The following is a 45,558-nucleotide window of genomic DNA, read 5'->3' on the forward strand; positions in this document are numbered from 1 at the left end:
GTCTTTGACGACTGCTTGCTTGAATCGTGCGCTGTGCTTGCTCATGAAAAAACACCCCAAATCGTTGGACTGGTGTCCAACTTTTGGGGTGCAGTTCATCCGGTCGGGCGGGCTTTTTTACGGCTGCGGGTCTTGTTGAACCGGCGTCAGACGAGCACCAGGTTGTCGCGGTGGATCAGCTCGGGCTCCAGCATGTAACCCAGCACGCTCTCGATCTCGCCGCTCGGCCGCCGATGAATCAGCCGCGCTTCCGAACTGCTGTAGTTCGTGATGCCGCGCGCCACTTCGCGGCCCTGATCGTCGATGCACGCAATCACCTCGCCACGGCCGAACGCGCCCTTCACGTCGATCACGCCGATCGGCAACAGGCTCTTGCCGTCGGCGGTGAGCTTGTTCACGGCGCCCGCATCGATCACGACGTGCCCGCGCACCTGCAGGTGATCCGCCATCCACTGCTTGCGCGCCGCCATGCGCGCCGTGCGTGCGATCAGCTGCGTGCCGATCAGTTCGCCCGAGGCAAGCCGCGTCAGCACGTCGGCCTCGCGGCCGCTCGCGATCACCGTGTTCGCGCCGCTGTGCGCCGCGCGCTTCGCCGCCAGGATCTTGGTCAGCATGCCGCCGCGCCCGAGGCTCGAACCGGCGCCGCCGGCCATCTGCTCGAGCTCGGGCGTGCCGGCATCGGCCTGCTCGACGAGCGTCGCGCTGGCATCCTTGCGCGGATCCGCCGTGAACAGGCCGCGTTGATCCGTGAGAATCACGAGCGCATCGCCTTCGATCAGATTGGCCACCAGCGCGCCGAGCGTATCGTTGTCGCCGAACTTGATTTCGTCGGTGATGACGGTGTCGTTCTCGTTGATGATCGGCACCGCGCCCAGCCGCAGCAGCGTGAGCAGCGTCGAACGGGCGTTGAGATAGCGTTCGCGGTCGGCGAGGTCGGCATGCGTGAGCAGGATCTGCGCGGTGCGGATGCCGTGCGAGCCGAAGCTGCTCTCGTACACCTGCGCCAGCCCCATCTGTCCGACGGCCGCCGCCGCCTGCAATTCGTCGATTTCACGCGGCCGCTTGCTCCAGCCGAGCCGGTGAATGCCTTCCGCGATCGCGCCCGAACTCACGAGCACGACTTCCTTGCCCTGTTCGCGCAGCGCCGCGATCTGCGCCGCCCAGCGGCCGATGGCCGCATGATCGAGCCCGCGGCCGTCGTTGGTGACGAGGCTGGACCCGACTTTCACTACGATTCGCTTCGCTGCGGCGATGACTGAACGCATCGTGCGCTTTCTCCCTCGGAAGGCGTGTTCTTGGGACGTGTTCGTTAGTCTTTGCTGGCTTCGTCGTCGCGGAAACGCACGTCGGCGGCGAGATCTTCTTCTTCCGCCGCGCGCGACGCATCCGAGTGCTGCGAGATGTAGTCGAAGACCGCATAGGTCAGCGCTTCACAGCCCTGGCCCGTCAGCGCCGAAATCTCGAACACCGGACCATCCCATTCAAAGCGCTCGACGAAGTCCTTCACGCGCGCCTCGCGTTCGTCTTCCGGCACCATGTCGAGCTTGTTCAGCACGAGCCAGCGCGGTTTTTCATAGAGCTGCTCGTCGTACTTGCGCAGTTCGTTGACGATCGCCTTGGCCTCGGCCACCGGATCGACGTTTTCATCGAACGGCGCCATGTCGACCAGATGCAGCAGCACGCCGGTGCGCTGCAGATGGCGCAGGAAACGGTGACCCAGGCCCGCGCCTTCCGCCGCGCCTTCGATCAGGCCCGGAATGTCGGCGATCACGAAGCTCTTGCTCGGCCCGACGCGCACCACGCCGAGGTTCGGCGCGAGCGTCGTGAACGGATAGTCGGCGATCTTCGGCCGCGCGTTCGATACCGAGGAAATGAACGTGGACTTGCCCGCGTTCGGCATGCCGAGCAGGCCGACGTCGGCGAGCACTTTCAGTTCGAGCTTGAGCATGCGGCGCTCGCCCGGCTTGCCTTCGGTCTTCTGCCGCGGCGCGCGGTTCGTGCTCGACTTGAAATGCAGGTTGCCGAGGCCGCCCGCGCCGCCCTGGCCGACCAGCACTTGCTGATTGTGTTCGGTCAGGTCGGCGATCAGCTCGCCGGTTTCCTGATCCGTGATGATGGTGCCGACCGGCATGCGCAGCGTGATGTCGTCGCCGCCCTTGCCGTAGCAGTCGGCGCCGCGGCCGTTCTCGCCGTTGCGCGCCTGGTGTTTTTTCGCGAACCGGTAGTCGATCAGCGTGTTGATGTTGCGGTCCGCGACCGCGTAGACGCTGCCGCCGCGGCCGCCGTCGCCGCCGTCCGGCCCGCCGAACGGAACGAACTTCTCGCGGCGCATCGACGCGCTGCCATCTCCTCCGTCGCCGGCGATGACTTCGATCCTCGCTTCGTCAATGAACTTCATGCGTTGCTCCGTCCCGTGTAATTCGAGCTATTGTGCCGCGACCAGGCGATGCCGGTCACTGGCCTTGATGAATCCTGCCGATGCGCAATTGCTGCGCATCAAATGAAAAAAGCCCCGCGAACTTCGCGGGGCCCTGGATTTCTGACCTTGCGGCCTTGATCCTTTTCTCGGTCCTGAAGCCCGTGCGTAAAATTTACGCTGCCGGGACGACGACGACCGTATGCTTGCGGGCAGCGCCCTTGGTCACGAACTTCACGTGACCGTCGGCCAGTGCGAACAGGGTGTGATCCTTGCCGATGCCGACATTTTCACCCGGGTGCATGCGCGTGCCGCGCTGGCGAACGATGATGCCGCCTGCGTTGATTGCCTGGCCGCCGTACACCTTCACGCCGAGACGCTTCGACTCGGAGTCGCGGCCGTTGCGGGAAGACCCGCCTGCTTTTTTGTGTGCCATTTGCTTAGCTCCTTAACCGGTGCGCTTACGCGTTGATCGCGTCGATGCGCAGTTCGGTGTAGTTCTGGCGATGGCCAGCGTGCTTTTGGTAGTGCTTCCGGCGACGCATCTTGAAGATGGTCACTTTCTTGTGACGACCTTGGGACACGACGGTAGCCTTGACGGAAGCCCCACTGACCAGCGGTGTACCGAACTGAATCGATTCACCTTCGCCTACTGCGAGAACCTGGTCGAGCGTGATTTCAGCGTCAATGTCTGCCGGTATCTGTTCTACTTTCAATTTTTCGCCGACAGCAACCTTATACTGCTTGCCGCCGGTTTTTATGACCGCGTACATTGAGAACCTCACTCTGAATTCAAACTTGTTTCTTCGGATTTCCTGTACCTTCCTGGAGATCACGAAGACTTTCCACGCACCACGCGCGGAAAACACGCGATTATACATGGGGTTACGCCCGAGGTCAAAGCGCTTTGCCAGTCGCCGCACTGACCCAAACCCCATGCGAACCTCAGTCAAATGCCGTCGAACGGCGTCCGAAATTCCCTCATACCCGCGGATGCATCGCGGCGTACCCCCGTCGTCCGGCCGATTCGCCTTATAATCCGCCGGATTACCTTAACCGCCGATCATGTCGTCCACCGCCACTTCCTCCCCCAACGCCGCCGCGCTGCTCGCCCCGATTGCCGAGGACATGCAGCAGGTCAATCGCGTCATCCGGCAGCGCCTGGCATCAGAAGTGATGCTCATCAACCAGATTTCGGAGTACATCATCGGCGCGGGCGGCAAGCGGCTGCGTCCGGCGCTGTTGCTGCTGGTTTCGGGCGCGCTGGGGGACACCACCGGACATCGCCATGAACTCGCCGCCGTGGTCGAGTTCATCCACACGGCAACGCTCCTGCACGACGACGTGGTCGACGAATCCGACCTGCGGCGCGGCCGCCAGACGGCGAATGCGCTGTTCGGCAATGCGGCGAGCGTGCTGGTGGGCGATTTCCTGTACTCGCGCTCGTTCGAGATGATGGTGAGCGTCGGCAAGATGCGCGTGATGGAAATCCTGTCGGTGGCGACGAACATCATTTCCGAAGGCGAAGTGCTGCAGTTGCTCAACATGCACGATCCGGACGTCGACGAAGCGCGCTACATGCAGGTGATCCGCTACAAGACGGCCAAGCTGTTCGAAGCGGCGGCGCAGCTCGGCGCGGTGCTCTCGGGCGCGGATGCGCGCACGGAGGCGGCGGCGGCGGAATTCGGCCGGCGCATCGGCACGGCGTTCCAGATCATGGACGACTGGCTGGACTACACCGGCACGCCCGAGTCGATGGGCAAGAACGCCGGCGACGACCTGCGCGAAGGCAAGCCCACGCTGCCGCTCATCTACCTGATGGAGCACGGCACGCCGGAACAGGCGTCGCTCGCGCGCGAGGCGATCGAACAAGGCGGCACGGACCGCTTCGAGACCATCTTCCATGCGATCACCACGTCCGGCGCGCTCGATCACACGCTGGAATGCGCGCGCAAGGAAGCAGAAGCGGCGGCGAACGCGATTTCTTCGTTCCCCCCTTCCATCTACAAAGAGAGCCTGCTAGAATTATGTTCTTACTCGACATCTCGGCAGTCTTGAAAGGGACTAAAGCGGCGCAAGAGTCTGATTCGAGTAGGTCAGCAGTAGCAAGTCAGCAGTAAAAATTCGGGGTGTAGCTTAGCCTGGTAGAGCGCTACGTTCGGGACGTAGAGGCCGGAGGTTCGAATCCTCTCACCCCGACCAGAATTTCCGAAACCCGCATGGTCCGCCATGCGGGTTTTTTGTTTCCGGCGGCCGTGTTTCAGCCTGCTCCTCCTGTATCAGCCGGAAGGGCTGGCGGCAAGGTCGGAAACCCGTCTGCTATATTTCCTTCCATCTCCGCCCCTACCGACCAATCGCGTGGACAGCCTCCCCTTATGGGCGCAAATTTGCGCCATCTTTCTGCTGCTCTTCCTGTCCGGTTTTTTCTCCATTTCCGAAACATCGATGATGGCGCTCAACCGTCATCGGCTGAAATATCTCGCGAGCCAGGGTTCGCTGCGAGCCCGCACCACCCAAGGCCTGCTCGCCAAGACTGACCAGCTGCTGTCCGTGATCCTGATCGGCAACAACCTGATCAACACGATCATCCCGGTACTCACCACGTCGATCGCGCTGCGCACCTTCGGCCACAACAACATGGTGCTGTCGATCACGACCGGCGTCATCGCGTTCCTCATCATCGTGTTCGCGGAAATTGCGCCGAAGATCGTCGGCGCGACTTATCCCGAAAAGGTCGCGCTGCCCGCGAGCCTGATCCTCGCGCCGCTGATGCGCATCGCGCGGCCGCTCATCTGGTTCGTGAACCTGTTCGCCAACGCGATCCTCGCGGCGCTGCACATCAACACGAAGAACAAGCGCGACCAGCGCATCTCGCCGGAGGAACTGCGCACCATCGTGCTCGAAACCGGCAGCTTCATGCCGACCAAGCACCGCAGCATTCTGCTGAACCTGTTCGATCTCGAGAACATTTCCGTCGATGACGTGATGATTCCGCGCCGTCGCATCGAGGCGCTGGACTTCGATGCGCCGTTCGAGCAGATCCTGCATCAGCTCGAAACCTGCTATCACAACAAGCTGCTGGTGTATCAGGGCGATATCGACCGCGTGATGGGCATCCTGCACGTGCGCAAGACGCTTTCGGCGCTGCATAACCAGGAACTGGAGCGCGAGACGCTGCGCGAACTGCTGGCCGAACCTTATTTCGTCCCGACTGGAACGCCCGTCTTCCAGCAACTGCAGTATTTCCAGGAAAGCGGCCAGCGGATTGCCATCGTGGTCGACGAGTACGGTGAACTGCAGGGACTCGTGACGCCCGAGGACATCATCGAGGAACTGATCGGCGAATTCACCACGACCATTCCGCGCGGCGCCGGCTCGCGCGGCGGCTGGGACGCCAACGGCGAATGCATCGTGGCGGGCAGCATGCCGTTGCGCGAACTGAACCGCTGGCTGCACCTGACCTTGCCGACCGACGGCCCGAAGACGCTCAACGGACTGATCCTCGAAACGCTCGAGGACATTCCGGACGGCGACGTCTCGGTGCGCATCGCGGGCGTGACGTTCGAGGTGATGCGCAGCGACGATCAGGCCATCCGCACGGTGAAGATTTTCCAGCCGACACCGCCGGCCCGGCGCAGCGCGCGTTAGCCGTTCGGCCGACTGGGCGTGCCGGCGCGCAAGCGGGATGATCGATTCATTCCGACTGCGACGACCCCACGCCATGACTCACCCTTCGCACGAAGCATTCACGCGCCCTCCGCGCATCGCCGACCCCGCCCCGGACAACGAGGCGCCTGCCGTCTCGCTGCTTGCCGACACGCTGCGCGAAGCGGCTGCGCGCGGGGCTTCCGACATTCACGTCGAACCTGCCGAGCATGACTGGCGCATCCGTGTGCGCGTCGACGGCGTGCTGCACGTGCTCAGGCGTCCGCCGCCGCATCTGCGCGACGCCTTCATCACGCGTATCAAGGTGCTGGCGCGCATGGACATCGCCGAGCGGCGCGTGCCGCAGGACGGCCGGCTGCGTCTGCACCTGGCGGGCGGGCAGGTCGGCGACTATCGCGTGAACTCGCTGCCCACGCTGTTCGGGGAAAAGCTCGTGCTGCGGCGGCTCGACGCGCTGCCGCCCGATCTGTCGCTCGGCGCGCTGGGGCTCGACGAAGCGCAGAGCCGCGTCGTCGAAGGAGCGATCCGCGCGCCGCACGGGCTCGTGCTCGTGACGGGGCCGACCGGCAGCGGCAAGACGCTGTCGCTCTATTGCTTCCTGCAACTGCTGAACGCCGAAGCGCGCAACGTATGTTCGGTGGAGGATCCGGTCGAGATCCAGCTCGCCGGCATTAACCAAGTGAGCGTGCGCGAGAAGGCCGGGCTGACCTTCGCCGTCGCGCTGCGGGCGTTCATGCGGCAGGATCCGGACGTCATCATGGTGGGCGAGATTCGCGATGCGGAAACCGCCGATGTCGCCGTGAAGGCCGCGCAGACCGGCCATCTCGTGCTCTCCACGCTGCACACCAACGACGCGCCCGCCGCCATCGCGCGGCTCATCGACATCGGCATCGCGCCGTATAACCTCGCGTCGGCGCTGCGGCTCGTCACGGCGCAGCGGCTGGTGCGCAAGCTTTGCACGGCGTGCCGCGCAGCCTCGGCGCTGGCGCTGGACGGCGGTTTTCATCCCTTCGAGCCGCGCGGGTGCCCGGCGTGCCATGGCATCGGCTATCGCGGGCGAATCGGTGTGCATCAGCTGATGCCGGTGTCGGATCAACTGCGCGAACTGATCGTCGCGCGTGCCGCCACGCATGCCATCGCGCGCGCCGCGCACGCGCAGGGCATGCCTGCGCTGCGCGACGCGGCCTTCGCCCGCGTACGCGAAGGCGTGACGAGCGTCGCCGAGGCCGCCGAGGCCACGGAGCTCGAATGATGCGCGCCGCCATGCAGGAAGGATCGGAGCTGCGCTACGCCTGGCGCGGGCTGGATGCGGACGGCCGCGAACAGCACGGGCGGATCATCGCCGTCGATGCGCCGTCGGCCCGCGCGGCGCTGCGGCGCAACGGCGTCATCGTCACCACGCTCGATATGACGGGTGTCGCACCGCCGCCGAAGGCCACCGCCGCCGAGATCACGCTCTTCACGCGCCAGCTGGCCAGTTTGCTGCGCGCGGGACTGCCGCTCGCCGGCGCGCTCGACCTGATCGGAAACAGCACGACGCGCAGCGGACTGCCACGCATCGTGCGCGCGCTGTCCCGCGGCATCACGCGCGGCCTGCCGTTTTCGGCCGCGCTCGCGCATCATCCGGACGCGTTCGGCACGCTCTACTGCCAACTCGTCTCGGTGGGCGAAGTGGCCGGCGCGCTGCCCGCGGTACTCGCCCGTCTCGCGGACGATCGCGAGCGCGCCGCGTCGCAACGCGCCCGGCTGCGTGCCGCGCTGGCCTATCCGGTGATGGTGCTGTTGCTGTCGCTGGCCATCACGGCGGGACTGCTGATCGGCGTCGTGCCCACCTTCAAGACGATCTTCGACGGTTTCGGCGCCGCGCTGCCCGCGCCCACGCGCTTCGTGCTTGCGCTCTCCGACGGCGTCGCGCGCTTCGGTGTGCCGTTCTTCGCTGCGTCGGGCTGCCTCGCGCTGGCCGCGTGGCGCTGGCTGAAGCGCTCGCCGGATGCGCGCGAGGCGGCGGATCGACTGAGCTTGCGCCTGCCGCTGATCGGCTCGCTGTTGCGCGCGCTGGCCGTGGCGCGCTGGAGCCGTGCGCTCGGCACCCTGCTGTCCGCCGGCACGCCGCTGTCCGATGCCTTCGACTCGCTCACGCATGCCACCGGCAATCGCGTCTTCGACCGCGCGACCGTCGAGATCGCCGCGCGCCTGCGCAATGGCGAGCGGCTCGCTGTCGCCATGCGCGCGCCGGGTTGCTTCCCGCCGGACGTGGTGCAGCCTATCGCCGTCGCCGAGGAATCCGGTTCGCTCGACGCCATGCTGCTCGACCTCGCCACCCTGGCCGATCGTCAGGTCGACGAGCGCATCGGCGGCTTTGCGAGCCTGTGCGAACCCATCGTCATTGCCGTGCTGGGCGCGCTCGTGGGCGGTCTCGTCATAGCGATGTATCTTCCCATCATTCAGCTCGGCAACGTGGTGTAGCATCGCGGGCCAAAGCCATCCATCGTTCATCATGCAACCCTCGTTCGATCCGTCCGCCGCGCATGTCGCCAGCCGCTACGCGGAAGCCTTCGCGATGCTGCCCGTCGCCGCGCAGTACGGGTTCGCCATCGTGTTCGGTCTCGTGATCGGCAGCTTCCTGACGGTGGTCGTGCATCGCCTCCCGGTCATGCTGGAGCGCGCCTGGCGGGCGGAAGTCGACGCCGCCGCGGATGGTCAGAACACGTCGAGCCCCGCCGAAACCGACCCGTATCCCGCGCGTTACAACCTCGCCGTGCCGCGCAGCGCATGTCCGCATTGCGGGCATGTGTTGCGCGCCTGGGAGAACATTCCCGTGGTGAGCTATCTCGCGCAGCGCGGACGCTGCTCGGCATGCGGCGCCCGCGTGAGCCCGCGTTATCCGCTGACCGAACTGGCAACCGGCGCGCTCGCTGCGCTTGCGCTGTACGCATACGGTCCGGGGTGGGACGCGCTCGCCGCCTTCGGACTGTGCGCGACGCTGCTCACCGCGGCACTCATCGACTACGACACGCGCTATCTCCCCGACGTGCTGACGCTGCCGCTGCTGTGGGCGGGCCTCATCGTCAATCTGGGCGACACAGGCTTCACCAGCTTGCAGAACGCGGTGAGCGGCGCGATCGTCGGCTATCTGTTCCTGTGGTCCGTGTACTGGCTCTTCAAGCTCGCGCGCGGCGTGGAAGGCATGGGCTACGGCGACTTCAAGCTGTTCGCCGCCATCGGCGCCTGGCTCGGCTGGGCGCCGCTCGCGCAGGTGGTCCTGATCGCGGCCATCGCGGGCGCGGCATTCGGCATCGTCGCGACGATGCGCAAGCGCATGCGCTTCGAAGAGCCGCTGCCGTTCGGACCGTTTCTTGCGGCCGGCGGAGCAATCACGCTGTTCGTCGGCACCCCGCTGTACGCCATGTTCGGATGAACGGATCGGCATCAAAGGAGAACCCGCGCGCATGTTCAGCATCGGACTCACCGGAGGAATCGGCAGCGGCAAGAGCACGGTCGCGGATCTGTTCGCGGCACGCGGCGTACCGCTGATCGACACCGACCTCATCGCCCACCGGATCACGGCGCCGGGCGGCATCGCCATGCCGCTGATTGCCGCCGAGTTCGGCCAGGACTTCGTCGCGGCGGACGGTGCTCTGGACCGCGCGAAAATGCGCACGCTCGTCTTCTCCGACGACACCGCGAAAGCGCGCCTCGAAGCCATCGTGCATCCGCTCATCCGCGCCGAGACCGAACGGCAACGTCATACGGCAGCGGGTCCGTATCACATCGTGGTCGTGCCTCTGCTGGTGGAATCCGGCGCGTGGTCGGAGCGCGTGTCGCGCGTCCTCGTGGTCGACTGTCCGGTCGAAACGCAGATCACGCGCGTCATGCGCCGCAACGGCTTCACGCGCGAACAGGTGCTCGCGATCATGGCAAAGCAGGCAGCGCGCGAGACCCGGCTTGCCGCCGCCGACGACATCGTCCTCAACGACGATTCCGCCACGCTCGATCATCTCGCCGATCAGGTGAACACGCTTCACGCGCGCTATCTGACACTCGCGAACGGCAGCGCCTGAGTTGCCCGAATGTCTCGAAAGTTCCCGCTTTTGCTTCGAAAGACGCAACGAGAGGCCCGATTTTGCCCTGATTTGCTAGGGTGAGGATGCGGCATTAGAATGTGCTCACTTCCGCTCATGGAAGCAACCGACCCACGCCGAGGCGAGCGCGCTTGATCCTTTACGAGTACCCCTTCAACGAGCGCATCCGGACGCTGTTGCGGCTCGAAGACCTGTTCGAGCGCTTCACGTTCTTTCTGACTCAGGAAGACGCGCGCGAACATCACGTCGCGCTCACGACGCTCTTCGAAATCGCCGAAGTGGCGGGCCGTACGGATCTGAAAGCCGACCTCATGAAGGAACTCGAGCGCCAGCGGCAAACGCTCGCACCGTTCCGCGGCAATCCGGGCATCGAGCAGGAAGCGCTGGAAGCGGTGCTCGGTGAAATCGAGCAGACGCTCGCCGGCCTCACCGACATGCACGGCAAGACGGGCCAGCACCTCGCGGACAACGAATGGCTCGCGAGCATTCGCAGCCGTACGATCATTCCCGGCGGCACCTGCAAGTTCGATCTTCCGTCGTACTACGCGTGGCAACAGTTGCCCGTGGAAGAACGTCGCCAGGACATCGCCAAATGGGTCATGCCGATGCTCGCGCTGCGCGACGCGGCCGCCATCGTGCTGCGGCTCGCGCGCGAATCCGGTCAGGCGTCGAAAGTGATGGCGATGCAGGGCAGCTATCAGCAGATGTTGTCCGGGCGCACCTATCAGCTGATGCAGGTGCGCGTCTCGCCCGATACGCGCGTCATTCCTGAAGCGAGCGCGAACAAGTACATGCTGTGGGTGCGCTTCACGGTGCAGGACGGCGACCTCAAGCCGCGCGCAGTGGACGTCGACGTGCCCTTTCATCTGACGCTTTGCAGCCTTTGAATCCGGAGCGGTCTGGCCTCATATGGTCAAATATCGTCTGTAACCGGCTCGAATCGCACCCGTCATGACCACTGTCGTCAAATGCCCGACCTGCAGCAAGGAAGTTCGCTGGGTCCCTGAAAACCGCTTTCGCCCGTTCTGCTCGGAGCGCTGCAAGCAGATCGATCTCGGCGCGTGGGCGGCCGAGAAATACAAGATCGCGGGGAATGCGCAGGAAACACCGCCGGACGACGACCAGCACGGCGGCCTGAACTAAAGCTCGATCAGAGCCTCGCGAAGTCTTATTCCCGCTCGTCCTCTTCGAGCCATTCCAGAATGGGAATGGCCGCCGGAAGCAGCGGCGCAACCTCGACAGGCAGCGTCTGCCACGCAATCGCCTGTCCCTCGCGGCCAAGCGGCGTGCCCTTCCACTCCGTCACCTTGCAGAAGAACAGGCGCACGTAGGCATGCGGATAATCGTGCTCGAGCGTGCGCCATAGCTGGCACGCGGTGACGTCGATGCCCAGTTCCTCGTGCAGTTCGCGCCCGAGCGCCGCCTCGATGCTCTCGCCCGCCTCCAGCTTGCCGCCCGGAAACTCCCAGTAACCCTGATACGGCTTGCCGGCGGGCCGTTGCGCGAGCAGATAGCGGCCGTCGTGCTGCACCATCACGCCGACGGCCACTTCCGTCACCTTGCGGCCGTCGGGCGCGAGATCGGTCTGTGCGCCGCTCACTGCTTGCGTCCCGACCAGTCGCGCGCGAACTGCCACGCCACGCGTCCCGAGCGCGAGCCGCGTTCGAGCGCCCACACCAAAGCATCGCCACGCGCGCCTTCGATCTCCGCGTCAGCGCAGCCGAAATGCCTCAGCCAGTGGCCGACGATGGCCAGGTAATCGTCCTGCTTGAACGGGTAGAAGCTGACCCACAGGCCGAAGCGCTCGGACAGCGAGATCTTCTCTTCGACCACTTCGCCCGGATGTATTTCGCCATCGGACGTGTGCTTGTAGGTCTCGTTGTCGCTCATGTACTCGGGCAGCAGATGGCGGCGGTTCGAGGTCGCGTAGATCAGCACGTTGTCGGACTGCGCGGCCACCGAGCCGTCGAGCGCCACCTTCAGCGCCTTGTAGCCCGACTCGCCTTCCTCGAACGAGAGGTCGTCGCAGAACACGATGAAGCGCTCGGGCCGCGCCGAGATCAAATCGACGATATCGCCGAGATCGTGCAGATCGTCCTTGTCCACTTCGATCAGACGCAGGCCGTCCTCCGCGTAGGCATTGAGACACGCCTTGATCAGCGACGACTTGCCCGTACCGCGCGCGCCCGTCAGCAGCACATTGTTCGCAGGCAGCTTCTTCACGAATTGCAGCGTGTTCTGCTGGATCAGCCCTTTCTGGCGATCGATGTTCTGCAGGTCGTCGAGCGAGATGAGCGAGATGGCCGGCACCGGCTGCAGGAAGCCGCGGCCCTGACGCTTGCGCCAGCGGAACGCGACCGCGGATTCCCAGTCGATGTCCGGCGCCGCGGGCGGCAACATGCCTTCGATGCGCGCCAATACTGCCTCGGCGCGCGTGAGAAATTGTTCGAGCTTGTCCATTGTCGGTATCGTTGCGCGCCGCCCCATCAGGAGCGATAGTCGGCGTTGATGCTCACGTAATCGTGCGAGAGATCGCACGTCCAGATGGTGGCCTGCGCGTTGCCGCGGCCGAGCAGCACGCGAATCGCGATCTCGCTCTTCTTCATCACGCGCTGGCCGTCTTCTTCCTTGTAATCCGGATTGCGCCCGCCCGCTTTCGCGACGAGCACGTCGTCCAGGTAGAGATCGACCTTGCCGACATCGAGGTCCGTCACGCCGGCATAGCCAATCGCAGCGAGAATGCGGCCGAGGTTCGGATCCGATGCGTAGAACGCCGTCTTCACGAGCGGCGAATGACCGATCGCGTAGGCAATCTGACGGCATTCCGCCGCATCGCGCCCGCCTTCGACGGTCACTGTCATGAACTTGGTCGCGCCTTCGCCGTCGCGCACGATGAGTTGCGCCAGTTCCTGCGCCACGTCGGTCACGACATCGCGCAGGGCGGCGTAGGCCGGGGAATCGGTGGAGGTGATGGCGGGCAGGCTCGACTTGCCCGACGCGATCAGGATGAACGAATCGTTCGTCGAGGTATCGCCGTCGATCGTGATGCAGTTGAACGAGCGATCCGCCACGTGCTTCACCAGCGCATCGAGCACCGGCTGCGCGACGTTGGCGTCGAAGGCGAGGAAGCCGAGCATCGTCGCCATGTTCGGCTTGATCATGCCCGCGCCCTTGCTGATGCCCGACAGCGTGACCACGTGCCCATCGATGGTGACCTGACGCGACGCGGCCTTCGGCAGCGTGTCGGTCGTCATGATGGCCTGTGCGGCGTCGAACCAGTGCGCCGCCTGCTGGTTCGCGAGCGCGGCGGGCAGGCCGGCCTTCAGGCGGTCGAGCGGCAGCGGCTCGAGAATCACGCCGGTCGAGAACGGCAGGACCTGTTGCGCGTCGAGGCCGGCCAGGCGCGCCAGTTCCGCGCAGGTTTCGCGTGCGATCACCATGCCCGGCTCGCCCGTGCCCGCGTTCGCATTGCCGGTGTTCACGACGAGCGCGCGAATGCCCTTGCCGCCCTGGCCCGCCGCCGCGAGATGCTCGCGGCACACGATGACCGGCGCGGCGCAGAAGCGGTTCGTGGTGAACACGCCGGCGACGCTCGCGCCTTCATCGACGCGAATGACGAGCACGTCCTTGCGATTGGGCTTGCGGATATTCGCCTCGGCCCAGCCTAGCGTGACGCCGGCGACGGGATGAAGCGCTGCGGGATCGATCGAGGGAAAGTTGACGGCCATGTTCGCGTCTCGTTGAGGGTGGCGCGTGCCGGCGGATGCACCGGCACGGGATGAAAGACTGACGCGGACCGGCTGAGCCGGACCGGCGCCGTGAAAAAGGGAATCTTCAAAAACAAACGACGCATCGCTGCGTCGCTTGTTCTGTGTCAGCAGCGATTAAGCCAGCTTGCCGTGACAGTTTTTGTACTTCTTCCCGCTGCCGCACGGGCAGGGATCGTTGCGGCCGACCTTCGGCACGTCGTCGACACCGCGCGTCACGACGCTGACGTCCTCGCTGCCTGCGCCCGCCATGGCCTGGCTGACCATCTGCGCGGCGGCGTTCGCGGCGCTGGCGGCCGGCGTGGGCTCGGCGGCCGGTGCATTGAAGTCCGCGTGCTGGAACGACACGTTCTCCAGATGGCTGCCCTTCTCTTCGTACTGCTCGGCCGCTTCTTCCAGCTGTTCCGGCGACTGGATCTGCACGTTCATCACGACCCGCGTCACTTCCTGCTTCACGGAATCGAGCATGGCGGCGAAGAGTTCGAACGCCTCGCGCTTGTATTCCTGCTTCGGGTTCTTCTGCGCATAGCCGCGCAGATGAATGCCCTGACGCAGGTGATCGAGCGCGGCCAGATGCTCGCGCCAGCGGCTGTCGAGCGTCTGCAGCATGATCGAGCGCTCGAACGCGCTGAACGATTCGCGGCCCACCAGCGTCACCTTTGCTTCGTACGCTTCGTCGGCGGCGGCGAGCACGGCTTCGGAGATTTCTTCGGCGTCGATTGAATTCGACTCGTTGATCATCTCCTGCACCGCGAGATCCAGCGACCATTCGTTGCGCAGCACTTCTTCCAGCTCGGGCGCTTCCCACTGCTCCTCGATGCTGCCCGCCGGCACGAACGTGCGCACCACGTCGCCGATCACGCTCTGGCGCATCGCCGCGATGGTTTCCTGCACGTCATTGGCTTCGAGCAGTTCGTTGCGTTGCTGGTAGATCACCTTGCGCTGGTCGTTGGAGACGTCGTCGTATTCGAGCAGCTGCTTGCGGATGTCGAAGTTGCGCGCTTCGACCTTGCGCTGCGCGCCCTCGATGGAACGCGTGACCATGCCCGCTTCGATCGGCTCGCCTTCCGGCATCTTCAGGCGATCCATGATGGCGCGCACGCGGTCGCCCGCGAAGATGCGCAGCAGCGGATCGTCCAGCGACAGATAGAAGCGCGACGAACCCGGATCGCCCTGACGGCCCGCGCGGCCGCGCAGCTGGTTGTCGATACGGCGCGACTCGTGACGTTCGGTGCCGATGATGTGCAGGCCGCCCGCGGCCTTCACGTTGTCGTGCAGCGTCTGCCATTCGTCGTGCAGCTTCTGGATGCGCGCGGCTTTCTCGTCTTCGGGAATCGAAAGATCTGCCTCGATGAACGACGCCTGCTTCTCGACATTGCCGCCCAGCACGATGTCCGTACCGCGGCCGGCCATGTTCGTCGCGATGGTGACGACGCCCGGACGCCCCGCTTCCGCGACGATGGCCGCTTCACGCGCGTGCTGCTTCGCGTTGAGCACTTCGTGACGCACGCCGGCCTTGCCGAGCAGGTCCGACAGCAGTTCGGACGCTTCGATGGACGTCGTACCGACCAGCGTCGGCTGACCGCGCTCGACACAGTCCTGGATGTCGCGGATCACCGCGTCGTAGCGTTCCTTCGAGGTCTTGTAGATCTGATCCTGCTTGTCGACGCGCTTCGGCGGCCGGTTGGTCGGGATCACGACCGTTTCTAGACCGTAGATCTCGTTGAATTCGTAGGCTTCGGTGTCCGCCGTGCCGGTCATGCCGGACAGCTTCGCGTACATGCGGAAGTAGTTCTGCAGCGTGATGGAGGCGAGCGTCTGGTTCTCGGCCTGGATCTGCACGTGCTCTTTCGCTTCCACAGCCTGATGCAGGCCGTCCGACCAGCGGCGGCCGGTCATCATGCGGCCGGTGAATTCGTCGACGATCACGACTTCGCCGTTCTGCACCACGTAGTGCTGGTCGCGATGGAACAGCGTGTGCGCGCGCAGGGCGGCGTACACGTGGTGCATCAGCGTGATGTTCTGCGGCGCGTAGAGACTTTCGCCCTCGCCGATCAGGCCCCACTCGGCGAGCAGGCGCTCGGCCTTCTCGTGGCCCGATTCGGTCAGGAACACCTGACGCGCCTTTTCGTCCAGTGTGTAGTCGCCCGGCTTCTCGACGCCGGTGCCGTCGGCTTTTTCTTCGCCGATCTGCTGTTCGAGCAGCGGCGGCAGCGCGTTCATGCGGACGTACAGGTCCGTGTGGTCTTCCGCCTGGCCGGAGATGATGAGCGGCGTACGCGCTTCGTCGATCAGGATGGAGTCCACTTCGTCGACGATCGCGAAGTTGAGCGGACGCTGCACGCGCGCGTTCGGCTCGTAGACCATGTTGTCGCGCAGGTAGTCGAAGCCGAATTCGTTGTTGGTGCCGTACGTGATGTCCGCGGCGTAGGCTTCCTGCTTCTGCTCGTGCGCCATCTGCGAAAGATTCACGCCGCAGGACAGGCCGAGGAAGTTGTAGAGGCGCGCCATCCATTCGGCGTCGCGCTGCGCGAGGTAGTCGTTCACCGTGACGACGTGCACGCCGCGGCCCGACAGCGCATTCAGATAGGCCGCGAGCGTGGCGACGAGCGTCTTGCCTTCGCCGGTGCGCATTTCCGCGATCTTGCCGTAGTGCAGGACCATGCCGCCGATCAGCTGAACGTCGAAGTGACGCATTTTCAGCACGCGCCGGCTGGCTTCGCGGCACACCGCGAACGCCTCGGGCAGGATCACGTCCAGCGACTCCCCGCCCGCGACACGTTGACGGAATTCGTCGGTCTTGGCGCGCAGTTGATCGTCCGAATACTTCTCGACGGTCGGCTCGAGCGCATTGATCGCCGCAACGGTCTTTTGGTACTGCTTGACCAGCCGCTGATTGCGGCTGCCAAAAATCTTTTGAAGGAAACCGGTCGTCATCGGATCAGTGTCTGCGTCGCGGCTTCGGACGGGCGACAGCACCAAGCTGCGTCCGGGCTGGGAGAACCTCGGCGACTTAAGTCCATAGGGGTGAAATTCGAATCGGGAATTTTAGCACGCGGCTCCGGCAGACCTTGCGTCGGCTTGCCTGAGCGCGCGTCGGCGCAATGCGACAGTCGACCCGTCGAAAGCTTGCCGTGCAGTGCGTTTTCCTCAAGGGCCCGTCCGGCGCTGCCGTCTGCCTCACGTACAATCGGAGGTGTCTCCGAACGGTCCTGCCAGGGTCCGCACCCAATCAAAATGAGCCGCTTTTCTACAAATTCAAGGCAGGGCACCCGGAAGGTCGATCCGCGCCGCCCGCAGGCTGTCGCCGACGTGCTCGGCCGCACCGACGCGTTCCAGGCGTTGCGCGCGGGCGTCGAGCAGGTCGCCGCACTGCAGCGCGATCTCGGCGCGCTGCTGCCGGATTATCTTGCGTCGAATGTGGAGCCGGGCTTCATCAAGGACGGCGTGCTGGCGCTGTTCGCCGCGCACAATGCGCTCGCCGCGCGCCTGCGGCATCTCGAACCTCGTCTGCTTTCGGATCTCCAGGCGCGCGGCTGGGCCGTCAATGCATTGCGCATTCGCGTGCGTCCGCAGGCCATGAAAGAGCCCGCGCAGCCGAAGCAGGCGCGCATGTCGCAAGCGGGTGCATCGGCGCTGCAGGAACTGGCCGAAGCGCTCGAACCGTCGCCGCTCCAGGAAGCGCTGGCGCGGATGGCGTCGCGTCATCGCCCCACGCAAAAAAAATGAGCGGCGCTTGCGCGTCGCTCATCCCATGTTGCCGCCGGCTGCTGCCGCTTTGATCAGGCAAATGCCGTTTGCGTGTCGAAGCCGAAACCGCGCGGCGCCTGCTGAAGGTCCTCGAACGTGACGATTTCGTAGGCGTCCTCGTGCGCGAGCAACTCGCGCAGCAGCATGTTGTTCATCGCGTGGCCGCCCTTGTACGCGTTGTACGAAGCCAGCAGCGGATGGCCCACCACGTAAAGGTCGCCGATCGCGTCGAGCATCTTGTGCTTGACGAACTCGTCGTCGTAACGCAAGCCGTCGTTATTCAGGATGCGGTATTCGTCCAGCACGATGGCGTTATCCATGCTGCCGCCGCGCGCCAGACCCAGCTCACGCATCATCTCGACTTCATGCGCAAAGCCGAACGTGCGGGCCCGTGCAATCTCGCGGACATACGACGTAGTCGCGAAATCCACTTCCAGCGCCTGACCGGTCTTGTCGACGGCCGGATGACGGAAGTCGATGGTAAAGCTCAGCTTGAAGCCGAAATACGGCTCGAGGCGGGCGAACTTGTCGCCGTCGCGGACCTCGACGGGCTTCGTCACCTTGATGAATTTCTTCGGCGAATTCTGCTCTTCGATACCCGCCGACTGGATCAGGAACACGAAGGAAGCCGCGCTGCCGTCCATGATCGGGATTTCCTCGGCGGTGACATCGACGTACAGATTGTCGATGCCGAGGCCCGCGCACGCCGACATCAAGTGCTCGATGGTGGACACGCGCGCCCCGTCCTTCTGCAACACGGACGCCAGCCGGGTATCGCCGATCGACATCGCGGACGCGGGGATATCGACTGCCTGGGGCAGGTCGATCCGCGAAAACACGATGCCCGTGTCAGCCGGCGCGGGCTTCAGGGTCAACTCGACCTTGCGGCCGGAATGGAGCCCGATTCCCACGGTCTTGACGACGGTCTTGATTGTTCGCTGCTTCAACATGATGTTCTTTTCCGATTTACATTCCCTATAAAGAGAATCAATCACTCACTTTATTCCAATAGGCCGAATTATACTCCATTCGCCAGGCGCCGTCGTGCTTCGGGACGTATCAACTGTTTCCCTGTGTTACTCGCACACGGCATTTTTGAAAGTAGAACGGGCCGATGCCCGGAATGGAGGCATTTCCGGTCATCGGCCCCAAGTTGCAGCGGATTACGAGGGCGCCGTGAGCGTTGCGCAACGGCAACGCGGCGCCGCTGAAATCAGCGCAACGTCGCGAGGATGCTTCGAGCGTCGCTGACTTCGAACCTGCCGGGCGCCTCGACGTGCAGCGTCTTGACCACGCCGTCGTCGACCACCATCGCGTAACGCTGGGAACGGATTCCCATGCCACGCTCGGTCAAATCCTGATCCAGTCCGAGTGCCTGGGCGAAACGCGCACTGCCGTCCGCGATCATCTTCACCTTGCCCGCGGTTTGAAGATCGCGTCCCCACGCGCTCATCACGAACGCGTCGTTGACGGAAACGCACCAGACTTCGTCGATGCCGGCAGCGGACAACTCCGCCGCCGCCTCGACATAGCCGGGCACGTGCCTGGCGGAGCACGTCGGCGTGAACGCGCCCGGCAATCCGAAGATCACCACGCGTTTGCCTGCGCACCGCTCGCGCGCCTGGAACCCGTTCGGTCCCACGGCGCAGCCTTCCGTCGCCTCCTCGATGAACTCGAAAAGACGCACATCCGGCAGCGTGTCACCCACTTTGATCATGCTCGGTCCTTCCCTTGTCAGTGCTCGTGAACCTGCTCGCGATCGCATCGTCCCGCGAATCCTGCCCGACGGCGTGGCGGTCATGCGGCTTCCATCCGGATTCCCCAGCCTCGGGGAGCGAAAGCGTGGGGGTCGGCTGGCCACGGCCCGGCGTCCATCTGTGAATCAGGACGCGGCCTTGGACAGTCGCCCCACGTGATGCCTGCATGAACCGCGCAAGACGTCCGGCGCGGCAACGCGGTGAGCTGCTTCGTCAGACCTCGTTCAGCAGCAAATCACGTGCGCGACGCTCAGTCGGCCTGCTTGCGCAGGAACGCCGGAATGTCATACGTATCGACACCCTTTTCCTGCAAAGCCTGCACATGCGATGCCGCCGTCTCGCGCGTCGAACGCCACACCGCCGGGGTGTCGAGCTGACCGTAATCCGTGGTCGACTGGCCGTGCTGCGAACCGTACGAATTGTGCGCCGTTTGCGGACCGTGTGCGATCGGCTGGTTGTCGGTGCCGGTACGGAGCAGGGTCATCGGCGCTTGCTGCTGCTTCTTCGCCGCGCGGCCCAGGCCCGTTGCCACCACCGTCACGCGCAGGGCGTCGCCCATTGCGTCGTCATACACCGCACCGAAGATCACGGTGGCATCGTCAGCCGCGTAGGACTTGATGGTGTTCATCACTTCACGCGTTTCCGACAGACGCAGCGAACGGCTCGACGTGATATTCACCAGCACGCCGCGCGCACCCGACAGATCCACACCTTCCAGCAGCGGGCTGGCAACAGCCTGCTCGGCAGCCAGACGCGCGCGATCGACGCCGGCGACCGTCGCCGTGCCCATCATTGCCTTGCCCTGCTCGCCCATCACGGTCTTCACGTCTTCGAAGTCGACGTTGACCAGGCCATCGACATTGATTATTTCAGCGATGCCTGCGACAGCGTTGTTCAGCACGTCGTCCGCGCACTGGAAGCACTTGTCCATCTCGGCGTCATCGCCCATCACCTCGAACAGCTTGTCGTTCAGCACGACGATCAGCGAGTCGACGTGATCCTCCAGTTGCTGCGAGCCTGCTTCGGCAACACGCATGCGGCGGCCGCCTTCGAACTCGAACGGCTTGCTGACCACACCAACGGTCAGAATGCCCATTTCCTTGGCGATCTGCGCAACCACCGGCGCCGCGCCCGTGCCCGTGCCGCCGCCCATGCCTGCTGTGATGAACACCATGTGCGCGCCGCGCAGTGCATCGGCGACACGCTCGCGTGCATCTTCCGCCGCTTCCTTGCCCTTCTCCGGCTTGGCGCCTGCGCCGAGACCGGTCATGCCCAGTTGCAGCACCGTCGGCGCGCGCGAACGGGCCAGCGCTTGCGCGTCGGTGTTCATCACGATGAAGTCGACGCCCTGCACACCGCGGTTGATCATGTGCTGAACTGCATTGCCGCCAGCACCACCAACACCCACGACCTTGATGATCGTGCCGTTGGTTTCCGTTTCCAGCATTTCGAAATCCATGTTGCCTCCGTCAAGAATGAAGATCGGCGTTATTCGATGAGAGATCGGGCAACCTCACATCGCGCGCCAGCCGCCGGTACCAGCGCGTAATTCGTTTGCTGCGTAATTCGTTTGCTGCGTATTCGTCAGAAATTCCCGAGGAACCAGTCCTTCATCCTCGTGAACACTTGTCCCATCGATCCGTTCTGCACCGCGACCTTGCGGCCGCGCATGCGTTGCGAGCGTCCTTCGGCGAGCAGGCCCATCGCGGTGGAGTAGCGCGGATTGCGCACCACGTCCGCGAGACCGCCCGCGTATTCCGGCACGCCGATGCGCACCGGCTTCAAAAAGATGTCTTCGCCGAGTTCGACCATGCCGGGCATCATCGCGGCGCCGCCGGTCAGCACGACGCCGCTCGACAGCAGCTCCTCGTAGCCCGACTCGCGCACCACCTGCTGCACCAGCGAGAACAGCTCCTCGACGCGCGGCTCGACCACCGCCGCCAGCGCCTGGCGCGACAGCGTGCGCGGGCCGCGTTCGCCGAGTCCCGGCACTTCGATCATTTCGTCCGGATCGGCGAGCGCCTGCTTGGCGATGCCGTAGCTCACCTTGATGTCTTCCGCGTCCGGCGTCGGCGTGCGCAGCGCCATGGCGACGTCGCTCGTGATCTGGTCGCCGGCGATGGGGATCACGGCCGTGTGGCGGATCGCGCCTTCGCTGAAGATGGCGATGTCGGTCGTGCCGCCGCCGATATCGACGAGCACCACGCCCAGTTCCTTTTCGTCCTCGGTGAGCACCGCCAGCGACGACGCCAGCGGCTGCAGCACGAGGTCGTTCACTTCGAGGCCGCAGCGGCGCACGCACTTGACGATGTTCTGCGCCGCGCTCACCGCGCCCGTGACGATGTGCACCTTCACTTCCAGCCGGATGCCGCTCATGCCGATCGGCTCGCGCACGTCTTCCTGGCCGTCGATGATGAATTCCTGCGTCAGGATGTGCAGCACCTGCTGGTCGGTCGGGATGTTGATCGCCTTGGCCGTTTCGATCACGCGCGCGACGTCCGCCTGCGTGACTTCCTTGTCCTTGATCGCCACCATGCCGCTCGAATTGAAGCTGCGGATATGGCTGCCCGCGATGCCGGTGAAGACATTCGTAATCTTGCAGTCGGCCATCAGCTCGGCTTCCTCCAGCGCGCGCTGAATGGACTGCACCGTGGCCTCGATGTTGACCACGACGCCCTTCTTCAACCCCTTCGAGTCGGCCTGACCGAGTCCGATCACCTCATAGTGGCCTTCGCCCTTCAGTTCGGCGACGATCGCGACCACCTTCGACGTTCCGATGTCGAGGGAAACCAGCAGGTCTTTGTAGTCTTTGCTCATAGCGTGCTCATGCCCGTGATGTCTGCTTACTTCTTGGCCTTGTCGGTGTCATTGATGAAGCGCATGTTCGCTGCTCGTATCGCGAAGCCGTTCGGGTACCGCAAATCCGCATATTCGATCTCCTTGCCCCAGCGCCCCGTGACCGCCGGCCACGACGCGACGAAGCGCTTGCTGCGCTCGAGCAGCGTGTCCTGATTGCGCTCACGCCCGAGTTCGACCTGCATGCCGTTCGAGAGCTTCACCGTCCACGCGAAACGCGGCGACAGCGTCACTTCGTCCGGCTTCGCATCCAGCGGCGCGAACCACTTCTCGAAGTCGTGGTAGCGCGCGACGACTTCCTTCGCGGTGCCTTCCGGGCCGTCGAACGCGGGCAGGTCGTCGTCCAGTTCGCCCTGGTTCGCGGTGAACAACTCGCCGTCCGTGCTCACCAGCTGATCCGTGCCCCACGTGCCGAGCGGCTTGTATTCCTCGAGCGTCACGGCAAGCGCGTTCGGCCAGACCCGGCGCACGCTTGCGTGCCGCACCCACGGCACCTGTTCGAACGCGGTCCGCGCCGAATCCAGGTCCACCGTGAAGAAGTTGCCCTTCACGCGCCCGACCACGCTCGCGCGGATCACCGGCGAACTGATGTGGGTCGTGTCGCCGTCGATCTGGATTTCGCGCAGCCGGAACTCGGGACGCTGGATCGCCCAGTAACCCGCAGCGCCCAGCAGCAGCAGCACGAGTACGACGTGCAGCGCATTGGCGGCGAGGTTGAGTTGGCGAACGTTGTTCCACATAGTGTCGCTGCTACAGGTCCGGTGAGTGATCGCTTTATTGCTTTGCTGCTTTATTGCTTTGCTGCTTTATTGCTTTGCTGCTTTATTGCTTTGCCGCTTTGCCGCTTTATTGCTTTATTGCTTTATTGCTTCAAGGTCAGGGACAGCACCTGCACGACGAGATCGCTGTAGCTGATGCCGACCGCACGCGCGGCTTTCGGCGGCAGCGAGTGATCCGTCATGCCGGGCGCCGTGTTCACTTCCAGGAAATACGGATTGCCGTCGGCGTCGAGCATGAAGTCGGCGCGGCCCCAGTCGGTGCAGCCGAGGATCTCGAACGCGCGCTTCGTCAGCTGCTTCATGCGCGTTTCCTCGGCTTCCGTCAGGCCGCACGGAATCAGGTACTGCGTGTCGTCGGCGACGTACTTCGCGTGATAGTCGTAGAACTCGCCCGCCGGCACGATCTTGATGACCGGCAAATCCAGGTCGCCCGCGATGCAGCAGGTGTACTCGCCGCCGCCCTCGATGCTCTGCTCGACGATCACGATCTTGTCGAAGCGCGCGGCTTCCGCCAGCGCCGCGCCGAGCGTTTCGGCGCTCTTCACCTTGATGACCGCGACGCTCGACCCTTCGCTCGCCGGCTTCACGAAGAGCGGCAAGCCGAGCTTCGCGATGATGTCCTGCGCGCGCGCTTCATAGTCTTCGTCGCGGAAGACGGTCTCGAACGGCGGCGTCGGGATGCCGGTCTGCTGCCACACGAGCTTGGTGCGCAGCTTGTCCATGCCGAGCGCGGAACCCAGCACGCCGCTGCCCGTATAACGAATGCCGTAGAAATCCAGCGCGCCCTGCAGCTGTCCGTTCTCGCCATAACCGCCGTGCAGCGCGATGAACGCGCGCTCGAAGCCTTCGCTCTTCAGATCCGCCAGCGGACGCTCGGCGGGGTCAAACGGATGCGCATCCACGCCAGCGGCGCGCAGACCTTCGAGCACGAGCCGCCCGGAGTTGAGCGACACCTCGCGCTCGGCGGAATGACCGCCCAGCAGCACCGCGACTTTGCCGAAGAGTTTCGGATCGATTCGATTCACTTGATTGCTCGTTACGTCTGTCATGTCAGTTTTGACCGCTCGTCGTGCTCGTTGCACTCGTCGCGTTCGCCAGCTTGCCGCACACTCCGCCGATGGAACCCGCACCCATCGTGATCACCACATCGCCGTTACGCGCGAGCGTCGTGATCGCGTCCGGCATCTCGTCCACCGTATCGACGAACACCGGCTCGACCTTGCCCGCCACCCGAATGGCCCGCGCGAGCGCCCGGCCGTCGGCGGCGACGATCGGCGCTTCGCCCGCTGAATAGACTTCAGTGAGCACGAGGGCATCGACCGTCGACAGCACCTTCACGAAATCTTCGAAGCAGTCGCGCGTGCGCGTGAAGCGATGCGGCTGGAACGCCAGCACCAGGCGGCGCCCCGGAAACGCGCCGCGCGCCGCCGCGATGGTCGCGGCCATTTCCACCGGGTGATGACCGTAGTCGTCGATCAGCGTGTACTCGCCTTCGCCTGCATTCGCGTTCACTTCGCCATAGCGCTGGAAGCGCCGGCCCACGCCGTTGAATTCGGCGAGCGCACGCTGGATATCGGCATCCGGCACTTCGAGTTCAGTCGCAATCGCAATGGCCGCGAGTGCGTTCTGCACGTTGTGCGTGCCCGGCAGGTTCAGCACGATGTCGAGCGACGGCGCGTCGGTGCGCAGCGTCGTGAAATGCATGCGGCCATGGCGCGCCTCGACGTTCACCGCGCGCACTTCGGCTTCCGCGCCGAGGCCATAGCGGATGATCGGCTTCGATACGAACGGCAGGATCTCGCGCACGTTCGGATCGTCGACGCACAACACCGCGATGCCATAGAACGGCAGACGGTGCGTGAACTCGATGAACGCCTGCTTGAGCCGCGCGAAGTCGTGGCCGTAGGTGTCCATGTGATCGGCGTCGATGTTCGTGATGACTTCGATCACCGGGAACAGATTCAGGAACGACGCATCCGACTCGTCCGCTTCGGCCACGATGAAGTCGCCGGTGCCGAGCCGTGCGTTCGCGCCCGCGCTGTTGAGACGCCCGCCGATCACGAAGGTCGGATCGAGCCCGCCCGCCGCCAGCACGCTCGCGACGAGCGAGGTGGTCGTGGTCTTGCCGTGCGTGCCGGCAATCGCGATGCCCTGCTTCAGGCGCATCAGCTCCGCGAGCATCACGGCGCGCGGCACGATGGGCACGCGGCGATGGCGCGCGGCCAGCACTTCGGGATTGTCGGAACGCACGGCCGTCGACACAACGACCGCGTTCGCGCCTTCGATGTTGTGCTCGTGATGGCCGATCTCGACGCGCGCGCCGAGTGCGCGCAGGCGCTCGGTCACGGGGCCGTTCGAGAGATCCGAGCCGCTGACGTGGTAGCCGAGATTGAGCAGCACTTCGGCGATGCCGCTCATGCCCGCGCCGCCGATCCCGACGAAGTGAATATGCTTGACGATATGTTTCATTCAGTGTGCCTCCCGAGCTTGCGCGTCGAAACGCGCGCCCGCCACGTCGGCGCAAATACTCGCGACCTTCTCGGTCGCGTCCGGCTTCGCCAGCTCGCGTGAACGCACGGCCATTCCGGCCAGCGTGTCGCGGGTCTGTACGCGCAACCAGTCGGCGAGCTTTTGCGCCGACAAATCCTGTTGTTGTATCAGTTCGGCCGCGCCGTTCTTCGCGAGGAACGCGCCGTTGGTCGTCTGGTGATCGTCGACGGCGAACGGGAACGGCACGAACAACGCGGCCACGCCCACGGCCGCGATTTCGGAAACGGTCATGGCGCCCGAGCGGCAGATCACGAGATCCGCCGCCGCATAGGCGCTGGCCATGTCTTCGATGAACGGCACGAGTTGCAGGTCTTCGTCCTGCACGAGGCCCACCGCTGCGTAATGTGCTTCGAGCGCCGCGATATGCTTCGCGCCCGCCTGATGCACGATGCGCGGACGCTGGTCGGATGCGAGCAGCGCGAGCGCTTTCGGCACGGTTTCGTTCAGCGCCGCCGCGCCGAGACTCCCGCCGACGACGAGCACGTTCAGGCGTCCCGAACGCGCGGCGTAGCGTTCTTTGGGTGGCAAAGCGCTGGTTAGTTCCGCACGGATCGGATTACCCGTCCATTCCGCATTCGGCAGAGCATTGGGGAACGCCACCAGCACGCGCTTCGCGAGATGCGCGAGCAGCTTGTTCGCCAGTCCGGCGATCGAATTCTGTTCGTGCAGCACGAGCGGACAGCCGGCGAGCTTCGTCATGATGCCCGCCGGAAACGTGATGTAGCCGCCCATGCCGAGCACCACATCCGGCTTCACGCGGCGCAGCGCGGCGAGGCTCTGCGTGCAGGCGCGCAGCAGGTTCACCGGCAGCATCAGCTTGGTCTTGAGACCCTTGCCGCGCACGCCGCCGAAGCGCACGTATTCCATCGGAATGCCGTGCTTCGGCACGAGCGTCGCTTCCATGCCGCTCGCATTGCCGAGCCACACCACGCGCCAGCCGTGCGACTGCATCCAGTGCGCGACCGCGAGCCCCGGGAACACATGGCCCCCGGTGCCGCCTGCCATCACCATCAAGGTGCGGTCGCGTCGCGCGCTCATACTTTTCCTCCGCGCATCAGCACCCGGTTTTCATAGTCGACGCGCAGCAGCACCGCCAGCGCGACGCAGTTCAGCAGAATGCCCGAGCCGCCGTAGCTGACGAGCGGCAGCGTGAGACCCTTGGTCGGCAGCAGGCCGAGGTTCACGCCCATGTTGATGAAGGTCTGCGCGCCGAACCAGATGCCCACGCCCTTGGCCATCAGGCCGGCGAAGGTGCGGTCGAGCGCGAGCGCCTGGCGGCCGATCTCGAAGGCGCGGCGCACGATCCAGTAGAACAGCAGGATCACGCAGATCACGCCGACAAAACCGAGTTCCTCGCCGATCACGGCCAGGATGAAATCGGTATGCGCTTCCGGCAGGTAGTTGAGCTTTTCGACGCTGCCGCCGAGCCCGACGCCGAACCACTCGCCGCGTCCGAACGCGATCAGCGAGTGCGTCAGCTGATAGGCCTTGCCTTGCGCGTAGCGGTCGTCCCACGGATCGAGGTACGCGAAGATCCGCTCGCGACGCCACGGCGACGCCCACACCAGCAGCGCGAAGGTGCCGACGGCCGTTGCCACCAGGCCGCCGAACAGCTTGCCGTTCACGCCGCCGAGGAACAGCACGCCCATCGCGATGGCCGCGATCACCATGAACGCGCCCATGTCCGGTTCGAGCAGCAGCAGCGCGCCGACGAAACCGACCGCGACGGCCATCGGCAGGAAGCCCTTGCCGAAGCTGTGCATGAACTCCTGCTTGCGCACGGTGTAGTTCGCGGCGTAGATGGTCACCGCGAGCTTCATGATTTCCGACGGCTGCATGTTCGTGATGCCGAGCGGAATCCAGCGGCGCGCGCCGTTCACGCCCTTGCCGACGTGCGGGATCAGCACGATGATCAGCAGCACGAGCGAGGCGAGGAAGAACTTGGGCGCGTACTTTTCCCAGACCTTGATCGGAATCTTGAAGGCGATCACTGCGCCGACCAGCGCCGTCGCGATCGAGATCAGGTGGCGCATGAGGAAGTGCCAGTCGCGGTAGCTTGAATACTTCGGCGAATCCGGCATCGCGATGGACGCCGAATACACCATCACCACGCCCAGGCCGAGCAGCGCGATCGTCACCCACAGCAGCGAATAGTCATAGTCGAGCATGCGCGAGCGCGCGGGACGCACGCCGTTCACCGCGCTCGAAATGCCGCCCGCGCTTTCACGGCGCGAACGCATGCCGGAGTCCGTGCGGCCCGCGAGCGAGTCGTGCGAGACCACGTTGCGCTGGCCCGTCAGTTTCGATCCGAAGCGTTCCGTCCAGCTCATAGCATCACTCCCCGCGCGGCGGCGATTTCTTCGACCGCGCCGCGAAATACGTCGGCGCGATGTGCATAGTTCTTGAACATGTCGAGGCTCGCGCACGCGGGCGAAAGCAGCACCGCGTCGCCGGCTTCCGCGATGCGCGCGGCGGCGTTGGTCGCGGCTTCGAGCGTCGCGTGGTCTTCCAGCGCGACGCCGGTGGCGGCGAGCGTCTCGCGCAGGCGCGGCGCGTCGCGGCCGATCAGCATCACCGCGCGCGCCCAGCGGCCGACCGGCGCTTCGAGCGGCGAGAAGTCCTGGCCCTTGCCGTCGCCGCCGGCGATCAGCACGACGCGTTGCGCGAGGCCGTCGAGCGCCGCGACCGTCGCGCCGACATTGGTGCCCTTGCTGTCGTCGACGTAATCGACGCCGTCGATCTGCGCGATCACTTCCACGCGATGCGGCTCGCCGCGATATTCACGCAAGCCGTGCAGCAGCGCCGCGAGCGGCAGGTCGATCGCGCGGGCGAGCGCCAGTGCGGCCAGCGCGTTCGCCGCGTTGTGCAGGCCGCGGATGCGCAACGCGTCGGCGGGCATCAGGCGCTTCGATACGAGGTTCGGTTCTGCGGCTTCCTGCTTGCGGCGGCGCGACGGCGGGGGCTCGCCCGAGGCGTCCTGATCGATGCCCGCAACCAGCCACAGCATGCCGTTGTCGCGCAGCAGCCCGTAGTCGCCGACGAACGACGGCTCGTTCAGGCCGAAGCTCACCACGCGGTCCTGCGCGATGTTCTTCGCGAGCGCCATCGTGCGCGAGTCGTCGCGGTTCAGCACGCGCACCGTGCGCGGTCCGAAGATGCGGCCCTTCGCGGCGGCGTAGGCATCGAGGCCGCCGTGCCAGTCGAGATGATCCTGCGTGATGTTGAGCACCGCGGCGGCGTCCGGCGCGAATGTGTGCGCGGTTTCCAGCTGGAAGCTCGACAGTTCGAGCACCCACACGTCCGGCAGCGCGGTCTGGTCGATGGCTTCGGTCAGCTTGTCGAGCATGGCCGGGCTGATGTTGCCCGCCACCGCCACCGTCTTGCCCGCGCGCTCGCACAGGAGGCCGGTGAGCGCGGTGGTCGTGGTCTTGCCGTTGGTGCCGGTGATCGCCAGCACCTTCGGCGCATAGCCGTTCGCACCGAGCCCGGCGAGCGCCTGTGCAAACAGTTCGAGTTCGCCCCACACCGAAATGCCGCGCTCGTTCGCAGCGGCGATCAGCGGCGCGAGGTCTTCCGCGAGCGGCGACAGCCCCGGGCTGATCGCGATCAGCTCGATGCCGCCGTCCAGCAATCCGGGCGTGAAGGCGCCGCCGACGAAGTCCGCGTCGATCTTGTGAACAGCGAGTTCGGAGAGATTGGGCGGCGTCTCGCGCGTGTCGGCGATACGCAGGCGGCAGCCGTGCCTGGCGCACCAGCGCGCCATCGCCAGACCGGATTCACCCAGTCCCAGCACGAGCACCATCGGACTTTGCCGACCCACGAACTTCTCGCCAAACATCGCTTTACCTTTCCCGGAGAACTACAAAAAGACTCGAACAGCTTTGGGTGCTGCAAACACTCAACGCAGCTTCAGCGTCGAGAGGCCAAACAGGCACAACATCAACGTGATGATCCAGAAGCGCACCACCACTTGCGTTTCGGTCCAGCCGGACAGTTCGTAGTGGTGATGCAGCGGCGCCATCTTGAAGAAACGGCGGCCTTCGCCGTAACGGCGTTTCGTGAACTTGAACCAGAACACCTGCAGCATCACCGACAGCGTTTCCGCCACGAAGATGCCGCCCATGATGAACAGCACGATCTCCTGACGCACGATCACCGCCACCGTGCCGAGCGCGCCGCCGAGCGCGAGCGCGCCGACGTCACCCATGAAGACCTGCGCGGGGTGCGTGTTGTACCAGAGGAAGGCGAGGCCCGCGCCGCCCATCGCCGAGCAGAAGATCAGCAGTTCGCCCGCGCCGGGAATGTGCGGGAACAGCAGATACTTCGAGTACACCGAGCTGCCCATCACGTACGCGAACGCGCCCAGCGACGCGCCCACGAGCACGACGGGCATGATGACGAGGCCGTCGAGGCCATCGGTGAGATTCACGGCATTGCTCGAGCCGACGATCACGAAATACGTCAGCGCGATGAAGCCCCACACGCCGAGCGGATAGCTGATCGCTTTCACGAACGGCAGCATCAGGTCGGCGCGCGCGGGCAGGCCCATGGAAAGACCGCTGCGCACCCAGGCCATGAAGAGATCGAACACGCGCGTGTTGCTGGCTTCGGACACGCTGAACGCGAGATACACGGCGGCGAACAGGCCGATCACCGACTGCCAGAAATACTTCTCGCGCGACGACATGCCGCGCGGGTCCTTGTGGACGACCTTGCGGTAGTCATCCACCCAGCCGATCACGCCATAGCCGAAGGTGACGAGCATCACGATCCACACGAAGCGGTTCGTGAGGTCGGCCCACAGCAGCGTGGACACCGCGATGCCGATGAGGATCAGCACGCCGCCCATGGTCGGCGTGCCGGACTTGACGAGGTGCGACTGCGGACCGTCCTTGCGCACGGCCTGGCCGACCTTCAGCGCGGTCAGCTTGCGGATCACCCAGGGGCCGCAGACGAGACCGATCAACATGGCCGTCGCCGTGGCGCCCACGGCGCGAAACGTGAGGTAGTTGAACACGCGCATGAAGCTGGCGTCATTCTGGAGCCATTGCGCGAGTGCGAGTAGCATACTGGTCCTTCAGTGAATCAATGTGCGGCGGGCGCTTGGCCCGCTGCGGGTTGATGTGGACTCGTCAAGGCGTCCACCACGCGCTCCATCTTCATGAAGCGCGAGCCTTTCGCGAGATACGTGGCGTGCTCGCCGTAGCCTGCGTGTTCGAGCGCGGCGATCAGGCCGGCCGCGTCATCGAAATGCGCGCCGGCCTGCTTCGATGCCTGCGCGTTGAATGCGTTCACCGCATCGCGGCTGGCGGCGCCCAGCGCGAACAGCGCATCGATGCCGCGCTCCGCCGCATACGCGCCGACTTCGCGATGAAACGCCGGGCCTTCTTCGCCGACTTCACCCATGTCGCCCATCACGAGCACGCGCGGCGCTGCTTGCGAAGCCAGCACGTCGATGGCGGCGCGCATCGAATCCGGATTCGAGTTGTAGGTGTCGTCGATCACCGTGGCGCCGGCGAGCGCGCCGAGTTGCGCACGCTTCACTTGCAGACGGCCTTTCACCGGCTGGAAGGCTTCGAGGCCGCGCTTCACCGCATCCAGCGCAACGCCTGCAGCCAGCGCCGCCGCCGCGGCCGCCAGCGCGTTGCGCGCGTTGTGCTCGCCGAGCACGGCCAGCGCGACATCGCATGCACCCTGCGGCGTGTGCAGATGGACCGTCGTGCCGTCGAGCGTGCCGGTGACAGCGGCTTTCGAGGTGTCGACGGTGAGCGCGAAATCCATGATGGGATTGCCCGTCGCCGCGACGCGCCAGATGCTGGCGTAGTGATCGTCCGCCGGGAACACGGCCGTGCCGGTCTCGCCGAGCGCATGGATCACCGACGCATGTTCGAGCGCGACGGCTTCGACCGTCGCCATGAATTCCTGATGCTCGCGCTGCGCGTTGTTGACCACGGCGACGGTGGGCGCCGCGATCTTGCCCAGCAGGTCGGTTTCGCCCGGATGATTCATTCCGAGCTCGACCACGGCCAGCTTGTGCGACGCGTTCAGACGGAACAGCGTGAGCGGCAGGCCGATGTCGTTGTTGAAGTTGCCGGCAGTCGCGAGACGCGCCTCTTCGCCAACGGCCGCGGCGAAGATCGAGGCGATCATTTCCTTGACCGTCGTCTTGCCGTTGCTGCCCGTGACGGCGACGAGCGGCATCGTGAAGCGCATGCGCCAGCCGTGTGCCAACGCACCGAGGCCCGCACGCGTGTCCTTTACCTTGATGACAGGAAGCGGCCAGGCACTGCCGTTGCTTGATTCGCGTGACACAAGCGCGGCAGCCGCGCCGCTTTTCGCCACCTGATCGAGGAAATCATGCGCATCGAAACGATCGCCCTTCACCGCGACGAACAGGTCGCCGGCCTGCACGCCGCGACTGTCGGTGACGATGCGTTCGATCGCAATGTCGTTCTCGCCGTGGAGCGTGGCGCCGGGGATCAGCGCGGCGGCGTCGCGCAAGGTGAACATCGTCATTCGCCACCTCCGCGCGGTTGCGTGGCGCGCGACGCCAGAGCGAGGCGCGCGTGATCCTGGTCCGAAAACGCGCGCTTCTTGCCCATGATTTCCTGCGTGGCCTCATGCCCCTTGCCGGCGAGCACGACGACGTCCTCGCGCGCGGCTGCACGGATGGCCTGCAGGATGGCGCTCGCGCGGTCCTCGATGCGGCGTGTGCGCGCTGCGTCCTTCATGCCGGCGGCGATCTGCTCGATGATCGACATCGGGTCTTCGCTGCGCGGGTTGTCGCTCGTGATGACGACCTGATCGGCAAGACGCTCGGCGATGGCGCCCATCAACGGACGCTTGGTCGCGTCGCGGTCGCCGCCGCAGCCGAACATGCAGATCAGTTCGCCACCGCGCGCCGCCGCCATCGGGCGCAGCGCGGCAAGGGTCTTGTCCAGTGCGTCCGGCGTGTGCGCGTAATCGATCACGACGAGCGGCTCGTCGTTCTGCAGGCGGCCGCCCAGCCGCTCCATGCGGCCGTTCACCGATTCGAGCTTCGCGATGCGCGTGATCGCGGCATCGAAGGGCACGCCCACTTCCAGCAGGACGCCGAGCACCGCGAGCAGGTTGCTCACGTTGAAGTCGCCGAGCGTGCCGACTTCGACATCGGCCTCGCCCCAGTCCGACGACAGGTGGAACGCCGTGCCCGTCGCGGTGGCGCGCACCTGCGTGGCAAGCAGCAGCGCGTCGGCGCCGGGCGTGGCGCTGACGGGCATTTCGACGCCGTAGGCAATCGTGCGGACCTTGCCGCGCAGGGATTCGATCAGGCGCTGGCCCGCAGCGTCGTCACGATTGACGATGGCCGTCTTGAGCGTCGGCCACGCAAACAGACGCGCCTTCGCGGCTTCATACGCGGTGAACGTGCCGTGATAGTCGAGATGATCCTGCGTGAGATTCGTGAAGATGCCGATGTCGAAATCCACGCCGTTCACGCGCCCCTGATGCAGCGCGTGCGAGGACACTTCCATCGCGATGCCTTCGACACCCTGCGCCTTCAGTTGCGCGAGATTGCGTTGCAGTTGCGGCGCGTCGGGCGTGGTGAAGCCGGTATGCGTCAGCTTGCCCGGCATGCCGATACCGAGCGTGCCGATGATCGCGCACGGGCGGCCGAGCGCCGTCAGCGCGGTGGCGATCCACTGGCTGCACGAGGTCTTGCCGTTCGTGCCGGTCACGCCGACGGTGAGCATGGACGCCGTGGGCTCGCCGTACCACGCGGCAGCAATGGGACCGGCAAGTTCGTTGAGCGCCTTCACGGCGAGCGTCTTCGCTGCGTCCGGCTTGCCCGCGAAATGCTCCGGCTGATAAAGCGCGGCGGCCGCGCCTGCGTCGAGCGCGGCATCGAGGTACGGACGGTTGTCGGCGCCGTCGACGGCATACGCCATGAACACGTCGCCGCTCTTCAGCGAACGCGTGTCCGCGTGCAGGTCCGCGTCCGGGCGGGCATGCGCGCGCAGCCAGTCGACGGCGTGCGACACGTCCTTCTGCATGCGCGTCTGACGGGCTTGCGCGCTCATCGCACGACTCCCGGATGCGTCTTCGCATTGCTCGACACCGCGACCTTCTTCGCGGTGTTCGGATTCGCCGGCTGGGTGCCCATGGAGGCATTCGCGGCATTCGCCGGATTCGATTCGTCGTTCACGACCATCTGCTTGACCGGCATGTCGGGCGGCACGTTGAGCGCGCGCAGCGTGTCGCCGACCACGCCCGAAAACACCGGACCCGACACCTGGCCGCCGAAGTGGCTGCCGGCCGTCGGCTCGTCGACCGACACGGCCACGACGATGCGCGGATTGGGCATCGGCGCCATGCCGACGAACGACGCGCGGTACTTCGAATGATCGTAGCCGTGGCCGCCGTGCTTGTAGGCCGTGCCCGACTTGCCGCCGACGCGATAGCCCGGCACCGCCGCATCCGGCGACGTGCCGCCCTTCGACACCACGGTTTCCAGCATCGCGCGCACTTCACGCGCGGTGGTCGGCGCGAAGACACGCTGGCCGAGCGGCGGCTGGTCGGCCGGCGTGCGGAAGATGGAGACCGGCAAAATGGTGCCGTCGTTGGCGATGGCCGTGTAGGCGCGCGCCAGCTGGAACAGCGAGGCGGACAGGCCGTAGCCGTAGGACATGGTCGCCTGCTCGATGCGGCGCCAGCTCTTCCACGGCCGCAGGCGTCCGGTCACCGCGCCAGGGAAGCCGACCTTCGGCGCCTGACCGAGCCCGATGCTCGTGTACATGTTCCACATTTCTTCGGGACGCAGCTGCATCGCGATCTTGGTCGCGCCGATGTTGCTCGACTTCTGGATCACGCCGCCCACCGTGAGCGTGCCGAAGCCGGCATCGTCCGTGATGCGCGCGCCGTCCAGCACGAACGAGCCGCCACCGGTTTCGACGAGCGTGTTCGGCGTCACCCGGTGCAGATCCAGCGCGAGCGAAACGGTGAACGGCTTCATGATCGAGCCGGGCTCGAAAGTGTCCGTGAGAATGCGGTTGCGCAACTGCTCGCCGGTCATGTGCGAGCGGTCGTTCGGGTTGTAGGTGGGATAGTTGACGAGCGCGAGCACCTCGCCCGTCTTCACGTCGATCACGATCGCCGCGCCCGCCTTCGCCTTCGACTTCTCGACGGCCGCCTTCAGGTTCGTGTACGCGATGTACTGGATCTTGCTGTCGATCGACAGTTCGACATCCTTGCCGTTGTGCGGCACCACCTGCTCGTCGACGTCCTCGACGATGTGCCCCATCCGGTCCTTGATCACGCGGCGCATGCCCGGCGTGCCGGCGAGCACGCCCTGGTCGCCGAGTTCGACGCCTTCCTGACCCTTGTCTTCAATATTAGTAAAGCCGATCAGGTGCGCCGTGATTTCGCCTTCCGGATAGAAGCGCTTGTATTCGCCGCGCGAATAAATCCCGGGGATGTCGAGCGCCGCGACTTTCTGCGCGACTTCGAGCGGCACCTGGCGCTTCACGTAGACGAAGGTCTTGTCCATCGAGAGCTTCGTGCGCAGCTCTTTCTGCGACATGTCGAGCAGCTTCGACAGCTCCGCGAGCTTGTCCGCGCCGAGGTCGTTGGGCACGGCTTCGGGAATCGCCCAGATGGCCTTCACCGGCAGGCTCGTGGCGAGCACGAGACCGTTGCGGTCGCGAATCTGCCCGCGCGTGGCCGGCATTTCGAGCGTGCGCTGATAACGGCTCTCGCCCTGCTTCTTGAAGAAGGCGTTGCCCGGGCCCTGGATCCAGAACGCGCGCCCGGCCAGCGCGACGAACGCCATGAACAGCAGGAACACGACGAACTTCGAGCGCCACATCGGCAGGCGCACGGCGAGGAGCGGATTCGGCGTATGAGCGATGTCTCTCTGCTTCGCGGCTTTTTTCATCGCTTGGCTCCGCGGGCAGGCGGCGCCGACGCCGGCAGCGGCGGCGGCATGGGGGCGTCGGCGGCCTTGTTGGCGGCCGCGTCATAGGTGAGATATTGGGTACGTCCGGTCGTCACGGGCTGCATCTTGAGGGACGTGTTGGCCAATTGCTCGATGCGCGAAGTCTTCGACAGCGCGCTCTGCTGGTACTGCAGTTGCGAATAATCCTGCTGCAGCTGGCGCTCCTGCGATTGCGCCCGCTGCAGTTCGATGAACACCTGCCGCTGCTTGTTGGTGGCGCTGACGACCGACAGCGCGCACCCGAGCACGACGATCAGCAGCAGGATGTTGAGACGGTTCATGGCGCGATCCGCTCCGCGATACGCATCACCGCGGACCGTGCCCGGGGGTTGTCGGCCACTTCAGCCTCGCTCGGAAACACGCGGCCCACCACCCGCAACGGCGGGCTGGGAAGATCGACCGCACGGATCGGCAAGCGCCGGTCCACGGCGGGCGCGCTTGCGTGCGCCTGCATGAACCGCTTGACGATCCGGTCTTCGAGCGAATGAAAGCTGATCACGACCAGCCGCCCCCCTTGCTCCAACAATGCCAGTGCCGATTCGAGAACTACCTGCAGCTCCGCAAGCTCTTGATTGACGTGAATCCGTATAGCTTGAAAGGTGCGAGTTGCCGGGTCCTTGCCCTTTTCACGGGTTTTGACGACGTGACCCACGATTTCGGCAAGCTCGCGCGTGGTGTCGAGAGGCCCAAGACGGTCGGACTCTGCCCGGCGAGCAACAAGCGCCTTTGCAATCTGAAAAGCAAACCGTTCTTCCCCATAATCTCTTATCACCTCCGTCAGTTCCTGCACCGTGGCTCGCGCGAGCCACTCAGCCGCCGACTCCCCTCGAGTCGGATCCATCCTCATGTCGAGCGGACCTTGTGCGCGGAAGCTGAAGCCGCGCTCCGGATCGTCCACTTGCGGCGACGACACGCCCAGGTCCAGCAGCACACCCGACACTTTCTGCACGCCGCGCTCGCTGGCCGCTTCACGCATGACCGCGAAGCTGTCGTGCACGATCGCAAAGCGCGAATCCTGAATCTTTTCCGCTGCGGCGATGGCCAGCGGGTCCTTGTCGAACGCGATCAGCCGCCCCGCTTCGCCCAGCCGCTGCAAAATTGCTCCGCTGTGTCCGCCGCGCCCGAACGTGCCATCCATGTAGATGCCGTCGGTCCGCGTGATCAGCCCGTCTACCGCTTCCTTCAGCAGCACCGTGCGATGCTGCAGTTCATTTCCCATCGCAGGTGCCATGTCTTCAGCGCCGCGTCAGAAGGTGAAGTTCTTCAGCGCGTCGGGCATGCCCTGCGCCATGGCCGCGGCTTCCTTCGCGGCGTAGGTTTCGGCATCCCATAATTCGAAGTGCGCGCCCATGCCGAGCAGCGTCACGTCTTTTTCAAGCGACGCAGCCGAGCGCAACTCGGGCGAAACCAGCACGCGCCCACTGCCGTCCAGTTCGACGTCCATTGCATTACCGAGAAAGATGCGCCGCCACCACATCGCTTCCATCGGAAGCGCGGCGACCTTTGCGCGAAAGACTTCCCATTCGGGGCGTGGAAACAGCAACAGGCATCCATCCGGGCTCTTTGTGAGCGTCACCCGGCTTTCTGCCTGCCCTTGCAGCGCTTCCCGATAGCGGGACGGAATCGACATCCGCCCTTTCGCATCGAGCGTCAGCGCCGACGCCCCTTGGAACACTCGCCCCTCTCCCCTGTGCCTTCTGCCTTGTGCCGTCCGGGTGCGCGCCTTGGCTTGCGTCCGGACATTCTGGCCGGCTTCGGCGCCACGATGGCGCCCCTCCCGCCGCTGTTTTGCTCAAAAATGGCCTGTGAATCACACAAAAGACCACTTTCTCACACTGTCTCCCACTTTAGAGGAACGCATTTCCTCGGTCAAGACGCGTGACTTTTTTTCGAGACGTTTTTTTCCGCTAGAACAAGGACTTAGCGCACGAGCTTGAAGTGACAGGAAAACAGAAAAGCGTTATGAATTAGAGAGCTAGTGATGGATTTGAAGGTAATACGTGAAATCAGCGCGTGAAATGAGGGAAATGTAACGGTTCTTGCGGGCGTTTCTCAGGCCAAAAGTGGGATTTCGCTGAGACGCGGTCCGATCGGCCATCCATGGACGATCGGGACCGTGGTCATACTATATATAGTAGGCGGTGGTGGTCATGACTTTCGATGCTGCACGCATCAGCGCGCGCACGGGAAAGGGCATCTCGCTGCCGCCGGCGCTGGTTGCTGCGGCGGCATGCGCACTTTCGTCGAGTCGCATCTGCTCGACGATGGCACGCGACGCGCGGTCATTGGCCGGCAATGTCTTCATGTGGCCATCGAGATGCTGCTCGACCTGACGCTCGGTCTCGGCCATGAAGCCGAGGCTCGCGCGATCGCCGAACCGTCCCGCGACAAACCCGAGCGCCAGCGCACCGGCATACCAGAACGGATTGAGCAGGCTCGGACGCGACTCGAGATCCTTGAGCCGTTGCGACGTCCACGCCAGGTGATCTTCTTCCTCGCGTGCCGCGTGCTCGAAACTGGATTTCAGTTCGGGCGAGGTTGTCGCGAGCTTCTGCGCCTGATAAAGCGCCTGTGCGCAGACTTCGCCGACATGGTTCACGCGCATCAGGCCGGCCGAGTGCGCGCGCTCCTTGTCGGTGAGTTGCAGTTCCTCGGGGAAGAGATCGTCTTCGGCGCTCGTGCCCGGCGCCGCCTCGGGAAGCGGCCGCGACATGCGGCTCACGCCGGTCATGGAGCGCAGCCCCCGATCGAACTCGCTGATGACTTCATCGAGCGTCATGTTCACACCTCTCTTCGTTATCCGCCGACGTGGCTGGAATCATCCAGTCCAGCAAGTCGCGTTCTCCAGTCCGGCAGACCGCGGCGGCAAAACGCGGATTCTAGCGTACCTCGCCTCTGCCCGAACGCTCACTCCGCGACCCGATCCTGTCCGTAACGCTCACGGAAAATGGCAGGGATATGGCCGGAATATGGCGGCTCGACGTACGTTGATCTGACCAAAATGCACGAAACCGACCGCTCGAATCAGCCAGAATTTGGAATTAGGGCAAACACGGGTCGCAAAAATCCTGCAAAACCAACATTTTAGCGCCTGTTGCGTAAACGTCACATGAGTCTCGAGGACGAGCCCCTTTTCCTTTGTCCGTAAAAGTCTCTTTGTTACATTACGTGTCAACTTCGTTAAGAAGCCCGGCAGGGACCGTCAACACACTGGCGCCAAGAACAGTGACTCTGCCAAAAAGTCGCAATCACTCCCTGGAGATCTATTCAATGAAAAAGTCGCTTCTCGCTCTCGCAGCTTTGGGCGTTTTCGCTGGTGCTGCCCATGCGCAGAGCAGCGTGACGCTGTACGGCATCATCGACGCAGGCTTCCTGTACTCCAACAACTCCGGTGGCCAGAAGCTGTACTCGATGAACAGCGGCAACCTGCAAGGCAGCCGTTGGGGCCTGCGCGGTACGGAAGATCTGGGTGGCGGTCTGAAGGCCATCTTCGTGTTGGAAAACGGCTTCAACGTGTTCAACGGCCGTCTGGGCCAAGGTGGTGCTGAATTCGGCCGTCAGGCATATGTCGGCCTGGGTTCGACGCAATTCGGTACGGTCACGCTGGGTCGCCAGTACGACTCCGTGGTTGACTACACGGGCGCATTCGAAGTCGGTAGCCAGTGGGCCTCGTACTTCGGCGCACACCCGGGCGACCTCGACAACCTGAACAACTCGAATCGTGTGAACAACGCGATCAAGTACACGAGCGCGAACTACGCAGGCTTCACGTTCGGCGGTCTGTACAGCCTGGGCGGCAACGCTGGCCAGTTCAACCGCAACCAGATCTGGTCGGTTGGCGCAGGCTACGCACAAGGCCCGCTGCAATTGGGCGCTGGCTACTTGAATGTCAAGGACCCGAACTACTCGTTCTTCGGCAACACGCCGTCGTCGAGCACCACGGCCTCGAACATGGCTGCCAGCCGCGTGTACTCGGGCTTTGCTTCGGCGAAGACGCAGCAAGTCATCTCGGCAGGCGGTGCTTACACGTTCGGCGCAGCGACCGTTGGCGCAACGTATAGCAACACGCAGTTCAAGGATGTCGCTTCGGAAGCCGGCACGGGCCTGAACCCGGCAGGTTACACGGGCGGTTCGGGCAAGTTCCACAACGCCGAAATCAACTTCAAGTATCAGCTGACCCCGGCTCTGCTGCTCGGCGTCGCTTACGACTACACGAAGGGCTACGGCCTGGGCGATGCCAAGTACCATCAGGCAATGCTCGGCGCAGACTACTTCCTGTCGAAGCGTACCGACGTGTACATCGACGGTGTGTATCAGCACGCAAGCGGCACGGATTCGACTGGCCGCAGCGCAGTTGCCAGCATCAACGGCCTGTCGCCGTCGTCGACGACGAACCAACTGGCTGCCATCGTCGGCATCCGCCACAAGTTCTAATAAGAACAAAGCAGCATGCTCTGAAAGGCGCCTTCGGGCGCCTTTTTTTCGTCTGTGCTCTGGCCCGGCATTGTCTGCAGCGGCTGTCGCTCGCACCCAACAAAAAAGCCTTCATGTCTCGCGACACGAAGGCTTTTTCTCGACTGGCCGATTTTTCAGACTCGTCCGTCGCGCAGTTCGCGCCGCAGGATCTTGCCGACATTGCTCTTCGGCAGCTCGGTGCGAAATTCGATCATGCGCGGACGCTTGTAGCCCGTGAGATGCTCCTTGCAGTAGGCGATGACGTCCGCTTCGGTCAGACTCGGGTCCCGGCGCACGATGAACAGCTTCACCGCCTCGCCGGAATTCTGATCCTTGACGCCGACCGCCGCCACTTCGAACACGCCGGGCAGCATCGCGACGACATCCTCGATCTCGTTCGGATAAACGTTGAAGCCGGACACCAGGATCATGTCCTTCTTGCGATCGACGATCTTCACGTAGCCCCGCTCGTCCAGCACGCCGACATCGCCGGAACGGAAAAAGCCGTCGGGCGTCATCACCTTGGCGGTTTCATCGGGACGATTCCAGTAGCCCGCCATCACCTGCGGACCGCGAATGCAGATCTCGCCGGGCTGACCGAGCGGCACGTCGCGATTGTCATCGTCGCGGATGGCGACTTCCGTCGAAGGCAACGGCAGGCCGATCGTACCGGTGTATTCGGTGGCCGTCGTCGGATTGCAGGTGACGCACGGCGATGTTTCCGACAACCCGTATCCCTCGACGATCGGCACGCCCGTGCTCGCGAACCAGCGCTTGGCCACCGCTTCCTGCACGGCCATGCCGCCGCCGTTCGCCGCGATGAGCTTGGAGAAATCCAGCTTGCCGAAATCGGGATGATTCAACAGCGCGTTGTAGAGCGTGTTGACCGCCGGGAACGTGTTGATCTGCACGCCCTTCAGTTCCTTGATCGTGCCCGCGATGTCGCGCGGATTCGGAATCAGCATGCCGACGCCGCCGCAACGAATCGTCAGGAAGCCGCAGACCGTCAGCGCGAAGATGTGATACAGCGGCAACGCAACCACGCACACGAACTGGTCGATGTCCGGCCGACGCTTGCGCGCCGGATCGAACCACGCCTGGGATTGCAGCGTGTTCGCCACGACGTTGCCATGCGTGAGCGTCGCGCCTTTCGCGACGCCCGTGGTGCCGCCGGTATATTGCAGGAACGCGACGTCGTCGGGGCCCTGCGTCACCGCTTGAAGCGTCGCGCGGCCGCCTTCGGCCAGCGCGTCATTGAAGCGGATGCTTCCGGGCAAACTCCATTCGGGCACCAGCTTTTTCACGCGACGCACGACGAAATTGACGAGCAGGCCCTTCACGCCCATCAGGTCGCCCATCGCCGCGACGATCACGTGTTTGATCGCCGTGTTTCGGACCACGGCCTGCAAGGTGCCCGCGAAATTCTCCAGAATGACGATCGCCTCCGCGCCGCTGTCCTTGAGCTGATGCTCCAGTTCGCGCGGCGTGTACAGCGGATTCACGTTGACGACGATATACCCCGCGCGCAACACGGCCGCGATCGCCACCGGATATTGCAGGACGTTCGGCATCATCAGCGCGACGCGCGCACCGGGCGCCAGGCCCTTCTGCTGGAAAAACGCGGCGAGGTTGCGCGACATCGTGTCGAGCTCGCCGTAGGTGATGGCCTGCCCCATGCACACGAACGCGCGACGCTCGCGATTGGCGCGGAAGCTGTCCTCGAGCAACTCGGAAACCGACCGATACGCCGAGACATCGATTTCCGCTGGCACGCCGGCCGGGTACGACTTCAGCCACGGTTTCTCCACGGCGTCTCCTTTATAAGCTTTTAGAATGGTCGTGCGGAAATGAAATCCTAGCTGCTTGGATTACGTCCGACAACTGGGTTAGACGCCATGCTGCACGCTTGTTCCGGCCCTCGTGAATGAAGCTCATTGATGCATGGGCTCCACTTCCACCAGGCAATCGTAGAAAGTTGCCGACCGGCCGAGGTCCGTCAGCGCCTGGCTGGTCACTTCGTTCGCGTTGCGGCCGTCCGGCGACAGCTTTTTCCACCAGATCGACAGACCGACCACGACGCCCTCGCGCGCCCGCTCCGTCACGCGCGCGCGGGCCTGCATCGACCCGCGGTCGTTGAAGATGCGCACCAGCGCGCCGTCCGCGATATCGCGAACCGCTGCATCGGCGGGATGGAGGTCGAGATGAGGCTCGCGCTCCGCGGCGCGCAGGCTCTCGATGTTCACGAAACTGCTGTTCAGGAAGTTGCGCGCGGGCGGCGAGATCATCGAGAGCGGATAGCGCGCGTTCAGTTCCGGCGAGCCGTCGGCGGATTCATAGGGCGGCAGATAGTCCGGCAGCGGATCGAGTCCTTCCTGTTTCAAGCGTTCGCTGTAGAACTCGCACTTGCCCGACGGCGTGCGGAACCCGCCGTTCGCCAGCGGCGCGTCGTCCAGCCGGAGCTTCAGCCAGCCCGTCTGCTTCAGGCTTTCCCACCCTTCGCCTTCGAGCGTCGAATCGTTCCAGTGAAAGGCCTTCGATGCGATCGCCTCGTCGGTCTCGTATAACGCCGGCTCGTCCAGGCCCATCGCACGGGCGATGCCACGAAAGATCTCAGTATTAGGCTGCGATCCGCCGACGGGCTCGATCGCCGGCATGTTCGCCATGATGTGCGTATGGCCGTATGACTTATGGACGTCGAGATGTTCGAGCTGCGTCGTCGCCGGGAAAATCAGGTCGGCGTAGTCGGCGGTGTCGGTCTGGAAATGTTCGAGCACGATTGTGAACAGATCCTCGCGCGCGAAGCCCGCCGCGACCTTTGCCGAGTCCGGCGCAACCGCGACCGGGTTCGAGTTGTACACGATCAGCGCCTCGACCTTGGGGCCGAAGGTCTCGTCGCCCGGATGCAGGAGTGCATCGCCGATCGCATTCATGCTGATCGCGCGCGGAAGCTTCGTGGGCCAGCCGGGCAGGAGATCGGGACGCTCGAGCACGGCGCCATCGATGGGCGCCCAACCCGACGACGACAGCAGCAGCCCGCCCGATCGCTCACGCCATGCGCCGGTGAGCGACGGAAGACAGGCAATCGCGCGCACCGCGTTACCGCCGCCGCGCACCCGCTGCATGCCGTAATTGAGACGGATAGACGCTTTCTTCGTCGAGCCGAAGGCGCGCGCCAGTTCCACCATGACGCTCTCTTCGATGCCACAGATCTGCGCAACGCGCGAAGGCGGAAACTGCGCGGCGCGCGCGGCGAGCGCGTCGAAACCGAGCGTATGCGCGCGAATGTAGTCGGGATCGATGAGATGCTCGCGAATCAGCACGTCGATCATGCCGAGCGCGAGCGCTGCGTCGGTGCCGGGCCGCAGCGCGATGTGCTGATGACACTTCTCGGCTGTCAGCGATCGATAGGGATCGATCGCAATCAGCTTGGCGCCTCGGCGCTTCGCTTCCTGGGCAAGGGTCCAGAAATGCAGGCTCGATGCGATCGGATTGGCGCCCCAGATCAGGATGATTTCGCTCTCGGCATAGAACTCGGTGTGCATGCCGAGACTCGCGCCGTAGGTATAGCGGAGGCCGGCAGCGCCCGCGGCGGCGCAGATCGTGCGCTCGAGCCGCGACGCGCCGAGCACGTTGAAGAAGCGCGCCGCGATGCTTTCGCCCTGAACGAGTCCCATGGTGCCGGCATAGCTATACGGCAGGATGGCTTCGGGAGCGCGCTGCGCGATTGGCTTAAGCCGTTCGGCTGCGAGCTTGAGCGCTTTATCCCAGCCGATCGGTTCGAATCGTCCTTCCCCTTTCCGGCCGATCCGGCGCAGCGGCGTCAGCAGCCGATCCTGATGATGCGTGCGCTCGGCGTAGCGCGTTACTTTTGTACAGAGCACGCCTTGGGTGGGCGGATGGTCGGGATCGCCGCTGACTTTGATCGCTTTGCCGTCCTTGACGGTGACGCGCAAGGCGCATGTGTCGGGACAATCATGTGGGCAAACGGCGCGGGCGAACTCGGCAGGGGCGTTCATTGGAAAGTCCGAAAAAACATGGAAAACGGCGGCAGAGAACAGAATTCTATTACGCCCGCTATGCGACCGTCCGCCCGATCCGGCAAATAGTGGCGGCGTAGAATGGAAGAACACCATACGTAGTCAATACGTGCATTCCGAATTCAAATCCGAGAGTAGTTCAAATGAACCTGATCTCTGAAATCGAAGCATCACACGACGAAATCCAGACCCTTCGACGAACCATTCATGCTCATCCCGAACTGCGGTATGAAGAAGTCGGCACGGCCAAGCTGGTCGCCGAAAGCCTCGAGCGGTGGGGAATCGAAGTTCATCGCGGGATGGGCAAAACGGGGGTGGTCGGCGTTCTGAAACGCGGTGAGGGTCGTGCCTCGATTGGACTGCGCGCCGACATGGATGCGTTGCCCATCCAGGAACAGAACACCTTTGGGCACCGTTCGACTCACGACGGACGCATGCACGCCTGCGGTCACGACGGCCATACGGCGATGTTGCTCGGCGCCGCGAAGCATCTGTCGGAACACGGTCAATTCGATGGCACTGTCGTGTTCATTTTCCAGCCGGCGGAGGAAGGCGGCGCGGGCGCGAAAGCGATGATCGAGGATGGACTGTTCGAGCGCTTTCCCGTCGATGCCGTGTTTGGCATTCACAACTGGCCTGGCATGCCGGCTGGCCACTTCGGCGTGACTGAAGGGCCAATCATGGCATCGAGCAACGAGTTTCGCGTGACCCTTCGCGGGACGGGTTCACACGCCGCAATGCCTCACAACGGACACGATCCGGTTTTCACGGCCGTGCAGATCGCGAACGGGCTACAGGGGATCATCACGCGCAACAAGAAGCCCATGGATACCGCGGTGCTCTCAATCACGCAGATCCATGCAGGCGATGCCGTCAATGTCGTCCCGGATCAGGCCTGGCTCGGTGGGACTGTGCGGACGTTTACGGTCGAGACGCTTGATTTGATCGAGGCCCGCATGCGCAAGATCGTCGAAGCGACTGCGTCCGCCTACGACTGCGAAGCCGAAGTGCGCTTCCTGCGCAAGTATCCTCCTACGATCAACGCACCCGAGGAAGCACGGTTCGCGGCCGCGGTTATGGCTGAGGTCGTCGGGGAAGACAAGGTGGACAGTTCCGTCGAACCGACGATGGGCGCAGAAGACTTTTCGTTCATGCTGCTTGAGAAGCCGGGCTGTTATGCGTTTCTTGGCAACGGCGACGGTGGACATCGTGATCAGGGACACGGCGCCGGACCGTGCATGCTGCATAACGCCAGTTATGACTTTAACGATGATCTGCTGTCGATCGGCTCATCGTATTGGGTGCGTTTGACTGAGAGATTTTTGGCGCGTTGAGCTGGCTTAGCGTGGGGCGCTGCGCGAGGCTGCTGTGCGCGCTGAGTCGGTCAGAAACGCAAAAACCCCACCTTTGTGGGGTGGGGTTTTTGTTTGGAGCATGAGGAGCCTGACGATTACCTACTTTCACACGGGTGAT

Annotated in this window: 39 protein-coding genes and 1 tRNA gene; 12 read left to right on the forward strand and 28 right to left on the reverse strand. The window is 64.3% G+C overall.

Features of this window, described 5'->3' with window-relative positions; translation table 11 throughout:
• Nucleotides 1-146 precede the first annotated feature (146 nt).
• The 4 genes from proB to rplU all read right to left on the reverse strand — a co-directional run bounded on the left by proB (nt 147) and on the right by rplU (nt 3,189).
• Entirely contained in the window at nt 147-1,265 is a 1,119-nt protein-coding gene (gene proB, locus QCE83_RS11715) for a glutamate 5-kinase (RefSeq protein ID WP_309809929.1), read from the reverse strand.
• A 44-nt stretch (nt 1,266-1,309) separates the two neighbouring features.
• Entirely contained in the window at nt 1,310-2,398 is a 1,089-nt protein-coding gene (gene cgtA / locus QCE83_RS11720; RefSeq protein ID WP_309809932.1) for an Obg family GTPase CgtA, read from the reverse strand.
• A 193-nt stretch (nt 2,399-2,591) separates the two neighbouring features.
• Complete coding sequence (gene rpmA, locus QCE83_RS11725; protein WP_014192314.1) at nt 2,592-2,852, reverse strand: 50S ribosomal protein L27; 261 nt, start codon at nt 2,850-2,852, stop codon at nt 2,592-2,594.
• A gap of 25 nt (nt 2,853-2,877) precedes the next feature.
• Nucleotides 2,878-3,189, reverse strand: coding sequence for a 50S ribosomal protein L21 (rplU, locus tag QCE83_RS11730; RefSeq protein ID WP_008342953.1), 312 nt, complete (start codon nt 3,187-3,189; stop codon nt 2,878-2,880).
• A 292-nt stretch (nt 3,190-3,481) separates the two neighbouring features.
• On the opposite strand from rplU, the gene QCE83_RS11735 reads away from it, so the two are divergent.
• From QCE83_RS11735 to yacG, 9 genes are all read left to right on the forward strand, one after another.
• Nucleotides 3,482-4,474 carry a polyprenyl synthetase family protein gene (locus QCE83_RS11735; protein ID WP_309809935.1) on the forward strand — a complete coding sequence of 331 codons (993 nt, stop codon included), beginning with the start codon at nt 3,482-3,484 and terminating at the stop codon, nt 4,472-4,474.
• Nucleotides 4,475-4,541: 67 nt separating this feature from the next.
• A tRNA-Pro gene (locus tag QCE83_RS11740) sits at nt 4,542-4,618 on the forward strand.
• Between the two features lie 156 nt (nt 4,619-4,774).
• Nucleotides 4,775-6,064, forward strand: a complete 1,290-nt coding sequence (locus QCE83_RS11745; protein WP_309809942.1) for an HlyC/CorC family transporter — start codon at nt 4,775-4,777, stop codon at nt 6,062-6,064.
• 73 nt (nt 6,065-6,137) lie between these two features.
• On the forward strand, nt 6,138-7,334 hold the full coding sequence (locus QCE83_RS11750) for a GspE/PulE family protein (protein WP_309809945.1): 1,197 nt from the start codon (nt 6,138-6,140) through the stop codon (nt 7,332-7,334).
• The gene (locus QCE83_RS11755; RefSeq protein WP_309809948.1) at nt 7,331-8,548 is read left to right on the forward strand and encodes a type II secretion system F family protein; all 1,218 of its coding nucleotides are present in this window, start codon (nt 7,331-7,333) and stop codon (nt 8,546-8,548) included. Before QCE83_RS11750 ends, QCE83_RS11755 begins: the two co-directional genes overlap by 4 nt.
• 31 nt (nt 8,549-8,579) lie before the next feature.
• Nucleotides 8,580-9,500 (forward strand): A24 family peptidase, encoded by a 921-nt coding sequence (locus tag QCE83_RS11760; protein WP_309809952.1) that lies wholly within the window; start codon nt 8,580-8,582, stop codon nt 9,498-9,500.
• A gap of 31 nt (nt 9,501-9,531) precedes the next feature.
• Nucleotides 9,532-10,143, forward strand: a complete 612-nt coding sequence (gene coaE, locus QCE83_RS11765; protein WP_309809955.1) for a dephospho-CoA kinase — start codon at nt 9,532-9,534, stop codon at nt 10,141-10,143.
• Between the two features lie 152 nt (nt 10,144-10,295).
• A complete protein-coding gene (zapD, locus tag QCE83_RS11770; protein WP_309809957.1) occupies nt 10,296-11,051 on the forward strand; it encodes a cell division protein ZapD in 756 nt (251 codons plus the stop codon).
• Between the two features lie 64 nt (nt 11,052-11,115).
• Nucleotides 11,116-11,307: a DNA gyrase inhibitor YacG gene (gene yacG, locus QCE83_RS11775; protein WP_309809961.1), complete on the forward strand. Its 192-nt coding sequence runs from the start codon at nt 11,116-11,118 to the stop codon at nt 11,305-11,307.
• A 25-nt stretch (nt 11,308-11,332) separates the two neighbouring features.
• On the opposite strand, the gene QCE83_RS11780 is transcribed toward yacG, so the two are convergent.
• The 4 genes from QCE83_RS11780 to secA form a co-directional block, all read right to left on the reverse strand.
• Entirely contained in the window at nt 11,333-11,764 is a 432-nt protein-coding gene (locus QCE83_RS11780; protein WP_309809964.1) for an NUDIX domain-containing protein, read from the reverse strand.
• On the reverse strand, nt 11,761-12,624 hold the full coding sequence (locus QCE83_RS11785) for an ATP-binding protein (protein WP_309809969.1): 864 nt from the start codon (nt 12,622-12,624) through the stop codon (nt 11,761-11,763). The genes QCE83_RS11780 and QCE83_RS11785 overlap by 4 nt, the downstream gene beginning before the upstream one ends.
• A 26-nt stretch (nt 12,625-12,650) precedes the next feature.
• On the reverse strand, nt 12,651-13,892 hold the full coding sequence (gene argJ / locus QCE83_RS11790) for a bifunctional glutamate N-acetyltransferase/amino-acid acetyltransferase ArgJ (RefSeq protein WP_309809972.1): 1,242 nt from the start codon (nt 13,890-13,892) through the stop codon (nt 12,651-12,653).
• Nucleotides 13,893-14,048: 156 nt separating this feature from the next.
• A complete protein-coding gene (gene secA / locus QCE83_RS11795; RefSeq protein ID WP_309809975.1) occupies nt 14,049-16,868 on the reverse strand; it encodes a preprotein translocase subunit SecA in 2,820 nt (939 codons plus the stop codon).
• 300 nt (nt 16,869-17,168) lie between these two features.
• Here secA and QCE83_RS11800 point away from each other — a divergent pair, with 300 nt between their 5' ends.
• A complete protein-coding gene (locus tag QCE83_RS11800; RefSeq protein ID WP_309809978.1) occupies nt 17,169-17,660 on the forward strand; it encodes a DUF721 domain-containing protein in 492 nt (163 codons plus the stop codon).
• Nucleotides 17,661-17,713: 53 nt separating this feature from the next.
• Here QCE83_RS11800 and lpxC read toward each other — a convergent pair whose 3' ends face one another.
• The 18 genes from lpxC to coq7 form a co-directional block, all read right to left on the reverse strand.
• Nucleotides 17,714-18,631, reverse strand: a complete 918-nt coding sequence (gene lpxC, locus QCE83_RS11805) for a UDP-3-O-acyl-N-acetylglucosamine deacetylase (protein WP_309809983.1) — start codon at nt 18,629-18,631, stop codon at nt 17,714-17,716.
• Nucleotides 18,632-18,894: 263 nt separating this feature from the next.
• Nucleotides 18,895-19,398: a peroxiredoxin gene (locus tag QCE83_RS11810; protein ID WP_309809987.1), complete on the reverse strand. Its 504-nt coding sequence runs from the start codon at nt 19,396-19,398 to the stop codon at nt 18,895-18,897.
• A 290-nt stretch (nt 19,399-19,688) separates the two neighbouring features.
• Nucleotides 19,689-20,897 carry a cell division protein FtsZ gene (ftsZ, locus tag QCE83_RS11815; protein ID WP_309809990.1) on the reverse strand — a complete coding sequence of 403 codons (1,209 nt, stop codon included), beginning with the start codon at nt 20,895-20,897 and terminating at the stop codon, nt 19,689-19,691.
• Nucleotides 20,898-21,022: 125 nt separating this feature from the next.
• On the reverse strand, nt 21,023-22,255 hold the full coding sequence (gene ftsA, locus QCE83_RS11820) for a cell division protein FtsA (protein WP_309809993.1): 1,233 nt from the start codon (nt 22,253-22,255) through the stop codon (nt 21,023-21,025).
• A gap of 26 nt (nt 22,256-22,281) precedes the next feature.
• Nucleotides 22,282-23,034 (reverse strand): cell division protein FtsQ/DivIB, encoded by a 753-nt coding sequence (locus QCE83_RS11825; RefSeq protein WP_309809994.1) that lies wholly within the window; start codon nt 23,032-23,034, stop codon nt 22,282-22,284.
• Nucleotides 23,035-23,156: 122 nt separating this feature from the next.
• Nucleotides 23,157-24,098 carry a D-alanine--D-alanine ligase gene (locus QCE83_RS11830; protein WP_309809996.1) on the reverse strand — a complete coding sequence of 314 codons (942 nt, stop codon included), beginning with the start codon at nt 24,096-24,098 and terminating at the stop codon, nt 23,157-23,159.
• A gap of 25 nt (nt 24,099-24,123) precedes the next feature.
• Nucleotides 24,124-25,542: a UDP-N-acetylmuramate--L-alanine ligase gene (gene murC, locus QCE83_RS11835; RefSeq protein ID WP_309809999.1), complete on the reverse strand. Its 1,419-nt coding sequence runs from the start codon at nt 25,540-25,542 to the stop codon at nt 24,124-24,126.
• Nucleotides 25,543-26,661 carry an undecaprenyldiphospho-muramoylpentapeptide beta-N-acetylglucosaminyltransferase gene (gene murG, locus QCE83_RS11840; protein ID WP_309810002.1) on the reverse strand — a complete coding sequence of 373 codons (1,119 nt, stop codon included), beginning with the start codon at nt 26,659-26,661 and terminating at the stop codon, nt 25,543-25,545.
• Entirely contained in the window at nt 26,658-27,953 is a 1,296-nt protein-coding gene (ftsW, locus tag QCE83_RS11845; RefSeq protein ID WP_309810004.1) for a putative lipid II flippase FtsW, read from the reverse strand. The genes murG and ftsW overlap by 4 nt, the downstream gene beginning before the upstream one ends.
• Nucleotides 27,950-29,461: a UDP-N-acetylmuramoyl-L-alanine--D-glutamate ligase gene (murD, locus tag QCE83_RS11850; RefSeq protein ID WP_309810008.1), complete on the reverse strand. Its 1,512-nt coding sequence runs from the start codon at nt 29,459-29,461 to the stop codon at nt 27,950-27,952. Before murD ends, ftsW begins: the two co-directional genes overlap by 4 nt.
• A 60-nt stretch (nt 29,462-29,521) precedes the next feature.
• Nucleotides 29,522-30,691 (reverse strand): phospho-N-acetylmuramoyl-pentapeptide-transferase, encoded by a 1,170-nt coding sequence (mraY, locus tag QCE83_RS11855; RefSeq protein WP_309810012.1) that lies wholly within the window; start codon nt 30,689-30,691, stop codon nt 29,522-29,524.
• A 17-nt stretch (nt 30,692-30,708) separates the two neighbouring features.
• On the reverse strand, nt 30,709-32,139 hold the full coding sequence (gene murF, locus QCE83_RS11860; RefSeq protein ID WP_309810015.1) for a UDP-N-acetylmuramoyl-tripeptide--D-alanyl-D-alanine ligase: 1,431 nt from the start codon (nt 32,137-32,139) through the stop codon (nt 30,709-30,711).
• The gene (locus tag QCE83_RS11865) at nt 32,136-33,680 is read right to left on the reverse strand and encodes a UDP-N-acetylmuramoyl-L-alanyl-D-glutamate--2,6-diaminopimelate ligase (RefSeq protein WP_309810018.1); all 1,545 of its coding nucleotides are present in this window, start codon (nt 33,678-33,680) and stop codon (nt 32,136-32,138) included. The genes murF and QCE83_RS11865 overlap by 4 nt, the downstream gene beginning before the upstream one ends.
• On the reverse strand, nt 33,677-35,533 hold the full coding sequence (locus QCE83_RS11870; RefSeq protein WP_309810022.1) for a penicillin-binding protein 2: 1,857 nt from the start codon (nt 35,531-35,533) through the stop codon (nt 33,677-33,679). The genes QCE83_RS11865 and QCE83_RS11870 overlap by 4 nt, the downstream gene beginning before the upstream one ends.
• Entirely contained in the window at nt 35,530-35,874 is a 345-nt protein-coding gene (gene ftsL, locus QCE83_RS11875) for a cell division protein FtsL (protein WP_309810025.1), read from the reverse strand. The genes QCE83_RS11870 and ftsL overlap by 4 nt, the downstream gene beginning before the upstream one ends.
• The gene (rsmH, locus tag QCE83_RS11880) at nt 35,871-36,812 is read right to left on the reverse strand and encodes a 16S rRNA (cytosine(1402)-N(4))-methyltransferase RsmH (RefSeq protein ID WP_309810030.1); all 942 of its coding nucleotides are present in this window, start codon (nt 36,810-36,812) and stop codon (nt 35,871-35,873) included. The genes ftsL and rsmH overlap by 4 nt, the downstream gene beginning before the upstream one ends.
• Nucleotides 36,813-36,839: 27 nt before the next feature.
• Complete coding sequence (gene mraZ, locus QCE83_RS11885) at nt 36,840-37,268, reverse strand: division/cell wall cluster transcriptional repressor MraZ (protein WP_309810034.1); 429 nt, start codon at nt 37,266-37,268, stop codon at nt 36,840-36,842.
• 450 nt (nt 37,269-37,718) lie between these two features.
• The gene (gene coq7 / locus QCE83_RS11890; RefSeq protein ID WP_309811680.1) at nt 37,719-38,372 is read right to left on the reverse strand and encodes a 2-polyprenyl-3-methyl-6-methoxy-1,4-benzoquinone monooxygenase; all 654 of its coding nucleotides are present in this window, start codon (nt 38,370-38,372) and stop codon (nt 37,719-37,721) included.
• 491 nt (nt 38,373-38,863) lie between these two features.
• On the opposite strand from coq7, the gene QCE83_RS11895 reads away from it, so the two are divergent.
• Nucleotides 38,864-40,027, forward strand: coding sequence for a porin (locus QCE83_RS11895; RefSeq protein WP_309810037.1), 1,164 nt, complete (start codon nt 38,864-38,866; stop codon nt 40,025-40,027).
• Nucleotides 40,028-40,182: 155 nt separating this feature from the next.
• Here QCE83_RS11895 and QCE83_RS11900 read toward each other — a convergent pair whose 3' ends face one another.
• Nucleotides 40,183-41,856, reverse strand: coding sequence for a long-chain fatty acid--CoA ligase (locus QCE83_RS11900; protein WP_309810040.1), 1,674 nt, complete (start codon nt 41,854-41,856; stop codon nt 40,183-40,185).
• A 123-nt stretch (nt 41,857-41,979) separates the two neighbouring features.
• A complete protein-coding gene (locus tag QCE83_RS11905; RefSeq protein ID WP_309811683.1) occupies nt 41,980-44,064 on the reverse strand; it encodes a molybdopterin oxidoreductase family protein in 2,085 nt (694 codons plus the stop codon).
• Nucleotides 44,065-44,228: 164 nt separating this feature from the next.
• Between QCE83_RS11905 and QCE83_RS11910 the strand changes: the two genes are divergently transcribed.
• Nucleotides 44,229-45,419, forward strand: a complete 1,191-nt coding sequence (locus QCE83_RS11910) for a M20 aminoacylase family protein (protein WP_309810043.1) — start codon at nt 44,229-44,231, stop codon at nt 45,417-45,419.
• Nucleotides 45,420-45,558 lie beyond the last annotated feature (139 nt).

It is taken from the genome of Caballeronia sp. LZ034LL, assembly GCF_031451215.1.
Taxonomy (GTDB): Bacteria; Pseudomonadota; Gammaproteobacteria; order Burkholderiales; family Burkholderiaceae; genus Caballeronia.

Bases quoted from the DNA above. Each gene is read 5' to 3' on its own strand.
- QCE83_RS11785 (WP_309809969.1), bottom strand. From the start codon at position 12,624: ATGGACAAGCTCGAACAATTTCTCACGCGCGCCGAGGCAGTATTGGCG.
- QCE83_RS11910 (WP_309810043.1), top strand. From the start codon at position 44,229: ATGAACCTGATCTCTGAAATCGAAGCATCACACGACGAAATCCAGACC.
- secA (WP_309809975.1), bottom strand. From the start codon at position 16,868: ATGACGACCGGTTTCCTTCAAAAGATTTTTGGCAGCCGCAATCAGCGG.
- QCE83_RS11810 (WP_309809987.1), bottom strand. From the start codon at position 19,398: ATGATCAAAGTGGGTGACACGCTGCCGGATGTGCGTCTTTTCGAGTTC.
- rsmH (WP_309810030.1), bottom strand. From the start codon at position 36,812: ATGGGAAATGAACTGCAGCATCGCACGGTGCTGCTGAAGGAAGCGGTA.
- murD (WP_309810008.1), bottom strand. From the start codon at position 29,461: ATGTTTGGCGAGAAGTTCGTGGGTCGGCAAAGTCCGATGGTGCTCGTG.
- yacG (WP_309809961.1), top strand. From the start codon at position 11,116: ATGACCACTGTCGTCAAATGCCCGACCTGCAGCAAGGAAGTTCGCTGG.
- cgtA (WP_309809932.1), bottom strand. From the start codon at position 2,398: ATGAAGTTCATTGACGAAGCGAGGATCGAAGTCATCGCCGGCGACGGA.
- QCE83_RS11870 (WP_309810022.1), bottom strand. From the start codon at position 35,533: ATGAAAAAAGCCGCGAAGCAGAGAGACATCGCTCATACGCCGAATCCG.
- murG (WP_309810002.1), bottom strand. From the start codon at position 26,661: ATGAGCGCGCGACGCGACCGCACCTTGATGGTGATGGCAGGCGGCACC.
- proB (WP_309809929.1), bottom strand. From the start codon at position 1,265: ATGCGTTCAGTCATCGCCGCAGCGAAGCGAATCGTAGTGAAAGTCGGG.
- rplU (WP_008342953.1), bottom strand. From the start codon at position 3,189: ATGTACGCGGTCATAAAAACCGGCGGCAAGCAGTATAAGGTTGCTGTC.
- QCE83_RS11865 (WP_309810018.1), bottom strand. From the start codon at position 33,680: ATGAGCGCGCAAGCCCGTCAGACGCGCATGCAGAAGGACGTGTCGCAC.
- argJ (WP_309809972.1), bottom strand. From the start codon at position 13,892: ATGGCCGTCAACTTTCCCTCGATCGATCCCGCAGCGCTTCATCCCGTC.
- murF (WP_309810015.1), bottom strand. From the start codon at position 32,139: ATGACGATGTTCACCTTGCGCGACGCCGCCGCGCTGATCCCCGGCGCC.
- QCE83_RS11905 (WP_309811683.1), bottom strand. From the start codon at position 44,064: ATGAACGCCCCTGCCGAGTTCGCCCGCGCCGTTTGCCCACATGATTGT.
- lpxC (WP_309809983.1), bottom strand. From the start codon at position 18,631: ATGTTGAAGCAGCGAACAATCAAGACCGTCGTCAAGACCGTGGGAATC.
- QCE83_RS11755 (WP_309809948.1), top strand. From the start codon at position 7,331: ATGATGCGCGCCGCCATGCAGGAAGGATCGGAGCTGCGCTACGCCTGG.
- coq7 (WP_309811680.1), bottom strand. From the start codon at position 38,372: ATGACGCTCGATGAAGTCATCAGCGAGTTCGATCGGGGGCTGCGCTCC.
- ftsW (WP_309810004.1), bottom strand. From the start codon at position 27,953: ATGAGCTGGACGGAACGCTTCGGATCGAAACTGACGGGCCAGCGCAAC.
- coaE (WP_309809955.1), top strand. From the start codon at position 9,532: ATGTTCAGCATCGGACTCACCGGAGGAATCGGCAGCGGCAAGAGCACG.
- QCE83_RS11760 (WP_309809952.1), top strand. From the start codon at position 8,580: ATGCAACCCTCGTTCGATCCGTCCGCCGCGCATGTCGCCAGCCGCTAC.
- ftsZ (WP_309809990.1), bottom strand. From the start codon at position 20,897: ATGGATTTCGAAATGCTGGAAACGGAAACCAACGGCACGATCATCAAG.
- QCE83_RS11735 (WP_309809935.1), top strand. From the start codon at position 3,482: ATGTCGTCCACCGCCACTTCCTCCCCCAACGCCGCCGCGCTGCTCGCC.
- QCE83_RS11825 (WP_309809994.1), bottom strand. From the start codon at position 23,034: ATGTGGAACAACGTTCGCCAACTCAACCTCGCCGCCAATGCGCTGCAC.
- QCE83_RS11800 (WP_309809978.1), top strand. From the start codon at position 17,169: ATGAGCCGCTTTTCTACAAATTCAAGGCAGGGCACCCGGAAGGTCGAT.
- ftsL (WP_309810025.1), bottom strand. From the start codon at position 35,874: ATGAACCGTCTCAACATCCTGCTGCTGATCGTCGTGCTCGGGTGCGCG.
- ftsA (WP_309809993.1), bottom strand. From the start codon at position 22,255: ATGAGCAAAGACTACAAAGACCTGCTGGTTTCCCTCGACATCGGAACG.
- rpmA (WP_014192314.1), bottom strand. From the start codon at position 2,852: ATGGCACACAAAAAAGCAGGCGGGTCTTCCCGCAACGGCCGCGACTCC.
- QCE83_RS11895 (WP_309810037.1), top strand. From the start codon at position 38,864: ATGAAAAAGTCGCTTCTCGCTCTCGCAGCTTTGGGCGTTTTCGCTGGT.
- mraY (WP_309810012.1), bottom strand. From the start codon at position 30,691: ATGCTACTCGCACTCGCGCAATGGCTCCAGAATGACGCCAGCTTCATG.
- murC (WP_309809999.1), bottom strand. From the start codon at position 25,542: ATGAAACATATCGTCAAGCATATTCACTTCGTCGGGATCGGCGGCGCG.
- QCE83_RS11750 (WP_309809945.1), top strand. From the start codon at position 6,138: ATGACTCACCCTTCGCACGAAGCATTCACGCGCCCTCCGCGCATCGCC.